Annotated in this window: 42 protein-coding genes, 1 tRNA gene and 4 pseudogenes (2 of these 47 cut by a window edge); 25 read left to right on the plus strand and 22 right to left on the minus strand. The window is 41.3% G+C overall.

The features are described 5' to 3' along the window. Nucleotides 1-371 (plus strand): annotated as a pseudogene (locus tag FD724_RS09005) (restriction endonuclease subunit R) (its annotated part extends 628 nt beyond the left edge of the window); the annotation flags it as partial. 270 nt (nucleotides 372-641) lie between these two features. Here the strand turns inward: FD724_RS09005 and acsF are convergent. After that, nucleotides 642-1718 carry a magnesium-protoporphyrin IX monomethyl ester (oxidative) cyclase gene (acsF, locus tag FD724_RS09010; protein ID WP_174709100.1) on the minus strand — a complete coding sequence of 359 codons (1077 nt, stop codon included), beginning with the start codon at nucleotides 1716-1718 and terminating at the stop codon, nucleotides 642-644. A gap of 421 nt (nucleotides 1719-2139) precedes the next feature. Between acsF and FD724_RS09015 the strand changes: the two genes are divergently transcribed. Continuing rightward, nucleotides 2140-2634, plus strand: coding sequence for a TM2 domain-containing protein (locus FD724_RS09015; protein WP_179072370.1), 495 nt, complete (start codon nucleotides 2140-2142; stop codon nucleotides 2632-2634). A 60-nt stretch (nucleotides 2635-2694) separates the two neighbouring features. Here the strand turns inward: FD724_RS09015 and FD724_RS09020 are convergent, their stop codons facing one another. Both FD724_RS09020 and FD724_RS09025 read right to left on the minus strand, forming a co-directional pair. Continuing rightward, nucleotides 2695-3354 carry a DUF2996 domain-containing protein gene (locus FD724_RS09020; RefSeq protein ID WP_179072371.1) on the minus strand — a complete coding sequence of 220 codons (660 nt, stop codon included), beginning with the start codon at nucleotides 3352-3354 and terminating at the stop codon, nucleotides 2695-2697. 213 nt (nucleotides 3355-3567) lie between these two features. Beyond that, entirely contained in the window at nucleotides 3568-4623 is a 1056-nt protein-coding gene (locus FD724_RS09025; protein WP_179072372.1) for a DMT family transporter, read from the minus strand. 252 nt (nucleotides 4624-4875) lie between these two features. Between FD724_RS09025 and FD724_RS09030 the strand changes: the two genes are divergently transcribed. After that, complete coding sequence (locus FD724_RS09030) at nucleotides 4876-5238, plus strand: hypothetical protein (protein ID WP_179072373.1); 363 nt, start codon at nucleotides 4876-4878, stop codon at nucleotides 5236-5238. A 603-nt stretch (nucleotides 5239-5841) separates the two neighbouring features. On the opposite strand, the pseudogene FD724_RS09035 reads toward FD724_RS09030, so the two are convergent. Both FD724_RS09035 and FD724_RS09040 read right to left on the minus strand, forming a co-directional pair. Beyond that, a pseudogene (locus FD724_RS09035) lies at nucleotides 5842-7000 on the minus strand (transposase). Between the two features lie 439 nt (nucleotides 7001-7439). Further along, a complete protein-coding gene (locus FD724_RS09040) occupies nucleotides 7440-9257 on the minus strand; it encodes an ABC transporter ATP-binding protein (protein WP_179072374.1) in 1818 nt (605 codons plus the stop codon). An 824-nt stretch (nucleotides 9258-10081) separates the two neighbouring features. Here FD724_RS09040 and FD724_RS09045 point away from each other — a divergent pair. The 4 genes from FD724_RS09045 (at nucleotide 10082) to FD724_RS09060 (ending at nucleotide 14326) form a co-directional block, all read left to right on the plus strand. After that, entirely contained in the window at nucleotides 10082-10447 is a 366-nt protein-coding gene (locus FD724_RS09045; RefSeq protein ID WP_179072375.1) for a hypothetical protein, read from the plus strand. A 337-nt stretch (nucleotides 10448-10784) separates the two neighbouring features. Then, nucleotides 10785-11918, plus strand: coding sequence for a TOMM precursor leader peptide-binding protein (locus tag FD724_RS09050; RefSeq protein ID WP_179072376.1), 1134 nt, complete (start codon nucleotides 10785-10787; stop codon nucleotides 11916-11918). A 188-nt stretch (nucleotides 11919-12106) separates the two neighbouring features. Then, nucleotides 12107-13417, plus strand: a complete 1311-nt coding sequence (locus tag FD724_RS09055) for a YcaO-like family protein (RefSeq protein WP_179072377.1) — start codon at nucleotides 12107-12109, stop codon at nucleotides 13415-13417. 177 nt (nucleotides 13418-13594) lie between these two features. After that, nucleotides 13595-14326, plus strand: coding sequence for a SagB/ThcOx family dehydrogenase (locus FD724_RS09060; protein WP_179072378.1), 732 nt, complete (start codon nucleotides 13595-13597; stop codon nucleotides 14324-14326). Nucleotides 14327-14356: 30 nt separating this feature from the next. Here the strand turns inward: FD724_RS09060 and FD724_RS09065 are convergent, their stop codons facing one another. The 3 genes from FD724_RS09065 to FD724_RS09075 form a co-directional block, all read right to left on the minus strand. After that, the gene (locus FD724_RS09065; protein WP_179072379.1) at nucleotides 14357-15562 is read right to left on the minus strand and encodes an ABC transporter permease; all 1206 of its coding nucleotides are present in this window, start codon (nucleotides 15560-15562) and stop codon (nucleotides 14357-14359) included. A gap of 98 nt (nucleotides 15563-15660) precedes the next feature. Continuing rightward, nucleotides 15661-17070, minus strand: a complete 1410-nt coding sequence (locus FD724_RS09070) for an efflux RND transporter periplasmic adaptor subunit (RefSeq protein ID WP_179072380.1) — start codon at nucleotides 17068-17070, stop codon at nucleotides 15661-15663. Between the two features lie 646 nt (nucleotides 17071-17716). Continuing rightward, nucleotides 17717-18589, minus strand: a complete 873-nt coding sequence (locus tag FD724_RS09075) for a D-alanyl-D-alanine carboxypeptidase family protein (protein ID WP_114083316.1) — start codon at nucleotides 18587-18589, stop codon at nucleotides 17717-17719. A gap of 379 nt (nucleotides 18590-18968) precedes the next feature. Between FD724_RS09075 and mnmG the strand changes: the two genes are divergently transcribed. From mnmG to FD724_RS09085, 3 genes are read left to right on the plus strand one after another with little or no spacing between them, the layout of a single operon-like run. Continuing rightward, nucleotides 18969-20891 carry a tRNA uridine-5-carboxymethylaminomethyl(34) synthesis enzyme MnmG gene (gene mnmG / locus FD724_RS09080; protein WP_114083359.1) on the plus strand — a complete coding sequence of 641 codons (1923 nt, stop codon included), beginning with the start codon at nucleotides 18969-18971 and terminating at the stop codon, nucleotides 20889-20891. A gap of 47 nt (nucleotides 20892-20938) precedes the next feature. Further along, a complete protein-coding gene (locus FD724_RS40725; RefSeq protein WP_256874497.1) occupies nucleotides 20939-21061 on the plus strand; it encodes a hypothetical protein in 123 nt (40 codons plus the stop codon). A 60-nt stretch (nucleotides 21062-21121) separates the two neighbouring features. Continuing rightward, nucleotides 21122-22435, plus strand: a complete 1314-nt coding sequence (locus FD724_RS09085; RefSeq protein WP_179072381.1) for a hypothetical protein — start codon at nucleotides 21122-21124, stop codon at nucleotides 22433-22435. A 27-nt stretch (nucleotides 22436-22462) separates the two neighbouring features. On the opposite strand, the gene FD724_RS09090 is transcribed toward FD724_RS09085, so the two are convergent. Both FD724_RS09090 and FD724_RS09095 read right to left on the minus strand, forming a co-directional pair. After that, a complete protein-coding gene (locus tag FD724_RS09090; RefSeq protein WP_179072382.1) occupies nucleotides 22463-24028 on the minus strand; it encodes a glucosaminidase domain-containing protein in 1566 nt (521 codons plus the stop codon). Between the two features lie 90 nt (nucleotides 24029-24118). Further along, a complete protein-coding gene (locus tag FD724_RS09095) occupies nucleotides 24119-24880 on the minus strand; it encodes an N-acetylmuramoyl-L-alanine amidase (RefSeq protein ID WP_179072383.1) in 762 nt (253 codons plus the stop codon). 196 nt (nucleotides 24881-25076) lie between these two features. Here FD724_RS09095 and FD724_RS09100 point away from each other — a divergent pair, with 196 nt between their 5' ends. Then, the gene (locus FD724_RS09100) at nucleotides 25077-25352 is read left to right on the plus strand and encodes a hypothetical protein (protein WP_175586852.1); all 276 of its coding nucleotides are present in this window, start codon (nucleotides 25077-25079) and stop codon (nucleotides 25350-25352) included. Between the two features lie 192 nt (nucleotides 25353-25544). On the opposite strand, the gene FD724_RS09105 is transcribed toward FD724_RS09100, so the two are convergent. Then, on the minus strand, nucleotides 25545-26492 hold the full coding sequence (locus FD724_RS09105) for a DNA polymerase III subunit delta' (protein ID WP_179072384.1): 948 nt from the start codon (nucleotides 26490-26492) through the stop codon (nucleotides 25545-25547). Nucleotides 26493-27570: 1078 nt separating this feature from the next. On the opposite strand from FD724_RS09105, the gene FD724_RS09110 reads away from it, so the two are divergent. Next, nucleotides 27571-29136 carry an NAD(P)/FAD-dependent oxidoreductase gene (locus FD724_RS09110; RefSeq protein ID WP_179072385.1) on the plus strand — a complete coding sequence of 522 codons (1566 nt, stop codon included), beginning with the start codon at nucleotides 27571-27573 and terminating at the stop codon, nucleotides 29134-29136. A 740-nt stretch (nucleotides 29137-29876) separates the two neighbouring features. Then, nucleotides 29877-30482 (plus strand): DUF411 domain-containing protein, encoded by a 606-nt coding sequence (locus FD724_RS09115; RefSeq protein WP_179072386.1) that lies wholly within the window; start codon nucleotides 29877-29879, stop codon nucleotides 30480-30482. Nucleotides 30483-30600: 118 nt separating this feature from the next. Here FD724_RS09115 and FD724_RS09120 read toward each other — a convergent pair whose 3' ends face one another. Next, nucleotides 30601-31548, minus strand: a complete 948-nt coding sequence (locus FD724_RS09120; protein ID WP_179072387.1) for a tetratricopeptide repeat protein — start codon at nucleotides 31546-31548, stop codon at nucleotides 30601-30603. A gap of 249 nt (nucleotides 31549-31797) precedes the next feature. After that, nucleotides 31798-32190 (minus strand): hypothetical protein, encoded by a 393-nt coding sequence (locus FD724_RS09125; RefSeq protein WP_179072388.1) that lies wholly within the window; start codon nucleotides 32188-32190, stop codon nucleotides 31798-31800. Nucleotides 32191-32547: 357 nt separating this feature from the next. Between FD724_RS09125 and FD724_RS09130 the strand changes: the two genes are divergently transcribed. The 3 genes from FD724_RS09130 (at nucleotide 32548) to metX (ending at nucleotide 35469) form a co-directional block, all read left to right on the plus strand. Further along, entirely contained in the window at nucleotides 32548-32793 is a 246-nt protein-coding gene (locus FD724_RS09130; protein ID WP_218651511.1) for an SGNH/GDSL hydrolase family protein, read from the plus strand. Between the two features lie 183 nt (nucleotides 32794-32976). Then, entirely contained in the window at nucleotides 32977-34281 is a 1305-nt protein-coding gene (locus FD724_RS09135; RefSeq protein WP_179072389.1) for an O-acetylhomoserine aminocarboxypropyltransferase/cysteine synthase family protein, read from the plus strand. A gap of 117 nt (nucleotides 34282-34398) precedes the next feature. Then, nucleotides 34399-35469, plus strand: coding sequence for a homoserine O-acetyltransferase (gene metX, locus FD724_RS09140; RefSeq protein WP_179072390.1), 1071 nt, complete (start codon nucleotides 34399-34401; stop codon nucleotides 35467-35469). A gap of 155 nt (nucleotides 35470-35624) precedes the next feature. Here the strand turns inward: metX and FD724_RS09145 are convergent, their stop codons facing one another. The 5 genes from FD724_RS09145 to FD724_RS09165 all read right to left on the minus strand — a co-directional run bounded on the left by FD724_RS09145 (nucleotide 35625) and on the right by FD724_RS09165 (nucleotide 40667). Beyond that, nucleotides 35625-36983 carry an FAD-dependent oxidoreductase gene (locus tag FD724_RS09145; protein ID WP_179072391.1) on the minus strand — a complete coding sequence of 453 codons (1359 nt, stop codon included), beginning with the start codon at nucleotides 36981-36983 and terminating at the stop codon, nucleotides 35625-35627. Between the two features lie 49 nt (nucleotides 36984-37032). Continuing rightward, entirely contained in the window at nucleotides 37033-38595 is a 1563-nt protein-coding gene (locus FD724_RS09150) for an NAD(P)/FAD-dependent oxidoreductase (RefSeq protein ID WP_179072392.1), read from the minus strand. Between the two features lie 321 nt (nucleotides 38596-38916). Next, nucleotides 38917-38989: transfer RNA gene (locus FD724_RS09155), tRNA-Ala, on the minus strand. A gap of 65 nt (nucleotides 38990-39054) precedes the next feature. Continuing rightward, entirely contained in the window at nucleotides 39055-39783 is a 729-nt protein-coding gene (locus FD724_RS09160) for an HAD family phosphatase (RefSeq protein WP_179072393.1), read from the minus strand. After that, nucleotides 39780-40667 carry a class I SAM-dependent methyltransferase gene (locus tag FD724_RS09165; RefSeq protein ID WP_114083986.1) on the minus strand — a complete coding sequence of 296 codons (888 nt, stop codon included), beginning with the start codon at nucleotides 40665-40667 and terminating at the stop codon, nucleotides 39780-39782. The genes FD724_RS09160 and FD724_RS09165 overlap by 4 nt, the downstream gene beginning before the upstream one ends. Nucleotides 40668-41042: 375 nt before the next feature. On the opposite strand from FD724_RS09165, the pseudogene FD724_RS42010 reads away from it, so the two are divergent. The 3 genes and pseudogenes from FD724_RS42010 to FD724_RS09175 all read left to right on the plus strand — a co-directional run. Next, nucleotides 41043-42254: pseudogene (locus FD724_RS42010) on the plus strand (RtcB family protein); the annotation flags it as partial. Further along, nucleotides 42240-43190, plus strand: a pseudogene (locus FD724_RS42015) (RtcB family protein); the annotation flags it as partial. The pseudogenes FD724_RS42010 and FD724_RS42015, both read left to right, overlap by 15 nt. Nucleotides 43191-43258: 68 nt before the next feature. Further along, complete coding sequence (locus FD724_RS09175) at nucleotides 43259-43459, plus strand: hypothetical protein (RefSeq protein ID WP_256874498.1); 201 nt, start codon at nucleotides 43259-43261, stop codon at nucleotides 43457-43459. Between the two features lie 25 nt (nucleotides 43460-43484). Here FD724_RS09175 and FD724_RS09180 read toward each other — a convergent pair whose 3' ends face one another. Both FD724_RS09180 and FD724_RS09185 read right to left on the minus strand, forming a co-directional pair. Then, nucleotides 43485-44363, minus strand: coding sequence for an Rpn family recombination-promoting nuclease/putative transposase (locus FD724_RS09180; RefSeq protein ID WP_179072395.1), 879 nt, complete (start codon nucleotides 44361-44363; stop codon nucleotides 43485-43487). Nucleotides 44364-44523: 160 nt separating this feature from the next. Then, the gene (locus FD724_RS09185; protein ID WP_179072396.1) at nucleotides 44524-45825 is read right to left on the minus strand and encodes a dihydrolipoamide acetyltransferase family protein; all 1302 of its coding nucleotides are present in this window, start codon (nucleotides 45823-45825) and stop codon (nucleotides 44524-44526) included. A gap of 405 nt (nucleotides 45826-46230) precedes the next feature. Here FD724_RS09185 and FD724_RS09190 point away from each other — a divergent pair, with 405 nt between their 5' ends. After that, nucleotides 46231-46755: a hypothetical protein gene (locus tag FD724_RS09190; RefSeq protein WP_012412624.1), complete on the plus strand. Its 525-nt coding sequence runs from the start codon at nucleotides 46231-46233 to the stop codon at nucleotides 46753-46755. Between the two features lie 48 nt (nucleotides 46756-46803). Here FD724_RS09190 and FD724_RS09195 read toward each other — a convergent pair whose 3' ends face one another. Then, nucleotides 46804-47253 (minus strand): YlqD family protein, encoded by a 450-nt coding sequence (locus tag FD724_RS09195; RefSeq protein WP_012412623.1) that lies wholly within the window; start codon nucleotides 47251-47253, stop codon nucleotides 46804-46806. A gap of 42 nt (nucleotides 47254-47295) precedes the next feature. After that, nucleotides 47296-49245 carry a long-chain fatty acid--CoA ligase gene (locus FD724_RS09200; RefSeq protein ID WP_179072397.1) on the minus strand — a complete coding sequence of 650 codons (1950 nt, stop codon included), beginning with the start codon at nucleotides 49243-49245 and terminating at the stop codon, nucleotides 47296-47298. Nucleotides 49246-50732: 1487 nt separating this feature from the next. Here FD724_RS09200 and FD724_RS09205 point away from each other — a divergent pair. From FD724_RS09205 to FD724_RS09225, 5 genes are all read left to right on the plus strand, one after another. Further along, entirely contained in the window at nucleotides 50733-51074 is a 342-nt protein-coding gene (locus FD724_RS09205) for a CU044_2847 family protein (protein ID WP_012412621.1), read from the plus strand. A 6-nt stretch (nucleotides 51075-51080) separates the two neighbouring features. Then, entirely contained in the window at nucleotides 51081-51968 is an 888-nt protein-coding gene (locus FD724_RS09210; protein WP_179072398.1) for a trypsin-like peptidase domain-containing protein, read from the plus strand. A 5-nt stretch (nucleotides 51969-51973) separates the two neighbouring features. Further along, the gene (locus FD724_RS09215) at nucleotides 51974-53632 is read left to right on the plus strand and encodes a hypothetical protein (RefSeq protein WP_179072399.1); all 1659 of its coding nucleotides are present in this window, start codon (nucleotides 51974-51976) and stop codon (nucleotides 53630-53632) included. 14 nt (nucleotides 53633-53646) lie between these two features. Then, nucleotides 53647-56439 carry a tetratricopeptide repeat protein gene (locus tag FD724_RS09220; protein WP_179072400.1) on the plus strand — a complete coding sequence of 931 codons (2793 nt, stop codon included), beginning with the start codon at nucleotides 53647-53649 and terminating at the stop codon, nucleotides 56437-56439. A gap of 163 nt (nucleotides 56440-56602) precedes the next feature. Next, nucleotides 56603-57671, plus strand: the 5' portion of a protein-coding gene (locus FD724_RS09225; RefSeq protein ID WP_256874499.1) for a radical SAM/SPASM domain-containing protein. Its footprint extends 254 nt past the window's final position; only the first 1069 of its 1323 coding nucleotides appear in the window; its start codon is at nucleotides 56603-56605; its stop codon lies off the right edge, out of view.

A 57671-nucleotide genomic window follows, 5' to 3' on the forward strand; every position in this document is an offset into this window, starting at 1 on the left:
CTTTTGAAAAAATTAAAGCAATTACGAAAACTTTAATGAGTTACAATTTTGAACTCCAATATAAGGATACAGCTTCATACTTTGGTATCAATCTTGGCAAAAGTACTTGGTGGTTTCTGAGACTATATCTGTCTTCGCAGAAAAAAAGTTTTATTACTCGACTAAGTGTAGATGAAGTAAAGTCGCTAGCTTTAAACTTTGAAGTGCAGGAAGTATCAGCTTCTCTGGGGGATGCCGCATCAAAAGTAATTATTTCCTCCATTAGTGATTTCGATAAGCTGACACCATTGATTCTCAGATGTTACGAAACAGAAGCAGCCAAACATCAAACATTCACCCCGAATGTAATCAGAATGGAAAAATCAGCTTAACTCAAGGTATCTAATACAAAACTACACCTACCCAACTATCTTTATGCTGTCTTCTATTTTGAGTGTGGAATATTTGTAGACAAAGGCAGATTGGGAATAACAGCATACTCAAAAGACAAAATTATTAAACTAATTTTTTCATCAAATCCAATTTTTGCCTGCTAATAAATTAGCGATCGCAGCACTAATCGGCTAACCTATAATATTTAAGACAAAAAAGTGGCTCTGCAATCAGCAGAACCACTAAAGCTTTCGCAAATCTGTTATAAATTAACGAACTGCCCCTTGAGCAGAAACAGTATCAATCGGTTTCATCAGGTACAGCCGTAATAACTGCCAGCCATTGGAGATGTAAAGTGGCAGTTTTTGGAAGAATTGCAGGAATTTGGGAGTGCTGGAATTAGCGATCGCACCCAGCTTCTCGTTATTGCTGATACAAGTATCCAGTCGCTGATAAAACTCAGGATTCTCTACATCCAGCATTAGTGGGAATACCCGACCGGCGTTTTCATTAGTCTTCTGAATTACATGAATGTCGTATTCTCGTGCATCCAATCCCAGGGTTGCATAAAAGTCCTTGCGTTGGATGTCATTGAGATACATTGTCGCAAATACCGACAACAGGAAGAACCGACTCCACAGCCGTGCTTTCCAATCATTCAACATTTGCGGCTGAGATTTCATAACCGCATCAAAGAAATCGCCGTGACGGTTTTCATCCTGACACCAGTTCTCAAAGAACCGGAAGATTGGATAAACCCGGTCTTCGGGATGTGCTTCTAAATGGCGATAAATGGTGATGTAGCGCCAATAACCGATTTTCTCAGAAAGATAAGTAGCGTAGAAGATGAATTTCGGTTTAAAGAAGGTATAACTGCGACTCTTAGTCAAAAACCCTAAATCTAGGGACAGATTAAAGTCCGACAAAGCTTTATTCAAAAAGCCAGCGTGACGTGCTTCATCCCGTGACATCAGGTTAAAACACTCTGCCAAGACAGGGTTTTTTCCTTTCAAGCGACGGCCAAGTTCTTTATATAGCAAAAAGCCAGAAAACTCTGCCGTACAAGAACGTTCTAGAAACTCAACGAACAACTTGCGAGTTTCCCCGTCAATATGATCCCAGGATTGGTCAAACTCCGCATCCCGAACAAAGTGATGGCGGTTGTAGTCAGTGCGGAACTCTTCGAGAATGGCTTGTAACTCGTCTTCATTGACGGAGATATCCATCCGCGCCATTTCATCAAAATCGGTAGTATAAAACCGAGGTGTTAACAGGGTTTCTTTTGCCGGGACTTTAATCCCTGGCCGGATTTCTTCAAAGCCTGGTTTTTTGAGGGAATCTACCATGTCTTGATTGCTCTTTCGTCTTTATTATCTTAAGTAGACCCTTCGGGTTCGGCAGTTCCTCATGGGGGAAACCCCCAAGACCGGACTACCTCACCAGAAAGCCAAGGTTAATGTTCTGTTAAGGCGTAACAGCCCACAATAATCCAATTGTATAAAGTTTAGTCTACCAAGGTGCGGGTGAGAAATTTGTAAGTAAAAGATTAAGAGTTGCAACAATCATTCAATATTTACGGAATCAAAAATCGCGGATTAGTAGTCAAATAAACGTAGTTCGGTGATTAGCAGGGTTTTGATCGAGTGGAGTAGCACGCATTTTTTGTATTTTAAATCGCCATAACCTCAGTAATTTTCTGTAGTTGCTACTACAACATAGAAAACCCATTTTAGACAACAAAAGCAAATCCAAAGGGTTGAAAACAAGATGAATCTTGAAAACAATCAGCATAAAGACCGACTTCTTGTCTCTTACATCTTGTGTGCAGTTGGATTTTTCGGATTAGGAGGACTGCACCGCTTATACAATGGCAAGATAGGCACGGGTTTGCTGTGGCTGTGTACTTTTGGTTTGTTTTATATAGGGCAGACTGTGGATTTGCTTCTCATCCCTGGCATGGTTGACGAATACGAACACAAGCTGAGACTAAAAGCAGGTGTATCTCCCTTTGGAGTACCGTTGAATCAAGCAGTGGTTGCCTCTCAAGTCCACCTTCCAACAGGCAACCAACTGATGATTAAACTGATTGAAGCGGCGGAAAGCAAAGGTGGTATTTTAACTGTTACTCAAGGCGTGAAGTTCACGGGAGCTAGCTTTGCGGAAGTGGAAGCTACTCTCAATGAGATGTACAAATCAGGTTATGTAAAAATAGATAACGACCCCAATACTGGAGCCGTTATCTACCATTTCCACGAACTTTAAATTGTCCTTTGTCATTTGTCATTTGTCCTTTGTTAAAAACCAATGACTAATGACCAATGACTAATTTATACCTAGCCACTTTTGACCGTCCAAGCGCTGAACTAAGCCGAATACTAGCAAATCGAGTGTAATTTTGCGCTCATCGATTAAGAAGGACTCAAGAGTGCTAGGTTTTTTGCCTTCATTACAGGAAAATCCCTTTTTCCCTTGAATATCTTCTTCGGGGAAATACAGGTTAAACTGACGCGCACCAGTTTCTTTCCAACTGCCGATAATTTGCCAGCATTCTTCAGCAGATTCAAAGCCAGTAATTGGCACTTTCTGCTTGGCAAAAGACACCTGTAAATCTTGCACACCTTGTTGAGCGATCGCTTTTTGTAAAGCTGGCAAGTAGTCTTGCTCGATAAACTCTACAAATGGCTTATCTTCAACAGATGGGGCTTTTTCCTTTTTGGCGGCTTTAGCTGCGGGTTTTTCTTCTGCGGCTGCGGCGGGTTTTTCGCCTACTGCGGCTTTAGCTGCGGCTGCGGGTTTTTCTCGCTTGGGGGGTGTCGCAGTTGGTTTAGCAGCGTTTGGATCTGGCGCGTTGGCAGTAGGAAGGTCTGTGGCTTCAGGTGAGTCTGTACTCGGAGCGTTTTCTTCAGCCACGCTGGGAGCTTGCTTGTCAACAGTGCTGGGAGCTACTTCTCCCGCTTGATTGTGATTGGTTTGGTCTGCCATTGCTCAGGTCAATCCTTTAATCTAGCTTTGGGAGCGATCGCTCACCTTGATGTATCGGGTATTTTTATTTTGACATACTAGTGCAGCAAGGCAGTAATAACTGTACAGTTAAAAATAACGCAAAGGCATAGGGCATAAGCTTTCTTCCCTTCTGTTCCCTACCCCTTCAATTTTAGATTTTAGATTCTTCAATCCAAAATCCTTCTGCCTCATTCAAATCCCCTTGAATCCCATATCAGTTTCTACCTGTTGCTGTGCCGGAATCGAACTCACTTTGCCAGACGCAATGCTAGAAGTCTTACGCCAATTACCAACTTGGCTCAAAAATATACCTACTAAAATCACGCTACCGCCAATATATTGAGGTAAGGTAGGGGCTTCACCCAAAATTAAATAGGCTGCTAAGATGCCCACAATTGGGCCAAATGAGCCAATTAAGGAAGCCGTAGATACAGTAGAAGTTTTCAAGCCTTTAATCAAAAAAGACTGGCCTAGCACCACAATTAACCCACCGTAGAGAAACATCCATTGCCATAAGAACGGTGAGAGGACATCAGCAAAATGATCTTTGCCATAGAGGACTAAAGCAATGAAGAAAAAGATTATGGTTCCTAGTGCAGTCCGAAATATGCTATAGATTCCCAAAGGGATCTGTGAAAGATATTTCTTACCAATAATCGTAGAAGCCGTTGCAGCTATAGATCCTACTGCTGCTAAAAGTTCCCCTATGCCTAAACTGAAACCTCCCATATTCATCATGGCTTCTGTTGGAGGCTGGAGGATGATAGTTAGGATAACACCGACAAACGCTGCGATCGCTCCGATAAATTCCCAAATATTTACCCGTTCCCTCAACAACCAGACTGACAAAGCTAGAGTTAGAGGCGGTTCCAAACGTCCTACTAAGATGACATTATTTACCCCTGTGACTGAAAGTGCCTGAAAAATTAAGCCAGGGGCTAACGCTCCCGATAAAATAGCTACTGCTGTTAAACTGACCCAATCCGTCCTTGAGAGTTGCTTCAAAGTGGCTTTGTTCCACTGTCGCCCATAGATGAGGATCAAAAGTATCAAGGCGCAAAGGTTCCCCACAAATAAAACATTACATAAAGAAATCGGATTACGCTCCCCAATAAAATGTTCAGCACCGATTTCTGTTAGCCTTCGGGTAACTGCGCCAGATGCTGCAAAAATTAGCATTGCTAGCCAGAGATATGTTTGTCCTGAAACTCTATGAATTAAGCGATGTGGTCTTTTGGGCCTAGTCACAATAGCATCACTGCAATAAAAGCATTGCTCATTATAAGTTGCCGTCACGCAGTTCAGAATGAGGTTTTGTTGAGAAAATACTTAAATTATGCTGTGACTTTGAGTTACCATCATTGCCTGAGAAAGTGCTGAGAATTAACTAAATTTTCTCAAAGGATAAATTCATGAAAATAGTGGCTTAGTTTCAATAAGTTCTCACTCCTAACTGAGATGCTTGGGATGTTCAGGATAAAACAGAAAAGAGAGTCACAAATGAAACTCGCACCCTTACTTACAAGTTTTGCTTTGGTTGGTTTTTTCACAGTTTGGGACGTACCATTAAAAGCGATCAATCCGTCATTAGTGCAGGCATCAGCAGCCGAAGAATTATCTGTAACGCAGAAACTAGATTTGCTTACTAAAAGTAAGGGTCAGATTGGTAGTGGCGATCAATTACGTCGTTTCTTTTTTGGTGACTTGGAGCCAATCGGTATCCAGTTAGGTGGTGCAGGTCATGTAGTTAACCTTTATAACAAAGCCAATGATGTCACATTTGCTTACTGTTCTCACTACGATGTGATTGTAGCGATTAAGAAAGGTAAGGTGACAAAGTTTGAACCCAGCGAAGTGAAGTAATACTAAATCCATTTTCTAATTAATATTTGCTAAGACCAGAGGAGCAATTTGATTACATCTAGGACTTACGCAAAACTACACACGGTAGACGCAATTCATTAATTGTCTCTACCAGAAAATCAATGTTTTGGCTATTTTTGCGTAAGTTCTGACATTTATTTAGGTTGCGATGTCTGACAAGACACTGCTTTGCATCTACGATCTAGAACTCTTGAACAAGGGGTCTAGACCGAATGGCACGCTTGAAAAGCTGAAACCTCCTTGCTGGCAGGGTGTGGGAGGTGTGGGAGGATGGGGAGGCAATGCAGCATTTGTTGATATGCAGTTATTCAATTTCTCCTCTTTCTCCCCACACTTCCCCCACTCCCCCCACTCAAAAAGCAAGTTATATAGCGCTTACCGATCTGGTGAGGTACGTTTTCAAAGCTACTAACCTTACTAACCAAGATTTGGGTGTACCTCAGTTGCTTAGTAAACGCTATATCAGGGCTTTGCGATTAACAAGCGTGCCATTCGGGTCTAGACCAGATGTGTTTCAACTCTTCGTCCCCTGGAAAAGGACATAGGTTGCTTCCTTAGTGGTGCAGAAAACTTTCCGAAGTCTCAAGTTGAGAACACAGTGACACGGGAGAACTCAATTTGTTGCTCTATCTGCGTTCGTTTTTTAAGTGAAGCAGTGGCAGATGGGGGACTCTTCCGAGGTAAGGTAGCTAATAGAGGAATTGGGAGGCGTTGATAACACAACCGTTCAATTTCGCGTAATCCTAATTGTAAGAAACTCAATCCCCTCTGGCTGTGCCAATCCAGCATTTTGCGCCGACCTTCACCGACCACCACCACCGCAACAGCAATAGCAATTAAGGTGGCAGGCGCTAGCAACATCAACAAACAATTCAGCGCTTGAGGGTCGCGCAAGTGGGAGCGGATGAGTTCAAAAGCGGCGGACTTATAATCCTTAAAATGTGGCTCAATGCCGCCAAATCGCTGACCATAAACCTCAAAAGTCTGCAAGGACGGCGGCACATCGGAGAGGACAGCCCAAGCCTCACTTGCCAGAGCTAAATGAGCGGTGGCGAGATGACACTCAATGTCCTGCAAAACTTTGACTTTTCGAAACAGATAAGCTTCGCCCTCTTGGGGAAGCAAGTTTGCAACCGCAGCCGTTTGACCATTGGAGAGGGTAATGTTCAAGTCCGATTTCGCCCGAATAGACCACGACCATTGATGCTCCCGTAACCACCGGATCAACGCACCATGTTCAAATCCTCGATCCCGCTAACAACGTCACATGACATTCTGCCGGCAGCAGCCTTAACGTCGTTTCTAACACGGGGCAGTAGTCCTCAAAGCCCACGGTGGCACTGCCATGCTCCAATACCGTTTGACCAAGTGGAATAGAGCGTCCACCCCAAACTAAACAGATCTCAATTAAGCAATATTGATCCCATAACATACTGGTATCAAGTGTTAGTGTCATCGCCATGCCCTCCCAGGAGTTCAAGAACTGCTGCAACATAGGAAAATAGAAGGTTTCGGCAGTGATTTTGGGATTATGGACAAAGTAGTTTAAGCGCTCCATGTGGCTGCGAGCTTTGCACTCCCTATGACTCAGATAGGGCAACCAGTGGCTCAGACAGGCGCTTTGAGCTTGCAAAATGGCGGCGACATTCTCACAAAAGACTTGCAGATGTCGTTGATCTTGGGGACAAATCCATTGACTTAGTTGAACTTGCAGTTGACGATAAAGATGGGGGACTGACATGGAGTAGTTTTTGTGTGGAAACTTGAGCATCCCATGTCTTCCCCCTCTCTGTCACCCTTGTCTTAGTAAAATTCCCCATATATCAAGCCTTCAGGACTTTTCTGCACCACTAAGGGTTGCTTCTCTGACAGTCATTAGAACCGCTTTTGATCCGTACTGGGAGAATTGGTCACTCGTCCAGCTATAAAAAGTGATCCCTTTGCCATAGCCGAAATAGCGTAGTAGCGCCCATTGTGAGAGGTTAAGCTTATAGAGCTTTTATCAATAAGCAATAGTACTTAAAAATATGCTAAAAATCGGGCTGATCAACAGAATTTTTGGGCTAGCGATCGCATCATAATTTAAAAGCATCATTCGTTCTTGCAATCAAAATACGGAATTGCATATACTGTCTCCTCACTGGCAACCCTAAATTTAGATATCTGAAGAATTACGAGTGTTAATGAGAAATGCCATACTGTTTTGCCTGCATATTCCATAGTGCGGTATATTCGCCTCCACGCTGTAAAAGTTCTTGATGAGTACCATCCTCAATTAAATGACCAGATTTGAGAACTAAGATTCGGTCAGCTATACGCACTGAAGCCAGTCGATGGGTAATCAAGATTGTAGTCTTACCCTCAGCTAGCTCAATAAAGCGAAGGTAAAGATCACACTCACTGCGGGGGTCGAGTGCAGCAGTAGGCTCATCCAATAGCAAAACCTGGGCTTCTTGGCGGACAAAAGCACGAGCTAGAGCTAACTTTTGCCATTGGCCTCCAGAAAGTTCTGTACCGCCAAACTGCTTCCCCAGTGGTGTAGCCTCCTTTGTAGGAAAATGATCGACTAGTTTGACAATATCGGCTTTTTCAATCGCGTATTTGAGAATGTCTGGATGCTCTAGAGCAGCTAGGTTTCCTAAAGCGATATTTTCCCCCAGCGTCAGCGCATAGTGACCAAAGTCTTGAAAAACTCCAGCAATTTGCTGCCGCCATTGCTCTAAATTTAAATTTCTGAGGTCTATACCATCGACTAGAATACATCCTTGCGTTGGATCGTATAGCCTGGTTAACAGCTTGACTAAAGTAGTTTTCCCTGCACCATTTTCTCCTACTATGGCTACTGTTTGTCCAGGGAAAAGGGTAAAAGAAATATCTTGGAGTGCTAATCTACCATCTGGATAGTAAAAATCAACTTTTTCAAAAGTAATACCTGAACGAATCGGAGTAGGTACTTTTTCTCCAGGTACGCTCAGTAGCATGGGGATTGGACTGTCAAGAAAATTGAAAAACTGTTGCATGTAGAGAATATTTTCAAACAGATCCAGCCAATTAGCCACCAATCTTTCAAGGTTATTCTGGAAGTAAGTCAATGACTGTACAAATAAAAGTACACTACCTGGACTGAATTCTCTTTTAAAAGCTTTCTGTACCACCCAGTAGAAAGAAAAACCATTTCCCAAAGTGCTGAGGATAGCTAGACTAGACGACCAAAATGCTTGCTTGTCCCTCAGATAGCGCATAGATTGATGTAAAGACTGAAATGCTTGCAGATAACGCTCGATAAAAAAGGAACCTAGCTTAAATAACCTGATTTCTTTGGCATAGGTATCAGTAAGCATCACCGAAGTGTAATATTCCATTCTTCGAGCTTGGGGACTGTTCTCAAATAAATTTAGCCAAATAGCTTTGCCATACTGAGAAGAAACCACTATCTGGGGTATAGTTGCGATCGCTATCACCAGTGGTATCCAAAAAGCTAGAGGAACTAGTAACCCAACTATCACTATTAAGGTCACTAAAGATCGACCTGATTCAACCAAATTTTCCAGTAAATTCAGTGGTTTATAGCCAACTTGTTGTTGCAACAGTTGTAGCTCATCATAGAACAGAGAATCTTCAAAACGGCTCAAATCTGAAAAAGTATCAGCTTTCCGCATTAATAATAAGCTAATGTGAGCCGTTAATTTGTCATTGAGATTTCCTTGCAGTGCCAATACCCAAGGATACAGCAGTGATTCTAGTAGCAAAGCTCCAACCCATCCTCCTACCAAAGGGGCAAGAGTTGCATAACCTAATTCTCTACCAGATATTAAGGCTGTTGCTACAGTATCTACCACTAGCTTGGTTATCCAAACACTTATGGCAGGAAGAAAACCTTGTAATACCGTGACAGCAATCAACAAGACTATTTCTCTGGGTGCTGCTGTCCATAATAAAGGTAAAGAACGAAATAAAGCTTTAGTGTAGCCTGCAAGCCAAACTCTTAAATCGCTCATCAGTTAAACCTGATTTTTTATTCGAGTGTCAAGTAAATAAGCTTTATGCCAGTATTTAAAACCTATCTTATATATTCCCCTAACTTAAGATTCGCTATCAGCGCTATTACAAAATGGATCTTTACTGTCAGTATGCTTTTTATTTTAAAGCCTCTCTAGGCTTTTCTGCATCAGCAAACAATGCAGAAAGTAATATTAGGCGCTATCCAAAATAAAGATAATCCTACTTAAGAAATAAAAATATTACTATCAAGACTAAAAACAATATTACTTAGGTATGAATAAAAAACTCTAGAAAAAGATAATGTTATAACAGTTAGAGGATCAAAAGAAGAGAATGTGACGCTAACAGTAGCAAAAACATTCTCAAAAACAAGGTTTTAGGGAAGATAAATTCCATGAAACAATACAATTACGTCGAGATATCCCTCCCTGTGGCGACCTCCTGAAAAAGGAGGTACATAAATATATAAGTCTTTTTTATTCAGGGTTGGAAGGATCTTTAAATGATTAAAACTTTAATCAGCCTGTATTGTCCTAGGTGATATTTTCCTTAACTTGCCAAAAAGTGATTTTTATCTTTTGTGGATTAGTAAGATTCTGAATAAAAGACTGAGTGTTTTTGTTTAACTATAACCGGATGTGAATGATAGTTAGACATTAACTGTCATCTGATTTTTTGATCATCCTTTACATTCGCTAGTTCCAACATCATTTCTTCCGTGAAAGCTGATTGATACATGAAGATCATTACAGCTTTTGACTGACTCGAATGCAGATTTAAAAACAGCCTAATGAATTTAATTTGAAAGGAATGAGTAACCATGCTTGCAGAAAAAACACTGACCCAACAAACAATAGATATGCGTTTAGAAGACAAAGCAGACAAACTTGAACAACTACTGTTGTCCGATGAGGAAATTGCAGCTTTAGAAAAGTTAGCAATGCCAGGAATGTTTGAATCTGAGACTAGTCAAAGATGGTTTGCTAATTGCGGTGGATGTGTCGGATGTGTCGGATGTCGGGGATGCGGATGTCGGGGATGCGGCGGATGTCGGGGATGCGGATGTCGGGGATGCGGAGGATGTCGGGGATGCGGCGGATGTCGGGGATGCGGATGTCGAGTTACTGAAGGTGGAACAATATCAGGTGTGCTAGACGACACCGATGAGGTCGGTTTTGGATACTAAATAACCTGGAAATAGAACAGCAATTCCGTAATTTGAGAAACCAAGTTTTTTAACTTTAGAACCACAATATCTGGCTTTAAAAGTTAGAAAAACCCTGTCTTTTAAGCTGTTGTTTTTGCATTCATCACTTTTATAGCTGCAAAAGCAGGGTTTTTCATTTTCTCAATATCAGAACTTACGCAAAAATCCTCTCAAACTCTCATTCCTCCGTGACCTCTGCGTCCTCTGTGGTTCATTTTTGATTAGCTGTGCGTAAGTCATAAATATTTTTGGATACAACCGAGTTTTCAGATTTTTCTATTTCTTTGATGAAGCTTGGGATAATAAAACAAAGCCTATGAAATTAAATGATGCTCAACGCCTGCGTCTACTAGAACACGTTGTCGTTCACATTATGCGGTCAGATTGCAATGGCGAAGAAACTATGATATTCAATACGAGGCGGCGAACCCTGACAGTGAAGGGTCAAGCACTACATAATGTAGAAAAAATTGTTTTACCTTTATTAGATGGTTCCCGAACAATAGGAGAAATCCGGGCGGCAATTTGCGAAAAGTTGACAGATTCTTCACTAAATCAATGTTTAGAGTTTTTGATGGACAATCGCTTAGTAGATGAGTTGCTGGAAGATCCAGTTGATTTAGATAGTCGTGCATATTTACTTCCTCAAATCAGCCTCTATCATGAGCTAGGCTTTAAGCAAAAAGATGCCCAGAAGCACTTAGCGAACGCGAGGATTGCTGTTTTTGGACTCGGAGGTTCAGGGTTGATAGCTGCAATTAATTTGGCTAGTGCTGGTATCGGTTTTCTCCGCCTATGTGATGATGTCTGCACATTTCCGTCTGATTTCCCGATGATGTCAGGCTCAGTCTTTAATCAAATAGGTGCTTTTCGAGGTGTGGAAGCAGCTCGACAAATCGAGGCGATCGCAAAAGTAACCCAAACTGAAACTGTGACAGATCCTTTAACTAACGACGAAACAGTAAATGCTTTGCTTGAGGACGTTGATCTGGTGATTGTCGCTACCGATGCCGTATCTGTCAATCTCGCTTATCGCCTGAACAGACTATGCCTGAAGATGCAGCGCCCATTGCTACCAGGTGGCGCAGTTGGTGTTGAAGGAACTTTTGGGCCGCTAGTCTTTTCTCAGGATGGCCCTTGCTATCTTTGCTATCGGATGCGCTCTATTGCCTGTGCCAAGCTTCCAGAGGCGGAATTCGCTATTGAGCAGTTTCTTGACCGAGAACGCCGTTCTCAACCGCGTTTGCGAGAAAACTTACCGATCGCGCAGATGTTGGTTGGTAGTTATCTGGCTCTTGAAACATTGAAGATGTTGCTCGGTTTGCCAATCGCCACTGACGGTAAATTACTGCACCTAGACTTGCTCGGCACAAAGCTGACTCACAACGTTGTGCTGAAGAAACCTGGTTGTCCACATTGTTCAGGACAGAATGGCACTAAGAAAAGCTGAAACCTCGTCAGGGCATGGTGTGGGAGGATGTGGAGGCAATGCAGCATTTGTTGATATGCAGTTATTCAATTTCTCCTCTTTCTCCCCACACTTCCCCCACTCCCCACACTCCCCACACTCAAAAAGCAAGTTATATCAGGGCTTTGCCATTAACTTAGTGCCATTCGCTCAGGATAGGAGAAAACAAAGTGAATGCAGCGATCGCTAGTCCACGCTGGCGCGATTTAGTTAGCCCGCATACGGGAATCATCCGAGCCATTGATAGATTTACCAAGCCTTATACAGAGTTTGATCTGCCAGTTTTGTGGCAAGCCGAATTAGCAAATTTCCAACTTCGCAAACAGCAGGATGATTTACGCTACGGCGTAGGTAGGGGCATGACTGATGAACAAGCAATTTTTGGTGCAGTTGGCGAAGCTGTAGAGCGCTACTGTGGTGGTATTGTAGATTATCGGCAACTAATTGTCAGTAGCTACGCAGAATTAAGTCATTGCGCCGTCCATCCTCCAACTTTTTTCTCTTTTTCTGACAAACAATACTCTGACCCCAATTTTCCATATTCACCTTTCGATCCGGCAACGCAGACTTCGTGGATACCTGCCCTTTCTCTAGCAAGCAACCTACAGGTTTTAGTTCCAGCATTTATGGTTTATTTCGACTGGGATAGCAATCTACCAGGAGATTATATTTTACCGGTCACTTCTAATGGTATGGCTAGTGGCCCAACTCTTGAGTTTGCTGTTTGCAGTGGCTTGTGCGAGTTGATTGAGCGCGATGCTTTTATAATTACATGGTTAAACCGCCTACCTGCCCCACGCATTTATTTCGCTCACCGTCCAGGAATTGAGACGGAAATTTTAAGCCACTACGCCCGATTTGGCATTGAGCTAGTTACGTTCTATTTGATTACTGATATTCAGATCCCAGTTGTGATGGCAATGTTAATTGACCGTTCAGGTAAAAGTCCAGCTGTTGCAACTGGTCTAGGATGCCATCTCGATGGGTCAACTGCGCTTCGTAAGGCAATTTTTGAAGTTTGCCAAGCCCGTTTTGGTGATATAGAACGCATGGCTAGCGGCACTGGGATTAATCTCAATAAATATGAAGATGTGCAGAATTTGGACGATCACAGCGCTTTTTTCTACAAAACGGCTCGGCTACGCGAGTTGGAATTTTTGTTGGAGCATGACCAATACCTAACGGTTGAAGATTTACCAACTTATGCATCTTCAGTAGAGGTAGAAAAATTGCAATCGGTCATTGCCAGGTTGCATTCAGTGGGTGTTGAACCTTATTTAGTGGAAATTACAACCCCTGATATTGAGTCGCTCGGTTTTCGAGTAGTGCGGACTTTAGCCAGTGAACTAGTCCCAATATATTTTGGCTATGGACTAGAGCCATTGGGAACTCGGCGGTTGTTCAAGGTACCAGAAAGGTTAGGTTACGGTGAGCGACGTACCGCAGATGACCTAAATCCGTGTCCACATCCTATGGCTTAATACGATTTTAGATTTTGGATTAGGAATTACTTTCTTGTCGCAATCATTTTTTGGCGTTGCATAAATGCGGGATGAATTAGCGGGTGCATTGATAAATCCTTCCAAATTTGGCTAAATCATCCCATGATTCAGCAACTCCCATTTTTTAAATTGGCTTAAAACGAGGAAATCAGCGTAATGTACACAGCCAATGAGCCACTGGAGTTAGCTCTGTTGTATCATTTGAACTCCCCAGTACCTAAAAGTTCTGTCAAACGTGTTCCGGCTAATGAACTGCGGTATATGCCGGAGGCTCCTTTTCTGGAACTTCCAAAAGCACCACACGATAACCTGCTGAGTAAGCTTTTAGAGCGACGGTCTTCTGTGCGATCGTTTGATAAGTCGGTTATGCCAATGATCACATTAGCTCAGTTGCTTGATGCAGGATGCGGTCTCAATGGGCTGCGTCAAACAGATGGTTATACCTATGAAGCCCGAAACTCACCGTCTGCGGGAGGACTTTATCCGATTGAGATTTTTGTATCGACACAGGCGGTAGAAGGTTTAGCAGATGGACTATATCACTACGAACCACGCGGTCATGGCTTACATCGGGTGAATGATGCAGTGCCAACAGACTTTGTAGAATCTTTATTGCAGCAGGATTACATTGTAAATGCCAATGCTCTGTTTCTGTTCACATCTGTTTTTATGCGCTCAATGTGCAAATACGGTGCGCGTGGCTACCGTTTTGCACTTTTGGAAACTGGTCATCAAGCTGAAAATATATGTCTAATGGCTGTGCAATTGGGGCTGGATAGTCTGTGCATAGGTGGATTCTATGATATGAGTCTGAACGCCATGTTGGGTATTGATGGGAAACGCCATGCGGCACTTTATTGTGTTGCCGTCGGTACTGCGAAGAAGTAGTGGTGCGCCAAGTTCCCTACCCCCTTCCCCTTAAATACCTCTTAATGCAGCTATGGGATCGAGTCGTGCTGCTTTTTTGGCTGGCGCTACACCAAAGATTAGACCAATGCTACCAGAAATGCTGGCTGTGAGAAATATTGCTCCTATTGGTACTGATGGTTGTAAGGGGGAGAACATAGCAACTATAAGTGCGCCACTAACGCCAATACCAGTTCCCAATAAACCGCCTGCTACGGACAGGATAATCGCCTCAATTAAGAATTGGGTAAGAATTGCTTTTTCTGTTGCGCCTATTGCTTTGCGTAGTCCAATTTCTTGGGTACGTTCGGTGACAGACACTAGCATAATGTTCATGATGCCAATTCCACCAACGAATAAAGATATACCTGCGATCGCCGCCAAGACTAAACTTAAATTTATCGTCACTTGATTGATCAAGTCTTGGACTGACTTATTGGCGGCAACTGTGAAATCTTTTCTGCCCCGTCTGCGTGTCAGAATATTAATTGTTTGAAATGCTGCTGCGCGAATGCTATCTTGATTTTTTGCTGACAGTTCTAAGTAGTCGATGGGAATACCATTAGGCGATCGCCTACCGACTAGCTGATCTGCCATAGTACTAATTGGCACGTAAGCTATATCATCAGGGTTATCCCCCATAAATGCACCTTTAGCTTGCATAATCCCAATAACTTGAAAACTCAAGTTATTCATCTGTAGTAACTGACCGATGGGATTTTCATTACCAAAAAGTTTCCGCGCAACTACTGGCCCTAAAATCACCACCTGAGAATTTTGATTTAGCTCGATAGGGTCAAAAAAACGGCCTTGATGTACCTGGAGATTGCGGACATAAAGAATTCCTGGCGTTGTACCTGTAACATTAACTTTACTAATGCGTCCCTGACGCGATAATTGCAAGTTGCTGCTAATTTGCGGGGCAACTTCTCGGACGGCGGGAGCCATAGTTGCGATCGCTTGAGCATCTGCTAAAAACAGTGAAGGCACATCAGAGCTTAACCCCTCTAGATTATCGCCACCAGCGAACACTGATAGTTGATTTGGCCCCAGAGACTCCAACTTTTCTTGCGTAAATTTTTGCGCCCCTTGCCCAATAGCGATCATTGTAATCACAGAGGCATTGCCAATGATAATACCAAGCATGGTCAACATGCTACGGAGCTTATTTGCAGCCAATGTTTTGACTGCCATTTGTGTACTTTCTAGTAAATTCATAATAATTCGTAATTCGTAGTTCTGAGTGGATAATTACAACTAGGGAAATATTGTTGAATGATCGAAAAATATCAGTACCAATTGAAGATTCGGCTATTCTAAAATCCAATTTTATCTACACCTTCAATTTTTTCTGTACTGGGGGGAGACATTAACACGCGATCGCCTTTCTGAAGTCCTGCCAAAACTTGCACTTGATCACCACTAGTAGCACTTACTTTCACTGGTTGGAAACTGGCAGCATTTTGACTATCAATAACATATACCCCGGTTTGACCATTGGGCTGAGTTGTTACAGCCGCCAGAGGAATTACTAGAGCATTCTTAATAGTCTGACTGTGGAATATCAGGCGTACATTCATTCCTGATTTCAATTTGTCTTGCCCATTCGATAAAACTACCTTAACTCGAAAAAAAGTGATATTGTTTTCCTGCACTGCTCTTGGTGCAATTAGACTTACTTTTCCTTTGAAGGTTTCATTAGGATAGGTGTCTGTTTGAATATCTACAAACTGACCGCGATTGATTTTGGCAATGCTAGCTTCAGGAATTCTGGCTTCAATTTCTAAGCCACTAGAGAGTTCAGCAATTGAGGTCGAGGTTGCACCTTCAGTATTAGAAGCTGATGTGGTGGGTGTAACAAAATCCCCTTCTTGGGCAAAGCGACGGGTAATAATTCCCGCAAACGGGGCACGGATGATAGCATTATTCAACTGACTTTGATAAAAAACTAACTGAGCTTTAGCCTGTGCTACCTCGGCTTCAGCTTGGGCAATTTCCTCGGGACGTAATCCATTTTTGGCTTTCTTCAAACTTTCACGTTGTTCTTTGAGCCGTGCTAGTTCTACTTCTAAGTTAGCTCTAGCTTCTTGTTCTTTAGTGACAAACTCTTCAAAGGCATTGCGGGAAATAGCACCCTCTTGCACCAACACTTGATTGCGTTGCATCTCTACGATTGCTCGATTCAATCGAGTTTGAGATGCAGCTACAAATGCTTCTGCGGAAGCAACTCTAGCTTTAGATTCAGCAATGTCTTCTTGTCGAGTGCCAGCAACCTTTTGTTTCAAATCAGCCACAGCTTTATTTAGTGATGCTTGATACTGATTTACCTGTGCTTGTAATCTTTCACTATCCATAAGGGCAATAATTTGTCCTTTTTGGACGCGATCACCTTCATTCACATACAATTTAGCAATGCGTCCAGAATCTTCTGGGCTAAGATTGATTTTTTGTAATGCTTGCACCACCCCATTAGCTTGAATCTGCACTGCCCAATCTTTAGTTTGCACTAAGATAGTTTGACTAGTTAAATCTGGCTGGGAGGAAGTTTCTTGAGTTTTCCAGTAAACTGTCGCCATACTTCCCAAGGTGCTGGCTAACAAGATACCGAAAATCCAAGGACTAAATTTCTTCATCCGATTATACAGTTTGATGTAGCCACTAAAATTAACTCCTGATAAGTCTTGTATAAATAAAGTATCAATAATAAAAAACTTACTAGAAACCAAAATTTATGTTTTTAATAGCGCAATAGATTGCTATGTAAGGGACTTGCAAAAAACAAATTATTTCTAGATTTGTAGAAGCGCAAGTCCTTGCAACCCTAATATGAGATATTTTTTAGCTGGAAGTCCATAACTGTTATTAACTCATCCAAGTTAACAAATTATTGCCATTAAATTGATTGTTGATTAATGGGTTTTTCCCATCTCCCTTACTAAGTCTGAAAATTTGCACAGCAACCTCCATAGCCCAGCTACTATAGCAACCCCACTCACTTAGAACTTGCTGTTGTCAGTAGATATTTCTGTCAGCACTTCAGCCTTGTTGGCAATTTTGTCTGACATAATTTTGCCTTAAATTTGTCTAAAAAATTATTAACTCTCTACTATTACTTATAAATAATCTATTTCTTATTTAAATTATTCCCTGGTTATATTTTAATAAGCTGAAATTCCAACTTTCGGTTATCCAAAAATCTACCTATTGCAGTACATCTGTCTGCAAGGATTTACATATTGGTGCAATAGTTACTTTTTGGTAAACATGGCTCTAAATCCTGATTCTTCGGCTAGCAGCTTCATTTGACATAGCTAAATCTCTGACAATACATCCTTTAGGTTAGTATTTCCAAGTTTTCATGCTATCTAACAATTAAAGTGGCGTAATCCAATAAGTAATGCCTCGGATAAGTAGTTTCTTAAAACCAAATAAAGGTAAATTCTCTTCATCTAAACCCACATAAGTCCAATGTGGAACATCATTTTCTACTGTTTGAAACCAACCATTTTGATTAAGAGCTTTTCTTTGTTCTTTACTGCCTACGCGTAAATCAATGGCTAATCCCCAGAGATGTTGTGAAGTTCCGGGAGGTGCAACCAAGCCGAGAATTTTTGTTTCTTTGCCCTGTTGAACTTTTGCCAAAATTTGATTATTAGCATATTTTTGCCAAAATCTTAAATTCGTGTTGAAAGTGCGAGTACAATCACCAGAACCATAACCAGATTTTAGCGGGATATGTTGTTGAACTCGCGCTTTATTTAGAGCATCAGCCGCCGACTTTTGTAAATAACAATCGTTAGTTCCATCAACATGACCCATTGTTAAAGTAGCTTGAAATTCTTGGGTTTCTTGTTCATTAGCAAAAATATCTTTTGGCGGCAGTTTAATTCCGACATCTTGATTTACAAAAACTGCACCATAAGCTCGCAGCAAAGTATATTCATAAGTACCAGGCTGAGGGATTGTAGGTAATTTCTGGTTAATCGCAGATAAAAAACGCTGGTTACTATTTAATTCTGGGTTGGGAATAAATGGTTTTGGTGTTATCTCTTTAGAGGTATTTATACAAGGTGATGAAACAGTTGGAGAGCATACATTTAATGGTTGGGAAGTTCTAGCAAATTGGTGGTGGGTAATCTCATTACTCGCTACTAAAACAAAAATTATTCCGATAACTATACTGATGAAACTTGCCTTTCTAATAAATCTAGTAATATCTTTTTGCTTTTTGATGGTGAGTTTCATTTTTAAATAATTACTTAGTTGATTCAAAGGTAAACGTAACAGCCTTGTCCAAATATCTATTATTGATAAATTAAAAACAATTTATTAGAGTCAAACTATATTTTTATACATTTAAGAAAAGTATTTAATATATCAGTAAGAAAATAATTCGTGTTAATTACTAACTATGTGAACAATAGTTGTGGCAAACAAACCGGAATGTTGTCACAAAATTTAAAAAATATAATATTTTTTATTGAATACTCAAGTTTAAAAAGAGAAACTTGTCTCTGATTGAGTACTAGTAAATTTGATAACTTTTTTATTAGAAAGTTACATCCATGAAACCACTGGAACAGCTAAAATTGAAAAGAACTCTAAGCTTGCCGATCCTGTAAGTATGACCATGCACAATTCCGTTCAATTCCAAGACGCTTTTGATGTCATAGTCGTCGGTGCAGGTCACTCCGGTTGCGAAGCGGCTCTGGCCTCTGCACGCCTCGGTTGTCGTACCCTGTTATTGACGCTCAACTTGGATAGAATCGCTTGGCAACCCTGTAATCCAGCAGTGGGTGGCCCGGCAAAATCTCAGTTGACTCATGAGGTAGATGCCCTCGGCGGGGAAATAGGTAAAGTAGCAGACCGCACCTACCTGCAAAAACGTATCCTCAACTCTTCACGGGGGCCTGCTGTTTGGGCATTACGCGCCCAAACGGACAAGCGCGAATATGCAGCAGTGATGAAGAATATTGTCGAGAACCAAGAAAACTTGACAATCCGCGAAAGTATGGTGACAGATTTGGTGCTGGGTGCTAATGATGAAGTCATCGGCGTTGAAACTTATTTTGGTGTAGGGTTCCAATGTAAAGCTGTCATCTTGACAACTGGCACTTTCCTGGGGGGCAAAATCTGGGTTGGGAACAAATCAATGCCGGCGGGACGCGCTGGGGAATTTGCGGCTGAGGGATTGACACAAACCCTAAATCGCCTGGGATTTGAAACCGGAAGACTCAAAACTGGAACCCCAGCACGGGTAGACAAGCGATCGGTGGATTATAGTAAAATGCTCATCCAGCCAGGAGATGAGGATGTGCGCTGGTTTAGTTTTGATCCAGAGGCATGGGTAGAACGGGAACAAATACCCTGCTACATCACCCGCACCACCGCCGAAACCCATCGTCTAATTCAAGATAATCTACACCTGTCGCCAGTTTATGGCGGTTGGGTGGAAGCGAAAGGGCCGCGTTATTGTCCCAGCATTGAAGATAAAATTGTGCGCTTTGCCGATAAGGAAAGCCATCAAATTTTTATTGAACCAGAAGGACGAGATATACCCGAACTTTATATCCAAGGGTTTTCTACAGGGTTGCCAGAAAATTTGCAGTTGCAAATGTTGCGGACTCTTCCCGGTTTAGAAAAATGTGTGATGCTGCGTCCGGCTTATGCTGTGGAATATGACTATTTACCTGCAACTCAGTGTTACCCCACACTGATGACCAAAAAGGTTGCTGGACTATTTTGTGCTGGGCAGATTAACGGCACGACAGGTTATGAAGAAGCCGCGGCCCAAGGACTGGTAGCAGGAATTAACGCGGCTAGATTTGTTCATTCTCAAGAAATGATTGTGTTTGCCCGCGAGCAAAGTTACATTGGAACGCTAATGGATGACCTGTGTACCAAGGATTTACGGGAACCTTACCGGATGCTCACCAGTAGATCAGAGTACCGCTTATTATTGCGTTCTGACAATGCCGACCAACGTTTGACAACCCTGGGACGAGAAATTGGTTTAATTGACGATCGCAGATGGAATCTATTTACCCAAAAACAAGCGAACATTACCACAGAAAAACAAAGATTGCAAGCTACACGAGTCAAAGAACATGATGAAATGGGAATAGCGATCGCATCTGATACCCAACAAGCAATCAGAGGTTCAATTACCCTCAACGACTTACTGCGCCGTCCGGGATTCCATTATGTTGACCTCGACAGGTTCGGGCTAGGAAACCCCAACCTCAACCGCGCCGAGAAAGAAGGCGCAGAAATTGACATCAAGTATTATGGCTATCTCGCTAGGCAACAAAATCAGATTGACCAAATTGCCCGCCAAGCCCACCGCCAATTACCTGCGGATTTGGATTATACCACGATTGATACCCTTTCTAAAGAGGCACGGGAAAAGCTGACTCACGTAAAACCACTCACTCTTGGTCAAGCTGCACGTATCGGTGGTGTAAACCCAGCCGATGTTAACGCTTTATTATTATATTTAGAATTGCGTAAAACCAAGAGCCAGCATGAGTTTCCAGCGTTAGCTTAACAAAAACTTGATAAAGACTGAGTATAGTAGTAGGGAGGGAGATTGGTATGATAGATGACATAACTATTAGTACTGCTATCATCAACAATCCCCAGATTCAAGTTGATTTTAATACCAACGCTCAACCAACTCGTCTCAATAAGACGGTGGATTGGATATCTCATCTGTAATCCTAATTCCCAGGCAGTAGGCGCGGCGTTTCCTCGTCCTAGCAATAACCCAGAACGTCTATGTTACAAGAAGCCAGTACCCGTCTCATAGTACCAGAACCATCAGAAGATTTAATCGCCAACGAGCCTTGGTCGATAGAAAACTATGCTGATGGTCTCATGGATGAACTCTTTGCCGATATCGACTACATTCTGGATGTTAGTGATCATCTGCCTTCTCAAACCGTTAGGCATGGTAGGCAGAACAAAGCTCAACGCCACTCGCCTCCAGAATACGTGCCTCTGCAAACAGTTACAATACCGCAGATTATCTTACCAAACGGACAGTCAGTTACTCAAAATAACAACAAGCACTTGAGTACCGTTGTCTTTGATAACGGCACCATTAAACCAGTTAGTAGAAAGCGTCAAAAAAGCAGTCGGACTTTGGGCAAACTGCTGATTGTCGGAACAACTTTAGGTGTGGCGATCGCTGGTATTCTCTACTTGGTACAGTCTGGAGTCGTATATCTTTTAAATCCCAACTTGACCCAGCAAGCTCTTCTAGCACCGCAAACGCAGTCACAATTGCCTGGAAAAACAGAAATTGAGGCAGATTTGGTTGACTATATGCTGGGAGCGCTGGCAGTTATAGACAAGCAAGAATTAAAAGGCAATCAAAAATCTTTCAGTTCGGGATTCTCCAGTCAGACAAATACTAATCAAATAGCCCTTGGTAACGGGCAAACAACTGGGAATTTACCACCACTGCCACTTCTGGCCAATAATACACCACCAGCCCCTAACCGTTCTGGCAGCGTTGTTGAGCGGATCTATGTTCCCGTTTATCAAGCGCCGTCGCCAATGCGCTATGCGCTGCCAGCAATTCCTGGTAGTCCCGCACTTCTACCACAAGTTGCCAATGCATTGCAGGCATCTCAACCTAACATGGTGAAAAGTGCCCTAAATACGGTGCGACAAGCTGCCAAGCCTGTAACCGTCAATATGTTAGCGGCGGCTGTACGAGCAGAACTTAAACCTGTAGCGGGACGAACTGCACCTATTACCGTGCGGCAAACACCCAAGCCTCTACCTGCATTACCAGTGGTTCCATTACGTGCAGCACTCGCGCCAGAGTCAGAACCAACTATTACCCAGGAACAAGTATATCCGCCAACTGCGATCGCAGTTGCTCCGAGTAATACCCTAGAAGGATTGCTAGAGTTAGGTAACAAATCTGCCGCTTTGTTTAAAATCGACGGCGTAACTCGCCGCATCAATATGGGTGAAAGCATTGGCCAAAGCGGTTGGACATTGGTAGAGGTTAGTAATGGCGAAGCTGTCATCCGCCGTAACGGTGAAGTGCGATCCATTTACACAGGGCAGAAGTTGTAAAATCCAAGGCATCTAACTCACCAAAAATTAGCTTCTTACTGGTGGGTTAATTTCAAAATGAATATGATTGTCGTGACCATTTAGAGACACACAAAGTCCCTCTTTAATTAGCTGTTGATCGTTGAAAAAGACTGCCCGTACCAGCTTTTGATTAGTAATCGACTTGAGAATAGCTCGTGCAGCATCGCGATCGTAGTTAGAACTTGACCAAACAATGCCACCAAAATTTCCATTTTTTTGGGGTAAATAAATATCGCACATCATGCCAGTTTCATGTCCATGATGATCGGGAGTATCGCCTCCATGAGGAAGACTAACATCGTTAATTGCGAATGGAGCAGCTAGGGGATGAGTGTTACGATAACTGTTTTGATAATCTTGGGCAATTTTTTTAATCACATCAGCTAACCAGTGTGTTCCAAAATCGTGGTTATCTTGAGTATCTTCCAGTTCACCGTTAACTAAACCATTATTTGGGTCACTTTTGGGCATCAACTCCCAGCGTGGTGCATTAGCTGCTTGCAACCATCGATGAGTTATTCCACCAACATCAACTCTACCATCACCATTAACAGTACTGCGACCAGCAATAATTGATTGAAATAGTTTGATCGCATCAAATAGTCCTCTGTCTCTGTCTGCACTGTCAGGATCGCCTACCCATTTGTAGCCTAGCTCATACAATCGCGCCTTAATAGCCTTAACATCAGCAGCTTTATTGACTCCGCCAATTCCCACACTACCATCGAGTTTAATTTCCTTCGCTCCTGGTAAGCTGGATGCTGTAGGTTGTTGAGTGTTCTCATCGTCCTTGTGATCAAAAGGAACAACAACTTTAATGGGGATCTCTAGAGTTTGATCGTCAACAGTAATTATCATCCGGCGATCGCCTTCTTGCTTAAAGACGAAATCAAATTGCCATTTGCCATCCTGACTAATTGCTACACTTGTGACTGTAAATTTATCGTCGCTCGTAATCGACAAAACTTTGCCACTGTCGATTAAAGGTGCTATGCCTTCAACCCTGAAATTTTGCCCTAATTCAACTTCTTTTGGCACACGAATTAACTGAAGTTGTACCACTGAAGCGGGAATAGTGACTCCACCTGCATTAGCCAGTAACTTTTGTGCCTCTGGAAGCAAATCTACAACTTTACTGACATATTTAGGATCGGATGAATAGCCTTTAGCCTTGAGAAAGCCAAGGAAATTTTCTGGTGTATTAGTATACTCCTCTAAACCTTTATACGGTGTGCGAGTTAAAAACTTCCAATAACCAATAATAAAAGCGTCTATATCCGTAAATTTACAGAACTCAACTTCTTCTGGCTCAGAAGGAACCTTGATTTTCAACGGTTCGGCAAACCCTTTCATATCAGGAATTCGCCATTTTAATCCCGCAAAATTATTAGCATTGACAGCAAGATCGCTTTTAGCTCTGCTGGACTCTAGTAACCATTGAGCTAGGGTGACTTCTTTTAAAATTTGCCGATTAATAGCAGTAATTTTTGCACTTTCAATACCAACTTGTGTAAATATTTTGACTAAATCTTTGTTGGAATAATTGTTTACTAAATCATCTAGTAATGGCATGGATTTTTCCTTTAAAATCTATTTGTATAACCCCGATTTATTAGATAAGTCGGGGTTGTAGATGTTAACCAATGATGGAAAGATAATTAGTTAATCTTTTTCTATAACTTTGGCATGTCCAGCATAAACAAAATGCTCGTTTCGGTTTCCTTTACTTTGATCGGGCCACTTAACCGAATAATGATTTTCTTCAAAAATGACATCTAAAATTGGGTAATCTCCTGGCTCAATCTCAAAGATAGAATCTTTTGGTAAGTCTGATGCCTGTTCTGTAGAAGGCTTTAAGAAGGTTTTTGTTGTAATTTCCAAAACGTATTTCTTATCAGCTTTAGGTTCCTTTGGTTTTGGCTGACCTATTAATCCATCTTTAATTGCTTCCGCCATTTTTTCAACATCGAATAGATCCATATCTACTTTGGCATCACAAAAGCAGCACTCAATTAAAATAGCTGGCATTTGTGTATTTTTCAGAACAAAGAAACCTGTATCTTTCACCCCTCTGTTATAAAAACCAAGTTGAACAATTTCTTTGAGAACTGATTCAGCAATACCTTGTGATGCGTTACTAATGGCATAAATTTCTGTACCATGAGCTTTAGCGTTAAATTTATTAAAGTGAATCGAAACATAGACATTAACGTTATTGGCATTCGCCTTATTAGTTCTTTGTCTCAGAGAATCGGTTACGCTGCTAGCGCTTGTAGGAGTGCAATCGATGGCGGTATGATTTGCTGCTCTGAGTTTTTGTATCAATTGTGTACCAACTGCTTTAGTTAAAGCATCTTCTTGTTTGATGCCTGTTGCTCCTGTATCTGGAGGACAGTTGTGTCCCATATCAATACCAAATTTCATCTTGCTGATTTCCTTTTTATACTTTGAGATGTAAGCATAATTTAATTACACTGTATTAATTATTAGCTTAAATATAAGCGCTCTGTCGGTGAGATAAAGTGAGTTTTTGCTGTAAATAAATGTGACATTTTACGTAAATATATGATTTCAAGGAGATATTTCTTAAGTTCAACGTAGAAATAAAGCAGGCTCACCCATGACAGCACAAGAGGCGCTGAATCTAGTCGATACTCTTTTATGCTCTACCTTTGGGCAAAGACTCAATGATGTTCAATCTGTGGTTTTGTTGGAAAGTTGGCTGGGGCACACTTATGCGGAAATTGCGGAGCAGATAAGTTATGAACACGACTATATCAAACAAGTAGGTTCTCAGTTGTGGCGATCGCTTTCTCAGGTAATTGGTGAAGAGGTTTGTAAAAAAAATATCCAATCTGTTTTGCGTCGCTACCAGCAGTCTCAAAGTGGTGGATAAGGGATTTCCAAGAAATCAATTATCCAAATAAACTAACCACTCCAGATGCAGAGAACACAGAGAGAGGATTGTTGCGTTAGTTTTAGGATATTTTTTAGTTGGAAGTCCCTGATTTAACAGTGTAGGCATAGCTCATTGTAGGTACTTAAAAAGCGATTGAGGTTTTTCGGCAAAAGTTTGTGAATACAATTTTTATTTTTGACATATAGATAGAAGCAGACATTCCCAAACTAGCCTGGGTTGAGCGTAAGCAAGCAAGTATTTACGAGATTGTTCTAGCTGATTAATAATACTGGCTTGATGCCAACGCTGCCAGTAGAATTGCTGAAGGTAATCAACTAACCACAGTTGGGCTTCTGTATCTAAATCCTTATCAATTTTCTTGGCTAACTCTAAGGCTTTGCGGTAGGAAGCAGGGGCTTTTTTCAAATCTTCGAGTAACTCCGGGGGAATAGTTTGTAATTGCTCGTAAGATGTGATCGCACTTCCCGCGCTGCCAGCTGCTATACTCAGCACTGCCTGATTTTGCAAAATTTCTTGATGATTTGTTTGTGTGAGTACAACAGCCAAAGACTGTGCATCTAAGCGATAAAAAGGAATGCGCTGACAGCGTGACACCAAAGTTGGCAAAACAGACTCAGGTGTAGGTGCAATTAAAATTAACGTCGCCTGTCCCGGTTCTTCCAAGGTTTTAAGTAAAGCATTAGCTGCGGCTTCTGCCATTGTTTGGGCTTCTTCCAGCACCACCACATTTCTCGGCGCTTCCAAGGGCGGACGACTTAAAAACTCGGTAATTTCCCGAATTTGCTCTAGCCGAATTACAGGTGGTGCTTTACGCTTAAGTCCTTTCTCAGCCGCTTCTGCTGCTGTTAATCGTTGTCCCTGGTATTGGTAAGTCGGTTGTACCCACAACAAAGCTGGATGGTTCCCCTGACGCAAACGGTTTTGTAAAGCCGCAGTGACTCCCATCTCGCGAGAAAATAGCAATTCTATAAAGCACTTTGCTGCTAAACTTCTTCCTACACCATCTGGCCCCACAAATAGATACGCTGGAGCAACCCGGTTTTGTCTGAAAGCCTGAGTCAGTAATTCTATAGCTTGCGATTGTCCTACAAGTGTTGCAAATGGGTCAATAGTCATTAGTTAATTGTAGAGTGACATTCTCACTTCTACAAGGATTTTGGAATACAAAGCAGTTCTCATCTCATACCTTGAGAGAAGCCCTTAGAGGATGTTTGAAAAGTCCTTTTGTCGGTATCAAATAGTTTTATATCCCCCTAAATCCCCCTTAAGAAGGGGGACTTTGATTGTGGTTCCCCCTTTTTTTAAGGGGGGTTAGGGGGGATCTAAAAGTGCCTAAAGTCACAGCGAAACACTTTTCAAACAACCTCTTATACTGTTTCACTTTAAAGTTGGTAAAAATAGGCAGCAGGGGAAAGAGTTAGAGACAAATTAGGTATTTTAGGAAATGGTATTACGCATATATAACAGAGTGTAAAGTTGTACATTTACACTTATACTTATAGCAATGAATTCTGAGATTTAATATCTATTTTTTAGGTATTCAGATATTAAAAGATAATCTTTTTTAGTTCCTGTACTTATCTAGCAAGCATAGTTTAAGGCAATTTAAACCTTGCCCAAAATTTATTAAGAAAAGCAAACATTATCAAACATCTTTTTGATTTTCGATAAGCTGAATAAATAAAGGATGGATAAAAATATGGGAGCATCCAAATTTTTCAAAAAATTACAAAATTGGCGCAAAAATCCTTTATAAATCTCTTGACGTTGTGTTGTTTACGGTTTTTTTAATTCTCTCATTCCTGTCGGAATGCAGCACGATAGCAAAATTAGGGATGCTCCTTAACAAGACCTGAGATTATTAAATTATCTTCTGCTAACTATCTGCAAGCCTTGACAAGAATTCATAGCTAAGTAACTTGGCTATTTTAAACATATTTCAGGGCATCTAAATGTTAGCTAAATTCTTCGCTAAATATTTTGATATTTAGCGATGCAGGAATTACCATTATCACCGAGAAAAATCCTTACATTTTATATCCAATGGCTCTTCTACCTGATTTTTCTTAAATAAAATCTACAAATTTAGGTGAAGATGCGCTGAGTATTTTGGCATTTCTAAAACTACAAGAACGGTGATAAAAAGTCATAACACCGAAATCAATAGAAATCAAAATTGCCAAAGGAGGCTGATATGGAAATCTTCGACTATGTGATTCTGGGAGCCGGGCTAGGTGGACTTTCGGCCGCAGCCTGTTTAACTCGACAAGGCTATCGGGTAGTAGTTCTAGAGCAACATTATTTACCTGGCGGATGCTGTCACACTTTTGATTTCGGAGAATACCGTTTTTGTGCTGACGTGCATTACATCTCTCAATGTGGTTCTGGTCAGACTATAATTCAATTTCTCGACTATATTCATCAAAATGTACCCTTTAATAGTCTCGATTCTGACTGCATCGATCGAGTCATCACACCAGAGACGGATTTCAAAATTCCTTTGGGATGGGAAAATTTGCGATCGCGTTTACTCTCCACATTTCCAGAAGAAGCTGGTGCGATTAACCATTACTGCAATGAAATTCAGCAACTCCACCAAGAAATTCGCAACCTAGTGCAGGAGGTACGCTGGTACGATCAAAAGTTGTCTGACTGGTTAAAACTACCAAAATATTTGAATTTATTTTGGAAGCGGAATTGGACACTGCAAGATTTGTATAACCATGTCGGATTATCGCCTAAACTGCAAGCAGTACTGGCGGGGCAAAGTGGCGACTATGCACTACCACCGCAGGAAATTGCGCTACTCACCCACACTTCCTTAGTTTGGGACTACTCAGAAGGCGCTTATTATCCAAAACATCACTTCAAACACCTTGTTGACACCATTGCAGATGTAATTACCGCAGGTGGAGGTGTTATCAAGTACTCAACTCCGGTGAGCCATATTCAAGTTAGCAACCATAGTGTCCATAGTGTCCTTGCTGATGGTAATAGCTATCACGCCAGCAAAGCTTATATCAGCGACCTCGACCCCAAATTAACAGTGGAGTTAATGCATGATATTACAGCTTTGAGTCAAAAAGAGCATCAACGCCTCACTAATTACCAATACTCAGCCAGTGCTTTTAATATCTACCTGGGTTTAGATAGCCGCTTCGATCCTCAACGCTACGGCATTGGTAACTGGAATGTTTGGTATTATCCCACAGGCGATCTGAACAGAGAATATCAACAACAATTAGAAGGTGACTTTAGCCAACCGTGGATTTTCCTCTCTTGTCCAACTATGAAATCTAGCGAACCAGGGATGGGGCCAGAGGGACATCATGTATTAGAAATTGCTACTGTCTGTTCTTATGAACCATTTGAACATCTGTACAAAAGCAACCCAAAAGCGTATAAAGCCAAAAAGCGAGAATTTTATCAGCAGATTATGACAAGTGTGCGAGATTTTATTCCCGATGTAGACAAATATGCCCGGATGAAAGTTTACGGTACACCTACCACCAGCGAATTTTATTTAGGACAACCGCAAGGTAATATTTATGGTGCGAAATTAGTACCTAAACAGGTTGGTTTAAATCGTCTGGGATATACGACAGAGTTACCTAATCTCTTTTTGGTAGGGGCGAGTGCCGGGTATCCAAGTGTACCAGGTGTAATTGGCAATGGGATGGATGTTGTCGAACTGCTGACAGGACAATCGGTATGGCACAAAGCAGCTGAAAGACCTCAGCCTTTGGTAGCAATTGGGTAAGAAATTGTAGCTTTGATAAAGCGATATCTGGCGACAAGCCGCTATGTGTCTAGGCTTGCAGTTGTGATGACTGAGAAGGGATCGCTTTTACTTTATAAGAGGATGTTTGAAAAGTCCTCTTGTCGGTATCAAAAGTTCTAGATCCCCCTAAATCCCCCTTAAAAAGGGGGACTTTGATTCCAAGTTTCCCCCTTAAAAAGGCTACGGTGTACACACAAGTCGAATTACCCCCCTCAATCCCCCCTTGGAAAGGGGGGAAGCCGGAAATCTAGTTCCCTCCCCTTTACAAGGGGAGGGTTAGGGTGGGGTAAAAACCAGATTCGTAAACTACTCCAGACTTGTGTGTACACCGTAGCTTTTTAGGGGTGGTTAGGGGGATCTCAAAGTGCCTAAAGTCACAGCTAAACACTTTTCAAGCAACCTCTAAGACGTAGTAGGGGTAAAATCGTAACTTTACCTTTTTAAATGCAGAAGGATGCAATGGCATTATCAGGCAACGCATTGGCATTGGCATTGTCAGGCGATGCAATGACATTGTAAGGTGATGCATTGGCATTGTCGAGCGACGCATTGGCATTTTTAGGCAATGCAATAGCATTGTCGAGCGATGCATTGGCTAAATTTGTAGTGTTTTAAACGCAGAGGAACACAAAGTAAGCGCAAAGGAAAGGTATGCAAAGTCTTTTTGAAGAGAATTTGTTACAACAAATTTATGCAATGTTGTAATCAGGAAGTCTCAGATGTCGCACAAAGAATTTATTTATTGCTGGCAAAAATGGTTGCTTCCCATCTTGGTACGTATCGTAGTAACAATTTTTCTCACAGTAGGCGTGTTAGGCATTTTGGGAAGCACCGCTTCTATAAGTAATGCTCAAGCTGTTTTTCCTGATTCTGTGACAGCTAATGCTCAACTGGTAAGTACTACTAAGCGTATTCAGGACAAACAGACACCATCAAAATCAACACAGCTAAATGCTACTGTATATCACAGTCCCGAATGTAACTGTTGTGGTGGGTGGATTGACCACTTAAAAACACAAGGTTTTCAAATCACAGACTTTTCCACGCCTGACATCGAAACAGTCAAACAAAAGTACAACGTGCCAGATAACTTATCATCTTGCCACACAGCAATTGTTAATGGATATGTCATAGAAGGACACGTTCCAGCAAACGACATCAAACGTTTGCTTCAAGAAAAGCCAAATGTTGTTGGTTTATCTGTTCCCCAAATGCCTGTAGGCACTCCTGGGATGGAGATGGGAAATCGAAAAGACCCGTTTACGGTGTTTGCCTTTGATGGCAATAAGTCAGTTGCGGTATTTAATAAATATCCATCTTCTTGATATTATCTCACTGGATTCAGAGGATGTTTTAAAAGTGGATTTTAATCTATCTTTAGCGATTAAAATGGTCAAAAGCTTTTAAAATATCCTTATATTATCTGAATCAGTGGTAGAAGATTTACTGGTTAGAATCAGTTTTGATGAACTGGGATAAATGACTGAACCATCTCCCAAACCAGAAGCGAGATGCTATGGTTGAAACATTTTGAGAAAGAAGCTCAATCGCATGGTTACAATCTTGCAGGCTTGCATCAATTCCCATTGCGTGATAAATCCCGCGAGCATTGCAAAAGGCATTCATTGCTTCTGATTCGCGATTGATTTTTTCTAACACTAAACCCAAATTAAACCAGGAGTTTGCTTCTGCATTTTGGTCATCAAGATTCCTTCTAATCTCTAATGAATATTGATGAAACTCAACCGCTCTTTGGTACTGTCCCAGAGCATTATAAGCACTTCCCAATCCACTTAAGGCCATGCCCTCCCCATTGCGATCGCTAATTAATCTTGTCACTTCTAACCATTGGTGGTAAAACTCAATTGCCAGTTGGTACTGCCCCAATGATTCATAAGTATTGCCCAAACTTCCTAGACAAATGGCTTCTCCAGTGCGATCGCCTGTTTTCCTGGTAATACTCAACCACTGCTGATAAAACTCAATCGCTTGGTCGTACTTGCCCAGGTATTCATAAGTATTGCCTAAGCTTCCTAGACAAATGGCTTCTCCAGTGCGATCGCCTATTTTCCTGGTGATACTCAACCACTGGTGATAAAATTCGATTGCTCGCTGGTATTTCCCCAGTGATTGGTAAGCGTTACCCAATCCAGACAAAGATTTGGCTTCTCCGAAGCGATCGCCTATTTCTTTCGCTATATCCAACCACTGCTGATAAAACTCAATTGCCAGGTGGTACTCCCCAATGGACTGATAAGCATTGCCCAAACTTGCTAAACAAATGACTTCACTGTTGCGATCGCCTATTTCTCTGGCTTTGTGCAAGCACCGCTTTTCAAACTCAATGGACTCGATGTTATTTAGGCTCCCTGTTCTAATTACTTCTGTCATTCTCTATAGAAAACGAAATTTTTGCTTGATAGGTTGTTGATTATACAATTTTCTGTGCATTCAACACACAATAGCAGAACTTATAAGTACAAGCTCTGTCAAAATTTAGGAATTGTTCTTCAATATGTAACTTTGTTTTATACACCAGCGATCGCTGTGTATAAAATACTTTTATTTATATTTTGTAAGAAGCACACGAATATAGTATACTCACAAATTTGGCTTTAGAAAAAATATAAGAAAAACCAATCAATCCGCAGCAGCATAATCAGGCAATGCGTTGAGTTGTGAATTAACAGCACTTAGATAATTTTGGTCATTTAAAGCTTTTGATGGTAATTTATCTGCATTAACAGCAGCTTTCACCAAATCGTTTGCAATAATATTTCTGTTCAGAGTTTCAAATACTAGCATCTCTCCACTAGGAATGCCGTGCTGCTTCAAACCTCCCTGATACGCAAAAGTAACTAGATTGAAAGGTTGGAGGTAATTCACAGAAATAGAATTACTAGGTAAATTGTTAGAGTTAATAGCAATTGTTTCACTATTATTGTTAGTAGCTGTTTGAGCGACAGCAATTCCAGGTACAAGAGTAATAGAAGCAAAAATAAGTGTAGATTTTATTAAAGTAAGGAGTTTCATAAGGTTATTCTTAGGTAAAATGCGATCGCTGTTCTTAAGTAATAGAATCTTCTTTATTATTAATCTCAGCTTCCTTCATTCAGTTCATCTGATCGGTTGATATCTGACTCACCCAAAAGGGTGAAGCAATTGAGCGATAAAAATCCCGTTAAGTCGAGATATATAACAGAGCGATTGTAATTTTCTAGTACTTAACGGAGGCGAGTTGAACATTTATGCAATTTTTTGACTCGCGTCTTGAGTTTCTATAAGCATTGCAGCAATTAGTTTTCCAGATTTGCGAAAACTTCCTACGACTCTTCAAGCAGGCGATCGCCTTTATGCAAGCATGAGGGATTTGATCGGTTTTTCGTTGCGATGTCTACGACAGGGTACGCCTACGCAAATCCGGCAGCCTTTAACTTTAGCAATGTCATCAGTCCATGTCTATCTGGCGTAGGCGATGCCAGCCGCAGGCATCGCACCTGTAGTAACCCAGACCAGTTTTTGTTCTGGGATGGCATTCATCCAACGGCTGCGGCTCATCGCATCATCGGGGAAACTGCTTTTTCAACGATTCAAGAGGCAGGGATGATTAATTCTCGTTCAATGTTGGTTCCCTAACTTACTTAATCAGCCAAAAATCAACGATAGGGGCGCACAGTTGTGCGCCCTTACACTATGATTTAATTTACTAAAAATAACTGTAAAATACGGTAAGCCTTAAGAATTACCGTTGATTAATCTAGCCTAACGCTCAAGTAGCATATTACTTATTTGTATAATTGGAAACCAAAATAACTGCTGATGTCTGAACAATATCGTTTTGAAACTCTGCAAGTTCATGCTGGACAAGAGCCGGCTCCTGGAACTAATGCCCGTGCTGTACCAATTTACCAAACTACTTCCTACGTTTTTGACGACACCGAACACGGAGCGCGGTTATTTGCTCTCCAGGAATTTGGTAACATTTACACCCGAATCATGAACCCGACGACGGATGTATTTGAAAAGCGGATTGCTGCACTAGAAGGGGGTGTAGCAGCATTAGCAACCGCTAGTGGTCAGGCGGCGCAATTCTTGGCAATCAGTACAATCGCTCAGGCTGGGGATAATATCGTTTCCACTAGTTTTTTGTATGGAGGAACATATAACCAGTTTAAAGTATCATTACCACGTTTAGGTATTAACGTCAAGTTTGTCGAGGGAGACGATCCAGAAAGTTTCCGTCAGGCGATCGACGATCGCACCAAAGCGTTATACGTTGAAACTATTGGCAATCCTCAATTCAACATTCCCGACTTTGCCGCATTAGCTCACATTGCCCACGAAAATGGCATACCTTTAATTGTGGATAATACCTTTGGTGCTGGTGGGTATTTAGCTCGACCAATTGAACATGGTGCAGACATTGTAGTGGAATCTGCAACTAAATGGATTGGTGGACATGGTACTTCCATTGGTGGTGTAATAGTCGATTCGGGTAAATTTGACTGGGGTAACGGCAAGTTTCCCCTATTTACTGAGCCAGCACCTGGCTATCATGGGCTGAATTTTCAAGAAGTGTTTGGGCCTAATGGTTCCTTTGGCAACATTGCTTTTATTATTCGCGCCAGAGTGGAGGGGTTACGGGATTTTGGCCCGTCTTTGAGTCCATTTAACGCCTTTCTTTTACTGCAAGGATTAGAGACTCTTTCTTTACGAGTAGATCGGCATGTCAGCAATGCCTTAGAATTGGCTCGGTGGTTAGAGCAACAAGAGCAAGTATTATGGGTTAATTATCCCGGACTTCCTAATCACCCTTATCATGAACGAGCGAAAAAATATCTCCGGCATGGCTTTGGGGGAGTTTTAAACTTTGGCATCAAAGGTGGATTGGATGCAGGTAAAGCTTTTATTAATCATGTGAAATTGGCGAGTCATTTAGCAAATGTTGGTGATGCTAAAACCCTCGTGATTCATCCCGCTTCCACAACTCATCAACAGCTAAGTGATGAAGAACAGCTTTCAGCAGGTGTAACGCCCGATTTAGTGCGCGTATCAGTAGGAATTGAACATATTGACGATATTAAAGAGGATTTTCAGCAGGCATTCCGGCAAGTTAAGATTTAATTCTTAATTGGGCATTGGGCATGGGGCATTGGGCATTGAGTATTGATTCTTCTCCCCCTGCTCCCCCTGCCCCCCTGCCTCCCCTGCTCCCCTGCTCCCATCTCCCAACTTCTAGATATGATCTACTCAGATTTCATCTCACCACAAACCCAGTTTTACCAGCTTACAGAGCCATTTCAACTTGAAAGCGGCGAAGTATTAATTGGGGTTCAGATTGCTTATCGCAGCTGGGGAGAGTTAAATGCTCAAGGCGATAATGGGGTACTAATTTGTCATGCCTTAACTGGTTCGGCTGATGCTGATGATTGGTGGGAACCTTTGTTTGGTTCAGGAAAAGCCTTCAATCCCGATCGCAATTTTATTGTGTGCAGCAACATTTTGGGAAGTTGTTACGGTACAACAGGGCCAACTACTATCAACCCAACAACCAGAAAGCCTTATGGTGTATCCTTCCCTAAAATTACAATCCGAGATATGGTTCGCCTACAAGCTGTACTACTAGAATATCTGGGTGTTCAATCTCTGCGGTTCGTAATTGGTGGTTCGCTCGGTGGAATGCAATCACTGGAGTGGGCATTATTATATCCCGACAAGGTGAAAGGTATTGCACCTATCGCTGTTTCTGGCAGACATTCCGCTTGGTGTATTGGATTAAGTGAAGCCCAAAGACAGGCAATTTATGCCGATCCAAATTGGCAAAGAGGAAACTACACCCTGGATGCGCCTCCCAACCAAGGACTAGCAGTGGCGAGAATGATGGCGATGTCTACTTACCGTTCTTGGGATAGTTTTACAACCCGCTTTGGACGGCAGTATGATCCCTCTGAGAAGTTTGCTATAGCCAGTTACTTACAGCATCAAGGTCAAAAGCTGACAGAACGATTTGATGCCAATACTTATATTACCCTCACCCATGCAATGGATGACCACGATATTGCACGCGATCGCACAGCTCCTAATTTATCAGATTATGAATCTGTTCTGGGGAGCATCCAGCAACCAACTCTAGTTGTCGCCATTGATTCTGATATTCTCTATCCACCAGTAGAACAACAAGAATTAGCAAATTTAATTCCTAATGCTCAACTATCGTGGTTAAAGTCAACCCACGGACATGACGCATTTTTAATTGATATGGCTGCATTGAATGAAATTATTCAACAGAACCATAAGTTTGTTCTTTTTTAAACCATAGAAACGATCGCAGTAGTCAATATTACATAACTCAATACAGTTCAGATAAAACCAAAACACTTGTAGAGACGGCGATTTATCGCGTCTCAAAAACCCAAAATTTTTGCCAGTGGCCCTTAACCCAAGCGTATTGGTTTAGAATTACAATCTCAAGACCGATGGGAACGGGGATGAGTTAAATATTTTCCCATGCCTGCCGTATCCGTCGCTATATTTACTGTGTCTGGGTTTCCGTCGTTGAATCCAGAAATGGAGACAGCTAAGGGTGAACCGATGAGTTGAGCAACTCGAAAGGCAGATGCGATCGCTCCTTCATGCAATCCATCTCCTAGATAAGCTCCCGCATAGTAAGTGTTGTTCTCTCCATTGGTGGCAACTACTTCGTCTCGATATCGAAAAGATTCAGTGGTATACAACGGCGTGTGATGTTCTTGAGTGTGAATAATGTGAGCAGGATCAATCATCCTTTCTAGTTGAAACGATAAAAAATAATTCTGTGGCGATGAGATGCCACAAAGCTGATTCAAGTAACTGTTATATCCCCATCGAGTATCTGTCTGGAAGAAATCAAATTCCGAGGGGTGGTGGATGTGATGATGATCATACATGGAAGTATCAGTATGAATTGTAGTGGTTGCATAATTGGCTTTCCAATTTGAGAAGCGTTTAATTTCAGCCTCGGTTGGGTCAGCTAACAGAGCCATCACTTGGTCGGGTGGCGTGGCAAACACGACTTTATCAAACTCCTGGATATCACCGTGCGATAGCGAAGCGCTGCCGCCAGAGGCAGATCGCTGGATTTTCACACCATCTGCACTTCTAGAAATATTAACAATCCCCACATTCAACAAAACTTCCCCTTTAAATCGTTCCAGAATTTTTTCAATATAGGAATATACACCGCCTTTAATCCTGAGCCATTTGACTGCGAGGTAGTCGCGTAACATCGGAATTCCCATCTCTGCGGGAAAGTTATCAATGAGTTCAAAGGGCATTGAGTAGCTATACATCGTCAGCAACTTTAGCCAGGTATTGCTTATACTTTGGTTGTTTACATATTGAGACAGTGGGCGATCGCAAAAATCTTCCATCTGGGCAAATCGCGTTTTTAGCCATAATCCAAGGGAACGGGTATGGATGGTATCGAACCGCAGATATTCAATGAGGCGTTGGATGCCTGTATAGTTGTTCTCATTCGTGACCTTTGAGAAAAAGGGAATACCATTTTTGGGGAATAAAGCTGAACCGACACGGATGGGTTCTAGTTCCACTCCTAGCTCTTGCATAAGAGCAATGAAGTTGTGAAATACAGTAGGAAATTCTAGCACTCCACTTTCCAACATTTCATTGCAATCAGATTGGTTAGGCTGAACATTCTTGTTAAGTGTCCGAATATGTCCCCCTAACATCGGCTGCCGTTCAAACACGGTGACATGATGCCCTTGTTTATCAAGTAGGTAAGCTGTAGCCATACCACTGCCTCCACCACCGATAATTGCAATTCTCATAACTGACCTCTCAGTTGTTGAATATGAATAATATCTGCGAGTTCTCTGTTTAGCTATTGCCTAAAAGTACGTCACCAGATAATCGCTGATACAGCAATGCCCCAGTCCAGAATGTGGGAGCAAAGCCCGGATAGCCTGATGAAGCATTGCAGAAATAGAAATGCTTGAGTGAGGTTTCGTGATTCAAGCGTCCCAAACCCATGTTGCGCGGTGTGAGGCTAGAACCGTAGGAATTCCCGTTGGGACACCAGCAATAACGTTCATTGGTGGTGGGGCTACCGGTAATATGAAAGACTAGATGCTTTCTAAAATTCGGTACATATTCTTTTTCCACGACATCCAGGATAGAATCGAGGATTTCTTGCTTCTTGTGGTTGTAAGCTTTACGTTCGCTTTGTCGTAATTGCTTAAAGTAGTCGTAATTAGCAACGGTAAGGAATTCGACAATCTGACAATCCTCTGGACAATCCCGACTCGCTTGTGTCAATAAAGTCGGCGTTGTTATGGCAAAGCTAGGATTGGAAAAATCATTGTGTTCATACATCTGAGAAAAGGCTTCATTCAAATCCTGATGACCAGTGTGGAAAACATTCCACTTGCCAAATCCATAGTCTCGCAGGTCGAGGTCTTTGACGACGCAATAAGCCATGTAGTTGGATGCAGAATACTCATAGTTGAGTTTTCGGCGCACGGTTTTAGAGAACTTTGACTCACCAATCATTTTGGCGGCTTTTTTGGGGTCAATGTTACAAATCACGGTGTGGCCTGTAAATTCGTGAGTTTGATGGGTGTTTAAATCCATCGCTTCAACGCCCGTAACCGTTTTGTCTATGACTCTAAAATTCGTGACTTCATGGTTTAGTAGTACCTGCCCTCCATTTGATTCAATCACTTTGACTAACGAATTGATAACATGCTCAAAATGCTGGGTTGGGTAAAATGCACCTGCTTGATAGCCCTTGAATAAAGCGACCCAGGCATAAAACGAGAGTTGATTTGGAGGCAGCAAAAAATCAGGCCATTGCAGAGCTAATAGGGTTTGGACGGCTTGGGGTAGCTGAAATTTATCGAATACATCCTGAAGTGTGCTGTTGAGATATTGGACAGTACAAAACACTTCACTTGTATGCTTGAGCAGTTCAATTGGCTTAACTGGAGGAGCGAGTCTTTTCAAACCTGCACTCGTTTTTTCAACATCGTTAACAAATTGGCGAATGCGATTCTCTGATCGAGAGGCTCCGCCAACGCTATATTCAGGAAACAGCTTTGATAATCGCTGGATCAGTTCCTCTGGTTCCGAAGGCATATCTAACGCATACCCCGGCATTCGCATGTGGTCAAAACCATCCGGGTCGTACCGTTCAAAAGTAACTTCCCCATCCAAGCCTAATTTCTTGAGTACCCGATTAACCGTTTGTCCTTCACCGCAATCCCAAACATAATGGAATTGGGCATTAAACGTGTATTTTTTCGCCATCGTAAACGTGTGACCAAAGCCGCCCGGATGCTCATGAGCTTCGAGTATTTGCACGGTCTTACCTGAGTTTGCCATCAAAGCGCCAAAGACCAATGCTGATAAACCACTGCCTACAATTAGGTAATCCGCTTTCATAGGAGGTTTCCTCAAACAATAAACGTCTTTTTCGATAACAATTTTCTCTATGCTTCAACCCGCTTTATCACAATGGTTTGATGGTAATCTAAGTGGTTCGGCAAACAAAATATATATATTCGGCATTGCGAATTGAGTGAAGCAGGTTGATATCGATCTTGCTTCCATTTACACTATTTCGACGACTTTATCTTAAATTACCGTAGTATCTCATCCCTCTACAGGATAGGGAGCGTCAATTAAGTTACCCCAACATCGGCGGTTGTATCTTACCAAACACTAATTCTTTAAAACTGACAATAATTATTTAATGGACACAAATGGAGAATAACGGATTTGAACCGATGGCCTCTGCGGTGCGATCGCAGCGCTCTACCAACTGAGCTAATTCCCCTGAATCGTTGCTAAGTCAAGAGTAATATTACTCATTAACTCAATAGACTATCACCATAGAGTATTCTAACATTCAGTTGCCGATGGCTGAGGCTCTTTTTGAGAATAAATCTTCTGCACGCGTTCTAGTTCTAAATCACTGAGATAATCAACAGTCCAATTACAGCAGCGTTGAAGCATGTGGAATGGGTAAGTGTTCGCTACACCCACAACTTGCATCTGCGATCGCTTCGCTGCGGCAATACCTGCGGGGGTATCTTCAATTGCCAGACACTCTTGTGGTTGAAGGTTTAATTCAGGATATTCTTTATTTAGGCATTTTACTGCCAGTAAATAACCATCGGGTTCTGGTTTACTGGTGGTTATGTCATCGCCTGCAACGATAATTTTAAAATGTTTGTCTAGTTTGGCACGATGGAGTACCAACTCTATTTCTTGGCGAAGAGCGCCACTGACTAATCCTAATTTCAAATTCCGCGATCGCACCTGATATATTAAGTCTTCAACACCTGGATATAAAGGCAGTTTCTCTATTTTCTCTAACTCCACCGTATAAGCTTGGGCTTTGCGGTACAACAACTGAGTTAAGTAGTTTTCGTTAGCGACTCTACCACGATTAGCGAGTAGTTGCTGAAAACAAGCGCGATCGCTGCGTCCAAGAGAAGCTTGACGCTCACTCACCTTTTGGGGTTGGAGATTTTCTTCAATGAGAATCTCGTCGATCAGTTGTAGGTGGATTGGCTCATCGTTAATGATGACACCATTGAAATCAAAGAGAACTGCCTTTAAACTCATGCGATTATGCCAAATGCGGGAGATCCAAGTCCCTCCAAATCATTATTATCTACTGATGTGGGAGTATAACGACGGACATTTTCAGTTGCGATCGGTTTAACGCCGCCAGTTACCTGATTTATCCACCATACATCCTGCGATCGCACGGCTTCAAATCCGGCCGCACCCATATTCGCCTCTGTACTACCAGCAGCATACTCACGAATATATGGCTCTTCAAAAACATCATTAAGCCATTCTAGCTGCCGCAGAGTCTTTTGATTTCCATCTAGAATTAGTACTTGCCCTCCAGTTACTAGCAACCGAAAGCTTTCCTGCAAAATTGCTAAGGACACCTCATTTGGAGTTTCGTGGAATAGCAAAGAAGCTGTCACTAAGTCAAATGTTGCATCTCTGAAACTGGTTTTTTCCGCATTTCCGTGTCGCCAGACTATCTCTAAACCAGCATTTCTAGCTTTATCTTCTGCCCTTACCAGCATATAGGGTGATAAATCCAAACCAATAACTTCCGCTTCGGGAAAAGCCCGTTTTAACATTAAAGTAGTGGAACCTGTGCCACAACCTAAGTCAAGTATGCGTCGTGGTTTTACCTTGACGGCATCAACCAAAGCTTGACGGACAATACCTTCATTAGGCGGTAGAACGTATTGAGTAATCGGATCGTAAGTAACTGCTGCATTGTAAGTGAGATAGCCGCCTGTAATCCCGTGAAAGTTTTGACTGCTGTAGTACGAGGGAATTATGACATCATCTCGCCGGAAGCGATCGCATTCTTTCTCCCAGTCAATACTATCAGCGTAACGCTGTAACCCGTCTTCATCAATCAAAAGACGCACTACAGGAGATAAAAAACGTTCCCAGATTGTATCTTGACGCACTGCCATATTGTGTCAGAACTTTAAAAGCTGATTTAAACAGAGTAATTTTCTTTACAAATTTTAATATATCTAGGAAACATCTGTTTTCTCTCTCTGGTATGGACTTGACGTTTATAAATACATGGATTACATTTGTATTACAATGATGTTACTCCCTAAAAGTAGTTTTTCAGCTTTATGAAGACCGAACGAGTTAAATGAAAGACAATAAACATTTAAATTGCTACAACTAAGTAGTATGTCAAGTTTAAATTTATGGGTAAGCAAATTAGTAGTAATGAATTTAGTGCTTACTACAAACCCTAAAAATTACTAGATAAATTATCACTACCATAGACCTAATCCAAAATCTAAAATTTAAAATTCAAAATAGAATAAATTATGCCCTACGAAAAGTTAGAAATTACCACACCAGCACCCGTTTTATCTTGGGCAAATCACTCTTTGGGCCCAGAAGAAACCAAGATGGCAAAAAATGTGGCATCATTACCATTTGTGTTTAAGCACGTGGCCTTAATGCCAGATGTCCACTTAGGTAAAGGTGCTTTAGTTGGTTCTGTAATTGCAACCAAAGAGGCAATTATCCCTGCTGCTGTCGGTGTAGATATTGGTTGCTTCATAGGAGATACCTTAATTCCTCTAGCGGATGGTAAATCTTATCGTATTAAAGACCTAATGGATTGGGGTACAGAGTTTATTGTTTATGCTTGTACGCCAACAGGAAAAATCGTTGCGGCTCAAGCAACTGCTAAGTTGACTAGACGAAATGCTCCACTCGTGAAAGTGATTCTGGATAACGGTGAAGAAATTATTTGTACTCCCGATCACCAATTCATGCTTCGAGACGGAACCTATAAAGAAGCTCAGTTACTTCAAGCAGAGACTTCCTTAATGCCCTTTTACTCCAAGACTGACAAAGATGGCTACACCCTGATTACTCAGCCATACTCCAGCAGATGGCAAAAAGCACACTGGATTATTGCCAGGTCTGGGTTACTCGGCAAAGTTCCTAGATTTGAGGGACAGAAAACAGTTATTCATCATCAGAATTTCGATGAATCTGATAATCGACCAGAAAATCTTCAATTCATGGGTAATCGCGATCATTCTGCTTACCACCGCTCTCTAGTGGAGCGTAACCAACACTGGCATTCTGCCGAATTTGAAGAAAAAAGAGTTGCTTCCCTTGCTCAAAAAGCAAAAACTCCAGAAGGATACCAATACTATGCTGAACGGGGAACTAGGAATATCCTTCAATACATGGAACAGCAACCAGAGCATTTTAAAAATGCAGTCGCAGGTAATGGTAATCGGGGTAAACAATATCTAGTTGAATATAACAAGAGTGAAAAAGGGAGAGAAAAGTCTCAAGAGATTGCTAACAGATACTATACCTGTGAGATTTGTGGTGTAGATGTCAAAACTCCAATTGGACTCCACAATCACCGCAGAAAAAAACATCAATGCAATCACAAGGTTGTAGCAGTAAATCTACTAAATTACACAGAGGATGTTTACTGTCTAACAGTACCGGAGTACCATAATTTCGCCCTAAAAGCCGGAGTATTTGTTCATAACTGCGGTATGAGCGCGATCAAAACAGCATTTACCGCCGAACAACTAGAAGGAAAACTGAAGAAAATCCGCTTGGATATTGAAGCAGCAATTCCGACTGGATTCAACGAAAATAAAGACGTTGAAAAATCCGTCAGTAACTGGCAACACTGGGATGATTTTAAAGACTTGCATCGAGGTGTGCAAGACCTACAAGGTAAAGCAATGAAACAGATGGGTTCTCTTGGTGGAGGAAATCACTTTATTGAAGTGTGCCTTGATACAGAGAATCAAGTTTGGCTGATGCTGCATTCTGGTTCGCGTAACATCGGCAATAAACTCGCCCAGTGTCATATTCACACAGCCAGAGAATTAGCAAAAATGGCAGGTAATAAATTACCTGACCCTGATTTGGCTCACTTTGTCGCTGGTACGCCAGAATTCCAGGCATATTGGCATGATTTGCAATGGTCACAAAACTATGCGCGTGTCAACCGCGATGTGATGATGGCGCGTTTTAAGCACATAGTTGAAAAACATCTGGTAGGCGGGAAAGCAACTAAACCTTTATTGCAAGTTAATTGTCATCACAATTACGCCGAAAAAGAAGTGCATTTTGACGAGGATGTATACGTTACTCGTAAGGGTGCAGTCCGGGCTCAGACTGAAGATTATGGGATTATTCCTGGTTCGATGGGGGCAAAGTCTTTCATTGTTAAGGGTAAAGGTAATGCTCACAGCTTCTGTTCTTGTTCCCACGGCGCGGGGCGTTTGATGTCTAGAAATAAGGCAAAAAATGTCTACACACTTGATGATTTGATAGAGCAAACAAATGGTGTAGAATGCCGCAAAGATGAGGGTGTGTTAGATGAAATTCCTGGTGCTTATAAGCCGATAGAACAAGTTATGGCAAATCAAGCAGATTTAGTTGAAGTTGTAGCAACACTAAAGCAAGTTCTTTGTGTTAAAGGATAAATTTGTCGGGTGGGTAGTCCCACCTTTTTTCTTTTTTAAATGCAGAAGCTGGTTTTCAAAATATTCAAGTGAAGACCCAACAACTAGGTTTCTACTGCAATCTAGAGCAAGCTAAAGAATGGAATGGAGGATGGTTTCATCCTAGAGAAAATCCCTTGTTACAGGTTTCATCAGAGCAAATGGCAGAATTAAAAGCAGAGTATCGTCAAAAAATTGAAGCAGAAACAACAGAGCAAGATGCTTGGTATGAAAATCTGACTTTTTTGTAACTGGTAGAAAGGTTGAGAGCAAACTCTAATTTTCTATTGTATTTAGCCAATTCATTAAATCAGCCTCACTAGCAAAATCTAGTAAGACTTCACCCAAGTTTTCTAACTGAGCTAAGGACAACTCTTGCAACTGGGATTGTAATTGAGAATTAATTGAACCAAGCCGACGAGTTAATAGACGTATCACTAGCCTCAGTTCTGATTGTCTTCCTTGTTCAATGCCTTGTTCAATACCCTGTTCAATGCCTCGTTGTCTCCCTTCTTGGAGCCCTTCTTGGAGAATTTCTTGATAAATGGCAGATTCTCTCATATCTTCTCTCCTCAAAAACTGACGAATGAGTTCTGGCTCGAATACCAACCCTGCTAGAAGTTGGGTACATACCGAGATACTCTGCTTAGTGGCTGCTTCTTCAATCATACTCACCTGAACTGCTACCTGTTGAAGTAAGCTTTGAGGAGAATCTGTTCGCGCCAAAGTTGCCAGAGGTAACAAACCAGGAGATAACAATAAAGGCTCTGGATCTTGTTCCCAAATTCGGATGACGCGATAACGGTGGGTAGTATTGCGGGCAGTAAATTGATCTACAAATACAGCTTCTGAAGTTGTGGGTTTAAGGAAAATCACTACCTGCTCGATATCACAATTGTATTGTCGATATAGCCGCACCCAATAGTCCAACATCCGCAGTGGCAAGGGTGGAGTTGATGCTGGTAAGGTTTGAAACTCTAAATGCAGTATCTGATTGGCAGTTTGCAAAAAGGTTACTGAATCGGCACGAATTGGTTCTTGATTTAATTCTGTTTTGAGAATCTGGATGTCCGTTACTTCAGATGCAAGTAAGTAGCGGATAAAATCTTCTGGATACTGCTCAACCAGATATTTCAGGGTGTTATCGTATGTCACTGTGATATCAGTTTGGACATAAACTCATGTAGAGACGTGATATCGCTACATGATTTGTTCATAAAAATTTAAGTTTACGTGTTGTTTATTGTTAGCGCTACTCTACGAGAAAGGCTGTTCGCTCATAGCGCTAACATTTAAATTTGGTGTCTTTTCAAAATTACATTGTCAAAGATTGAGGATTTGTCTCAATCAATTTTGCTAAATCTTGCAAGAACGCCGCAGCATGGGCACCGTAAATAATACGGTGGTCAGAAGTAATATTCACCTGCATTTGTTGCCGCACGCCGAATAAACCGTCGGGTGTTGCTACTACTTGCGGACGGGATGCCCCGATCGCTAAAATTGAACCTTGTCCAGGCGGCAAAATCGCATCAAATTTGTCTACGCCAAACATCCCCAAATTAGATAGGGTAAAAGTACCACTGTTGTATTCTTGGGGTTGTAGTTGTTTTGCTCTGGCACGTTCTACCAAAGACTTCCAAGTACGCGATAGAGAATAAATATCCACTGCATCTGCATTTTGCAACACAGGTGTAATTAATCCGCCATCATCCATCGCTACGGCTACGGAAATGTTGATATCAGAATGATAAACAATACCCTGGTCTGAATAGCTAGCATTTAACAATGGGTGTTTTTGCAATGTCACTGCTACAGCTTTCGCCAGTAGCGCTGTCATTGTCACGCCTTTGGATTTAATTTGTTTATAAAGTTTGTCTAATCCGTCAGTGGTAATTGTATAACCGACACGGAAGACGGGCACGGATATGGTGGCTACCATGTTCCGCACTACGGCATTTTGGAAGGTAGTTAGAGGTACGATTTGACCAGGAACAGCAGCTACCACTGGCGCGGGTGCTGGTGTGCGAGCTGCTGGGGATGCAACTGGGGCGCTGGTTGGTACAGCTGCTGGTGGGGCAACTGGGGCAGTGGCGGGTTGTTTGCCCTTATTGGACAATGCTTCTACATCTTCAGCGACAATACGACCGTGGGGGCCACTGCCTTGGAGTGTAGTTAAATCAACTTTGAGTTCTTTGGCTAATTTGCGGGCACGGGGTGAAACTACAAGTCTGCCTTCTTTGTGATTAGAGCCGTTTTGAGACGCTAAGGCAGGTGTTGCAACTGAGGCTGTGGCGGGGATTGGTTCAGGGGCAGAGGTAGTAGTAGCAGCCACGCCAGAGGAATTGGCAAGAGATTTCGCCTGTTCAATTTCAGCTTCAGTTTCGGCTATGAAGGCGATCGCAGATCCTACCGGGGCAGTTTCACCAGCTTCAACTATGATATGGGCAAGAAAGCCTTCATAAAAGGTTTCTACATCCATATCTGCTTTATCTGACTCTACAACCACCACTGTTTCTCCTTTTTCCACTTTGTCCCCTGGCGATTTCACCCAGGAGACGATTTTGCCTTCCGTCATGGTGGAACTCAGCGCCGGCATAAATACTTCATGAATGCTCATAGGGTGGTTTGGAAATCAATGGTTTATGGACTTTAACAGCTTTCATCAGATCGAATTGTATCTTGGCGGGAGAGTTTTGGGCTGGAGATTTTATATTTTAGATTGGGAATTGGTATTGGGAGAGTTCCTAACTCTTAACTCTTAACCCCAGGAACCTAAATATGAATTGGATGTCTATAATACAGAGCAATCCTTAAGGGTTAGCCAATATCTCGATCTCGTTTTAATCGTTGACTTGCAAAAATCAGCACGAGTTTCTCAGAGATTAAATGGGATTGCTATTTATACTTCCTCATACCGGATGCTTAAGATACAAGAGCTACTCACAGGTAGAGGATATGGGATGCAGTTCAATCTAGAATTCAAAATTGGTAATAAACCTATTTGAAATTCCTGTTTACTTTTATGTCGGCAAAGCTAAAATTCATTTTGATTGTGATACTAGGTATCTTTGCCACTGCTGGCGCTGGAGTATATATTACCCAGCGCCAGCAATCTGCACCGATTGTTGAGACTAGTTATGGGCAAACCCAGCAGGTGAGAGCAATACATCAATCTCAAGAGGTTGTGGCATACCCAGACCGCTCTAACTATAAAACTATACCCTTAGAAAATATCAACTCATCTCTCCAAGGAAGCGATCCTGCTACCCTTGCTCTGAATGCCTTTGACAGCATACCAGCAGTGGAAGGAACGCGAAAGGTAGAGGTAGCTTATCCACAACGAAATCAGGCTTTAGTGACGATTACCCAATTCAAGCGGGGTGATGATGCAGTTAGTGCAGTTAAATATCGAGTTGAGATGTCAGCCTTCGGGCGATCGCTATTTATTAGTTCTCCTCCAGTCTGGCAAATTGTTTGGGCTGGCTCCCAGGTAGAATGTTCGGCTGGGAGCCTCTCCCGCACTAAGTTAAATCACATTTGTCATTAGTCATTGGTCACAAAACAAATGACAACGGACAAATGACAAATGACAAATTTAAATGTCGCCGCGAATTTCTTCTACAACGCCATCGCGTAGAACGATTTCAACTTGCATTTTGCTAATCAGGTTATCTCCTATCTCTACCCGGAAAAAGCCTTCCATTTGGAATTGGTTGACTTCCTGATCTTGCTGGAGAAACTGCACTTGCTGGAGATTTTGCAGCAACTGATTTTTTTGTTCTAGAAATTCACTTTTCTTTTGATTGACTTGGAGTTGGATATTGTCAATCTGTTGGAGGGTCTGGGGCCCGGGTGGTTGCAGACTCTGCTTTTGAATTGCTGCGATCGCTCTTTGTCCTTCTACATCTAGCTGTTGCAGTTGCTGATCGAGTTGATTGATCTGGGTTTGTAACTGCTGTTGTACTTCCTCTTTCCAGAGGGGAGTCACAATAACTTTGACGTTAACGACGCGTTTCAGAAGCAAATTAGATTTGGAGACATCCATAAATATTTCACGTTCACTCTTTACAGTTGGGAGGTGGAATTATCAGGCAAACATGCCGTCAATAATATCGCGATAACGTTCCGTGACGATATGTCGGCGAACTTTTAGTGTTTGTGTCATCAAACCATTTTCGATAGAAAACGGTTCTAGAATGAGTTTGAATGTCCCAATGCGGTCATCCGGTCGATAGCCTGGACGATTTTGCACTTCTCGATTCAATTCTTGCCGAAATAAATCCTGGATCATTCTACTCTCCAAGTCAATTTTTTGACTAGGTGAAGAAGTGGCCGGATCGTTCTGCGCCCATTTTTCTAGGGCTTCGACATTGGGGACAATCAAGGCTCCCAGGCTGCGCTGATCTTGGCCGACGAGCATAATTTGATCGATGTAGGGCGATCGCAAACACGCGTCTTCGATCGGCTGTGGCTCGATGTTTTCCCCGTTAGTCAATACAATCGTATCCTTTGATCTGCCAGTCAGCACTAAGTCGTTTTGTGGTGTCAACCAGCCCAAATCGCCGCTATCAAACCAACCTTCAGCATCAATTGCTTTCGCTGTCGCTTCCGGATTTTGGTAATAGCCTTGCATAATTTGTGGGCCCCTCAACAATACTAAGCCTCGCTTCTCTATTGGCAAAGGCGCTTTTGTCTCAGGATCTACGATTTTAGCTTCTGTAGCAGGGAGTGGTAATCCTGATGCACCAATCAAATTTCGCCAAGGACGGCGTACATGGGTAACAGGAGAAGTTTCTGTCAAGCCATAGCCTTGCAAAATCTGCACACCAATAATTTCAAAGAAGTTATCGATGTGTCTGGGAAGCGCACCGCCGCCGCTAATCATCTGCTTGACGTGTCCTCCTGTCGCTTCTCGCACCTTGGCATAAACTAGTCGTTCTCCCAAGGCGTGGAGGGGTAATAAAGCCAATGCTTGGATCTTAGCTGCTAATCGCTCGATGGCTGAAGCATGAAGATTATTTAAATCCAATCCCTGAGCAACTCGCCGCGCTTTAATATATTTGTCGCTAATGCCCAACAAAAAGTTAATTAGGCGTTGTTTTTTGGCTGGTTGTTCGCGGAACTGTTTTTGCACTCCTTCATAAATCGATTCCCACAGGCGGGGTACACCCACCATATAATTAGGTTTAAATTGTCTCAAGTCTCCTTTCACAGAACGCAAGTTGGTATAAACTTGCGTGCAACCTTGAGATAGTAGGTAATATTCAACAGTCCGCTCGTAGCTATGCCACGAAGGTAGAATGCTGAGAACAATGTCGCCCGCATTTGGTTGTAATACTGTGCCAAAGGTGATCACTTGGTGCATCAAATTTTTATAAGACAGCATTACACCCTTGGGTTTACCTGTAGTGCCAGAGGTATAAATTAGGGTTGCCAAAGCATCACGATTTTGTTTAACTGGCACAAAATTATGATTTTTCCCAATTTCGATCAACTGTGCAAAATTCAGCACCTTTAGAGTTTCGCCCGTTGGTGGTGCTTCATCCGAAAGTAAGATCGCAAACTGAATTGGTAAATCGTTGAGACGGTCTTGTAGTTTTTTAAGTGTCTTTAAATCCTCAACTACTATTGCTGTACTGCCGCTATTAGCGATGATAAACAGCAATTCTTCTTTTTCCGCTTGCGAACTACGCACCGCATCAACTGCACCAGCAGCCATTATGCCTTGATCGGCAATAAACCACCGGGGACTGTTGTCAGAAATTAAGGAAATGCGATCGCCTAGCTTCACTCCCAACGCCTGTAACCCAGCAGCAAATAATTGTATTTGCTCTGCTAACTGTGTATAAGTAATCACAATTTCTGGTTTGGCATGAGGACTGCGGAGGGCAACAACATCACCAAATCGTTGAGATGCCAAAGGCCAAACTTCTGGTAGCGATTCCACTTTTGTGTAATCTACCAACCGCTTTAATGCCTCACGTTCTTGCTCACTGATGTTAGATAAAAAAGAAGACGCGGTTTGGGTTTTTGACATAACACCTTACCTAAATATTGTAAATTAATTGTTTTTCCAGTTTATTTTGTTATCCCGCTACAATAACCGTCCTTATTATCCACATTCTCTTCTGTGTATAATAATTCCAGGAATTCCACGTTTATATTTACAAAAATTTATGTTAAAGTTATTTTACATAGAGTGCAAGCAATAGATGGACTGAAGGTCAATCCTACACATAATATTATGTTTGCACTTAAAAACAGCAATCGCCTATTTTTCACAGGAGATGATTACCTATGAATTTGATAGACGCTATACTGCTAACGCTGCTCAATATTACTATTTGCATAGCGTTTCCTAAGCTTGTAGCAATCTTTTTGGCTGATAAAATCAAACCTAATGGAGTGTCGCGTAACGGTTCAAAATTGCAAATAGCCAAAATTGAACTTACGAGTTTTCCTTATTGTACAGCGTACTCATTAACAGGGAGTCAATACTGCAAATTCAGTCCTGATTTTTGTTCCAAGTGTTCTCCAAATTGATGGATTGTTTGCCAAGTTGGAAAAATTTATTTTTTTCCAGCACCTATATTTTTGCATTCCAATTGATAGTTTATGTGTCTACTTATGCAAGCGATGTCTACGATGAGCTACGCTAACGCTAATTCGATTATGATTGCTGAAACCCTTATGCTGTAAGTATTTATCATTTACACACAAGCTTATTGAACAGTACGTACATAATTTCACAGTGCGATCGCGCCGTTCAGTAGCGATCCTATTTGATTTGTAAGAATTGCAACCCCCAGATCCCCGACTTATTTAAGAAGTCGGGGATCTTTGTTTCTCAGCAATGATTCAGGATTGCTATAAACATCACAAAAACCCGATAAATCGCATCTTTTGCCTTAACCGAAGAGTATTACTAAACCCGCTAAGACTCGAAATGCAAGGCTAAAAACTACTTACAACTCTTAGGCTTCCGCTACACCTTTGTTTCCTCGCCAGGGTTTAACTCAGTATAATTACTAATTGAAGTTAGAGTACATATATAACTAATATAACCATTAATATATTAATTGTTAAATCTATTACATGAGAGTCAAACAGCTTTAACGCCCAAACAGCCGAAAGTTGGTCAGTTTATTAAGAAACTTCACAAACTTCTAAGATTGACCCAGGAGAATTTTGCAGTAAGCATTGTTCGTAGTGAGCGATTTATCGCTCATAGCAAGACTACAAACTTTATCTATGCACCTAGCTATTTAGAGGATGTTTTAAAAGTCCCTTATCGGTAGCAAAACGTTCTAGATCCCCCTAAATCCCCCTTAAAAAGGTGGACTTTGATTCCGGTTCCCCCCTTTTTTAAGGGGGGTTAGGGGGGATCAAGAAGTACTTAAAATCACAGCCAAACACTTTTAAAACAACCTCTGAGATGAAAAGAAGATTATGTCCCAAAAACTTCTGCAAACTATCTTGATTATTTACACATTCAACTATTAATTGAAAATAACAGGTCATACCATGATTCGGAAACAGATAACAGAGTTTTCTCTAGAAGACGGCACAAAGTTTTTAGCTGAAGTTGATGAGCCAGAAAATAGCAATTCTCTTGTACGTGTTGCCAGACCAGATGCTGGGCAAATAGTAGTTGAAGCTAAAAAGAAATTTGATGAAGTATTAGACCAAATACAACCTGTAGCTTCAGCAATTATCATCAAGCTGAGTCAGCTTAATACACCTGCCGATGAGGTAGAGGTGAAATTTGGTATTAAGTTAAATGCTGTTGCGGGTGCAATTTTCACTTCTGTAGGTGGTGAGGCTAACTACGAAATTACCTTGAAATGGAAGCAAGACAAGGCATAGTAACGTATGGCATCGATTGCAGATAATTATATTCCAGCTTTTAGATCAGCGATCGCTCGAATTTTTCATCCGAGTGGTGCGGTAGTTGGTGTAGGTTTTTTAGTGTCAGAGCGAAGTCAAAATTATATCCTGACATGCGCTCATGTTGTTACCTCGGCTCTATCTTTACCAGAAGATATAGTTGAAACTCCTAGTCATGATATTTACTTAGATTTCCCGCTAATTACATCGGGGCAAAAACTAAAAGCTAAAGTTGTTTTTTGGCAACCTGTTATCAACAATGTATCAACCTCCGAACCTGAAGATATTGCCGGGTTGCAAATAGAAGGGCAGTTACCTCATGAAGCCCAACCTATCAAGCTAATCTCAGCCAGTAACGTTTGGGGGCATCCTTTTCGCATATTCGGTTTTCCTCACGGACACAATGATGGCGTTTGGTCTACAGGGGTGTTGCGAGACGCGCAAGGAAAGGGATGGGTGCAATTGGAAGATAGCAAGGTAACTGGCTACAGGATAGAACCGGGCTTTAGTGGTGCGCCTATATGGGATGAAACCCTTGCAGGAGTGGTTGGTATGGCTGTAGCGGCGGAGAAACAGCGAGAAGATATCAAGACTGCTTTCATGATTCCGGCGGATGTATTGAGCAAAGCATGGGATGAAATAACCTTGCCGATTTCATCAAATGCACATACTCAGAATAGCCCCAGCCGGGTACAACAACTCAAAATTAAGACTTTGCAACAACGCTTTGAGGTTCTAAGCAGTGACTACGAAGCAGCATACAACCAGCTTAACTATACACTCGCTGCGAGCGATCGCAATATCATTCAACGCCAAATCAACACCATACTCCAAGAACTCGGTCGAGTAGAAAGCGAACTTAATGCCATTTAAATGCAATGAAAAATTCCTTATATTTACGAAAGAAGTCTCTTGAGCAGTTAATAGCCAGTTTAAGCACTGACATTGAAAGTCTCAGCAACCAAATAGGGTGGACGCTAAATAATGTACAGAAGGGTCAATTAGAAAGGCAACTTGAGGATAAATTTAAGGAAATAGAAAAAGCTGAATCAGAGTTAAACAAGCTAAATCAAGAATCTCTAGAGCAAGTTGATCCTAATAAAATCCCATTTACTAATCGAGATGCTGCAATTAGTGATATTACAGCAAATAATTCTCCTACTTATCGTCTGATAACGGCTCCTAAAGGTTACGGAAAAACAGCATTTCTAAAACAGATCCAGAAGCGCTTTCAAGAATTACAATGGTGTTGCGCTTATGCTTCTATGTCTGGAGATCAAAATATTGAAGACTTAGAAAAGGAATTAGCGATTTCTCTCAATCTGAAGATGGAAGAAGGAAATGAGTTACCTTGGGGAGAACGCTTAGGTTTATTATTACATAGAAATTGGGCTGGGTGGCAATCGCAGGGGCAAAAAGGTATTGTATTGCTAATCGATCTGGATGGAAATGCCCCACAAAAACAACGTTTAAACGAAATTTTTGAGCAACTTAAAGAATTGGGATGGAAAATTGAAAAGTGTTTGAAAGAATTACAATTCTTTAAAGATAATTCCAAGAGTCTTCGAGTTGTAATTGCAGCCCGATGTCTTACCGATCTTCCCTCAGATCGAATTTTTCCTAAACTAATCCTCTCACCTTTTAACTGGGAAGTTATTCAAGATACCGCGACCAAATATCTCAAGCCGATTGAGATGACCTCTGAAAGTCTTGCTCTACTAGCAGGACACTTGTTGTATTTAACTGGCGGACATCCAGGGGGAATTGCTGAAGCCCTAAAAGATTATCGAGGTGGTGGTTACACCGTTAATTTATTTTTAAAAAGTTATGGGAGCAAATTATGGGAAAGAACCCTAAAACATTGTAGAGATCAAATTAAAGAAAGCTTGACTAAAGAAAACAATTGTCTCTATGAATCTATTGAGAAACTGAGTATATTTCCCATATTAAATGGGACTTGGATATTAAAGGAAGCTGTCAGAAGATTTCAGTTACCTTTCAGTGATGATAGTTTTAAACTAAACGAAGAACTGACAAAAACATCAATTTTTACTCGTGACAAAACGATTATCAAAGATGGAATGACCCGTCGGCTGCTAGTTATTGGTCTTCTCCGAGAAAGTTCACCTGATAGCTTTCAAAAGCTTTGTAGCGAAGCAGCTCAAATTTGCTGGGAATATGTTCACGAGCTTAAATCCAAGAATAACTCTGCTGTGGCAGGAACTTGGTCAATGCAGTATTTTTTTCAAAGTCTTCAGCAACATGCTGGATTTATCAATTGTGGTGGCGATAGTTTAGCTTATAGACAAGAACTTCGCAGAACTTTCTTTGACGAAACTGTTGAAGAAACTATTGGAATATTCCGCAATACAGACCGAGAGCAAACCCATGAATTTCTGTCTACACTTAAATCTGAAGTAGAGCATGACTGGGAATTTCAGTTTCTTGTAAATTACTATCTCCACAATGAGGAATATAATGATACACCCTATAGATATTTAATTCATAAGCTTGATGAAGCTATTCAAAATAATTAACTCAGGAGCCTATTATGTCTGAAATAGATAAATTAGAGTTTGTTGGTCGTGAAGAACATCTAAATCGAATTATTAGCCTTGTTCAAGAAGCTAATACGCTTCATGTTGTTTTAGTGGAGGGTAGAGGCGGAATTGGCAAAACTTGGTTGCTTAATGAATTACAAAACCGCCTCAACCAAGTAAACTTTGGAACAAGTGAAATTATTGATTGCGATACTCCTATTTTTAACGATGCAGAAGATTTATGCACTCAAATCGCCAAGCAATTGTATGATAATACATATCAAGAATGGCTGCTCCGGTTACGACAACTACGAGAAGATGAAAACCACCTCAGTCAAACTGCATACCAAGAAGAACGCAGACAACTTGAAAAGTTTTTAGTCGATGAAATTAATCGAAAATCTAAACAAAAGAGATTAGTATTTTTAATTGATACAGTTGAGAAGTTAGGACAAGCAGAGGGAAGAACGGAAGTTTGGGAATATATTGGTAATCTATGCCAGCAACTAGATAACGCCGTATTGATTTTAGCAGGTCGCCCTAGTATTGCTCGTCAAATTTTGGAAAAGTCGTTCACAGAAGCAGAAATAACCTATTTGGAGTTAAATGAATTTACTCATGAGGATGTACAGACATACATTCTTTCCAAAGAGGAGCAACTTCATTTTAGTCTTGGGAAAGACTTAGTTCAAAAGATTATAGTTCTTTCTGGTGGTAGCCCCATTATGATTGAATTTGGAGTAGAGTATGCTTATCGAGAAGTTATTCCAGATTGGTTAGAGACTGAAGATATAGAAACTATTCCAGCCAGATTGGAAAAAACGGGTGGATTTGAAGCTGAGATGGTTCGACATATTACGCAGCTTCGGACATCAATGGATAGGCTAACCCTCTTACTTTCACGTATTTATCCATTAGATAGTTCTGATATTGCTAATCTATTAGAACTATCGATAGAAGATGCTAAAAAGTTATTTATTGATGCTCAGAGCTACTTTTTTATCAAACCAGTAATGAGTGGTAATCAAATATCATTACATGATATTGTGCGAGACTTAGTTAATAAATTTGTATGGTCAGATATTGACCCAGATTTGGAATGGAGAAAACGTGATAGTCGTATTGCTGCCAAATATTTTGAGAAAAAAGATTATCAGCTAGGGCCGCAGAAAAGGATATTGGAGGTTCAACTTTACTCTGATAATTCTAATAAAGTCGCTAATATTGAGTTTCTAATTGAAGAGTTTAAACAGCTACGAGAATTCAATACAATGCGATGGCTATGGAATGCTTTATACGCTGACCCAACTATCGGCTTTGAAACTTGGCATGAAGTTACTAATACGATACGCAGTCAATCAAAGAAATTCAGCTTTGTTAATCAATTATTGGCAGTTGTAAAACAATTTGAAAAAGAGCTAAATTTCGATCAAAGATTTAAGTTGATTATTTTTGAAGCAAAGCTTGTCCACGCCCTAAAAGATAAGGGTACAACAGAAAATGAAGTGAGAAAATTAGAGGCTATGTTAGCAGAAAAATCTTCTAATTCTTCTCATCAACCAGACCTTTGCAATGTCTTGGGAATGCTAAATGCTAAGTTGCATCTTTATGACGAAGCTTTGAAATATCAGCAAAAGTGTTTATCTCTAGTTAAAGAAAAAAAGCTAGCATCTGCGATTCCGGGTGTGGCGAACCAAGTTGGTTATCTGTATCGACAACTTAACAATTTTAACGAAGCTGAAAAATATTACAAACTAGGTTGGGATGCTGCTATGGAAGTTGACACTCCTAACAAAGGCTTAACTCAAGTTATGGCTAGTATTCAGAATAACTTGGGATATTTATACGGACTCCAAAAAAATTATATCAAGTCTGAACAGTGCTTTAAGGCTGCTATTGATATGTGGTCGAGTGTAGAAACTGAACGCGAAATTGCCAACGCCGAAATTGCCTCTGCGACTATTTCGGTAAATGAGGGGAACTATGTTAAAGCTAAACAGCTACTTGAACGAGCGTTAAGCCGTTGTAACAATGAGGAAGATGATAATCGAATATTGTGTAGGGCATACTTTCATTTAGGCTTAAATCAGTGGTTTAGTGCCGAGGTAGTAAATGAAGCCGTTTGGGATGTAACACAGGTAAAATGGGATCTAGATGTGCTAAGTCAGGCTCAAGATGCTTTAGAAAAAAGCCTGAAACTGGCAGAAAAATACGGACTGGAAGAGGAATTACCTGGAATTTGGCACCAAACGGCCAGTGTTTACTGGCATCTTGGGTTTCAAAAGTGCGATCGCTCTTTGCAAGAACAAGCTCTCAAACTCAACGATCGCTCTTACCACACTAGTCTAGAGTACAATGACAGGCGGTATGCCATCGATAGCCTGGTAGGGAAAGCAGAGTTTGATTATTATGCAAAAGCATACGAGCATATTTCCGATTATGCACGAGAACTTAGCGATCGCTTCCAGCCATATCAAAATACCTATCAACTGTACTTTGGTAGGATGTTACGGATAGAAGGTGATGTGGCATTTCAACAGGCGAACTACGATCTTGCCTTTGCAAAATATGCTCAAGGCATACCCCAAATCTTCCAGGATGGAGGTTTTGGGCCCTATTCGATCCAACATGAGTTAAATCTGCTGCAAAAGAAAATCGAACGTTTGCCTATAGAACTTTCTAAAACCCTAATCCAGCAACTCAAACATCAGTGGCAAGATAATAAAGCTCTCAAAGAATGGTGCGATCAACAAATGTTTTTGACTAGAATCCGTGCAACAAAACAGCCATCTTCTCATGCTTAGTAAAAAAATTGATCGACCCAGAATTTTAGTTTCTCTCAATTCTACCTGCGTACCAACTGGACAATGCGATTGTGATGGAGGGGATTGTGCCTGTGACTTATCCCCTTTAGCAGAATTAGGCTCAGATATATCATTATCTCTGGGGATATTTGAGACAGAGTTTGTGATATCTCCCAATTCGCAAATAATTAATCTAGATGATAGTTACTCTATCTGTTATGGAACTAATCATAAAGTAGCAGTTCTAAATCAATCCGCATTATATTTACGAAATATATTTACAAAGCCTCATAAATTAGGTGATATTACAAAAGAGAATTTTCACATTAACCAAACAGACTTACAGACAGCTATTCAGGAACTATATCAAGCCCGTTTAATTGTTCCTAAAAATAATAGCTCATTTAACCTAAATGAAATACCAGAAACTTTATCTGCATGGTTACATATCACCGATCGCTGTAACTTAAGATGTGACTACTGCTATCTTCCTCATTTAGCCAGGGATATGTCAATAGATATAGGCAGAGCAGCTATTGAATCTACATTTCGCTCTGCTAGCTTAAATAATTACCGCCGCGTTAAACTGAAGTATGCGGGAGGAGAAGCATTATTATGCTCTCCTTTAATTAAAGAACTGCATTTATATGCTCAATCACTTAGCAAAGAAAAAGGCATTATATTAGATGGAGTTGTTCTCAGTAATGGAACATTGATTACGCCTGAGATTATCGAGATGCTTAAAATATTGAATCTGCGTCTCATGATTTCACTAGATGGATTATCAGATTTCCACAATATCCAACGAAATTACGCAGGCGGAAAGGGTTCATTTCAAGATGTTGAACAGGGTATTAAGATTGCTTTGCAAAATGGGCTGATACCCGATATTTCCATCACCATTAGCGGGCGCAATGCAGAAGGATTATCCAATCTGATTGAATGGATATTAGAGCATAATCTGCCCTTTAGCTTAAACTTTTATCGTGAAAATGAACTGTCAGCTTCTTACGAAGACTTGCAACTAGAAGAATCTAGAATGATTCAAGGAATGTTAGCAGCATTCAAAGTTATTGAATTGAAATTACCTAATCGAAGCTTATTAGGTTCATTAGTTGATCGTGCTAATTTATCATCTCCTCATAAACGAACTTGTGGAGTTGGGCAAAGCTATCTTGTATTTGATTATCAAGGACAAATTGCCAAATGTCAGATGCAGCTACATAAAACTA

The sequence above is a fragment of the Nostoc sp. C057 genome, assembly GCF_013393925.1.
In the GTDB taxonomy this organism is placed as follows: Bacteria; Cyanobacteriota; Cyanobacteriia; order Cyanobacteriales; family Nostocaceae; genus Nostoc; species Nostoc muscorum_A.

Bases quoted from the DNA above. Each gene is read 5' to 3' on its own strand.
- acsF (WP_174709100.1), bottom strand. From the start codon at position 1,718: ATGGTAGATTCCCTCAAAAAACCAGGCTTTGAAGAAATCCGGCCAGGG.
- FD724_RS09015 (WP_179072370.1), top strand. From the start codon at position 2,140: ATGAATCTTGAAAACAATCAGCATAAAGACCGACTTCTTGTCTCTTAC.
- FD724_RS09020 (WP_179072371.1), bottom strand. From the start codon at position 3,354: ATGGCAGACCAAACCAATCACAATCAAGCGGGAGAAGTAGCTCCCAGC.
- FD724_RS09030 (WP_179072373.1), top strand. From the start codon at position 4,876: ATGAAACTCGCACCCTTACTTACAAGTTTTGCTTTGGTTGGTTTTTTC.
- FD724_RS09040 (WP_179072374.1), bottom strand. From the start codon at position 9,257: ATGAGCGATTTAAGAGTTTGGCTTGCAGGCTACACTAAAGCTTTATTT.
- FD724_RS09045 (WP_179072375.1), top strand. From the start codon at position 10,082: ATGCTTGCAGAAAAAACACTGACCCAACAAACAATAGATATGCGTTTA.
- FD724_RS09050 (WP_179072376.1), top strand. From the start codon at position 10,785: ATGAAATTAAATGATGCTCAACGCCTGCGTCTACTAGAACACGTTGTC.
- FD724_RS09060 (WP_179072378.1), top strand. From the start codon at position 13,595: ATGTACACAGCCAATGAGCCACTGGAGTTAGCTCTGTTGTATCATTTG.
- FD724_RS09065 (WP_179072379.1), bottom strand. From the start codon at position 15,562: ATGAATTTACTAGAAAGTACACAAATGGCAGTCAAAACATTGGCTGCA.
- FD724_RS09075 (WP_114083316.1), bottom strand. From the start codon at position 18,589: ATGAAACTCACCATCAAAAAGCAAAAAGATATTACTAGATTTATTAGA.
- mnmG (WP_114083359.1), top strand. From the start codon at position 18,969: ATGACCATGCACAATTCCGTTCAATTCCAAGACGCTTTTGATGTCATA.
- FD724_RS40725 (WP_256874497.1), top strand. From the start codon at position 20,939: ATGATAGATGACATAACTATTAGTACTGCTATCATCAACAATCCCCAG.
- FD724_RS09085 (WP_179072381.1), top strand. From the start codon at position 21,122: ATGTTACAAGAAGCCAGTACCCGTCTCATAGTACCAGAACCATCAGAA.
- FD724_RS09090 (WP_179072382.1), bottom strand. From the start codon at position 24,028: ATGCCATTACTAGATGATTTAGTAAACAATTATTCCAACAAAGATTTA.
- FD724_RS09095 (WP_179072383.1), bottom strand. From the start codon at position 24,880: ATGAAATTTGGTATTGATATGGGACACAACTGTCCTCCAGATACAGGA.
- FD724_RS09100 (WP_175586852.1), top strand. From the start codon at position 25,077: ATGACAGCACAAGAGGCGCTGAATCTAGTCGATACTCTTTTATGCTCT.
- FD724_RS09105 (WP_179072384.1), bottom strand. From the start codon at position 26,492: ATGACTATTGACCCATTTGCAACACTTGTAGGACAATCGCAAGCTATA.
- FD724_RS09110 (WP_179072385.1), top strand. From the start codon at position 27,571: ATGGAAATCTTCGACTATGTGATTCTGGGAGCCGGGCTAGGTGGACTT.
- FD724_RS09115 (WP_179072386.1), top strand. From the start codon at position 29,877: ATGTCGCACAAAGAATTTATTTATTGCTGGCAAAAATGGTTGCTTCCC.
- FD724_RS09120 (WP_179072387.1), bottom strand. From the start codon at position 31,548: ATGACAGAAGTAATTAGAACAGGGAGCCTAAATAACATCGAGTCCATT.
- FD724_RS09125 (WP_179072388.1), bottom strand. From the start codon at position 32,190: ATGAAACTCCTTACTTTAATAAAATCTACACTTATTTTTGCTTCTATT.
- FD724_RS09130 (WP_218651511.1), top strand. From the start codon at position 32,548: ATGTCTACGACAGGGTACGCCTACGCAAATCCGGCAGCCTTTAACTTT.
- FD724_RS09135 (WP_179072389.1), top strand. From the start codon at position 32,977: ATGTCTGAACAATATCGTTTTGAAACTCTGCAAGTTCATGCTGGACAA.
- metX (WP_179072390.1), top strand. From the start codon at position 34,399: ATGATCTACTCAGATTTCATCTCACCACAAACCCAGTTTTACCAGCTT.
- FD724_RS09145 (WP_179072391.1), bottom strand. From the start codon at position 36,983: ATGAGAATTGCAATTATCGGTGGTGGAGGCAGTGGTATGGCTACAGCT.
- FD724_RS09150 (WP_179072392.1), bottom strand. From the start codon at position 38,595: ATGAAAGCGGATTACCTAATTGTAGGCAGTGGTTTATCAGCATTGGTC.
- FD724_RS09160 (WP_179072393.1), bottom strand. From the start codon at position 39,783: ATGAGTTTAAAGGCAGTTCTCTTTGATTTCAATGGTGTCATCATTAAC.
- FD724_RS09165 (WP_114083986.1), bottom strand. From the start codon at position 40,667: ATGGCAGTGCGTCAAGATACAATCTGGGAACGTTTTTTATCTCCTGTA.
- FD724_RS09185 (WP_179072396.1), bottom strand. From the start codon at position 45,825: ATGAGCATTCATGAAGTATTTATGCCGGCGCTGAGTTCCACCATGACG.
- FD724_RS09190 (WP_012412624.1), top strand. From the start codon at position 46,231: ATGTCGGCAAAGCTAAAATTCATTTTGATTGTGATACTAGGTATCTTT.
- FD724_RS09195 (WP_012412623.1), bottom strand. From the start codon at position 47,253: ATGGATGTCTCCAAATCTAATTTGCTTCTGAAACGCGTCGTTAACGTC.
- FD724_RS09200 (WP_179072397.1), bottom strand. From the start codon at position 49,245: ATGTCAAAAACCCAAACCGCGTCTTCTTTTTTATCTAACATCAGTGAG.
- FD724_RS09205 (WP_012412621.1), top strand. From the start codon at position 50,733: ATGATTCGGAAACAGATAACAGAGTTTTCTCTAGAAGACGGCACAAAG.
- FD724_RS09210 (WP_179072398.1), top strand. From the start codon at position 51,081: ATGGCATCGATTGCAGATAATTATATTCCAGCTTTTAGATCAGCGATC.
- FD724_RS09215 (WP_179072399.1), top strand. From the start codon at position 51,974: ATGAAAAATTCCTTATATTTACGAAAGAAGTCTCTTGAGCAGTTAATA.
- FD724_RS09220 (WP_179072400.1), top strand. From the start codon at position 53,647: ATGTCTGAAATAGATAAATTAGAGTTTGTTGGTCGTGAAGAACATCTA.